This is a genomic window from Cohnella suwonensis, assembly GCF_042655365.1.
Taxonomy (GTDB): domain Bacteria; phylum Bacillota; class Bacilli; order Paenibacillales; family Paenibacillaceae; genus Cohnella; species Cohnella suwonensis.
Genome location: NZ_JBHSMH010000003.1, coordinates 1 through 57671, shown reverse-complemented (window position 1 = coordinate 57671; position 57671 = coordinate 1). Strand labels below are relative to the sequence as shown.

General features: G+C 54.1%; 48 protein-coding genes and 2 pseudogenes (1 of these 50 running past the window's edge). 9 read left to right on the top strand and 41 right to left on the bottom strand.

Features of this window, described 5'->3' with window-relative positions:
- From ACFPPD_RS01225 to ACFPPD_RS01215, 3 genes are all read right to left on the bottom strand, one after another.
- Nucleotides 1–432, bottom strand: the 5' portion of a protein-coding gene (locus tag ACFPPD_RS01225) for a helix-turn-helix domain-containing protein (RefSeq protein WP_209749253.1). The gene continues 1782 nt to the left of window position 1, outside the view; only the first 432 of its 2214 coding nucleotides appear in the window; the start codon lies at nt 430–432; the stop codon falls past the left edge of the window.
- 81 nt (nt 433–513) lie between these two features.
- A complete protein-coding gene (locus ACFPPD_RS01220) occupies nt 514–1515 on the bottom strand; it encodes a hydroxyacid dehydrogenase (RefSeq protein ID WP_209749254.1) in 1002 nt (333 codons plus the stop codon).
- Entirely contained in the window at nt 1512–2369 is an 858-nt protein-coding gene (locus ACFPPD_RS01215) for a sugar phosphate isomerase/epimerase family protein (RefSeq protein ID WP_209749255.1), read from the bottom strand. Before ACFPPD_RS01215 ends, ACFPPD_RS01220 begins: the two co-directional genes overlap by 4 nt.
- A 158-nt stretch (nt 2370–2527) precedes the next feature.
- On the opposite strand from ACFPPD_RS01215, the gene ACFPPD_RS01210 reads away from it, so the two are divergent.
- Nucleotides 2528–3421, top strand: a complete 894-nt coding sequence (locus tag ACFPPD_RS01210) for an AraC family transcriptional regulator (protein WP_209749256.1) — start codon at nt 2528–2530, stop codon at nt 3419–3421.
- Nucleotides 3422–3575: 154 nt separating this feature from the next.
- Here ACFPPD_RS01210 and ACFPPD_RS01205 read toward each other — a convergent pair whose 3' ends face one another.
- The 8 genes from ACFPPD_RS01205 to ACFPPD_RS01170 all read right to left on the bottom strand — a co-directional run bounded on the left by ACFPPD_RS01205 (nt 3576) and on the right by ACFPPD_RS01170 (nt 10919).
- Nucleotides 3576–4259, bottom strand: a complete 684-nt coding sequence (locus ACFPPD_RS01205; RefSeq protein ID WP_209749257.1) for a hypothetical protein — start codon at nt 4257–4259, stop codon at nt 3576–3578.
- Between the two features lie 576 nt (nt 4260–4835).
- A complete protein-coding gene (locus tag ACFPPD_RS01200) occupies nt 4836–5264 on the bottom strand; it encodes a DUF5605 domain-containing protein (RefSeq protein WP_378081064.1) in 429 nt (142 codons plus the stop codon).
- A 43-nt stretch (nt 5265–5307) separates the two neighbouring features.
- Complete coding sequence (locus tag ACFPPD_RS01195; RefSeq protein ID WP_378081062.1) at nt 5308–5994, bottom strand: apiosidase-like domain-containing protein; 687 nt, start codon at nt 5992–5994, stop codon at nt 5308–5310.
- Nucleotides 5991–6080, bottom strand: coding sequence for a DUF5060 domain-containing protein (locus ACFPPD_RS01190; protein WP_378081060.1), 90 nt, complete (start codon nt 6078–6080; stop codon nt 5991–5993). The genes ACFPPD_RS01195 and ACFPPD_RS01190 overlap by 4 nt, the downstream gene beginning before the upstream one ends.
- An 83-nt stretch (nt 6081–6163) precedes the next feature.
- Entirely contained in the window at nt 6164–7672 is a 1509-nt protein-coding gene (glpK, locus tag ACFPPD_RS01185; RefSeq protein ID WP_378081059.1) for a glycerol kinase GlpK, read from the bottom strand.
- Nucleotides 7673–7675: 3 nt separating this feature from the next.
- Nucleotides 7676–8617, bottom strand: coding sequence for a transketolase family protein (locus ACFPPD_RS01180; RefSeq protein WP_209749259.1), 942 nt, complete (start codon nt 8615–8617; stop codon nt 7676–7678).
- 2 nt (nt 8618–8619) lie between these two features.
- Entirely contained in the window at nt 8620–9489 is an 870-nt protein-coding gene (locus tag ACFPPD_RS01175) for a transketolase (protein WP_209749260.1), read from the bottom strand.
- The gene (locus ACFPPD_RS01170) at nt 9486–10919 is read right to left on the bottom strand and encodes an L-fucose/L-arabinose isomerase family protein (protein ID WP_209749261.1); all 1434 of its coding nucleotides are present in this window, start codon (nt 10917–10919) and stop codon (nt 9486–9488) included. Before ACFPPD_RS01170 ends, ACFPPD_RS01175 begins: the two co-directional genes overlap by 4 nt.
- Before the next feature lie 285 nt (nt 10920–11204).
- Here ACFPPD_RS01170 and ACFPPD_RS01165 point away from each other — a divergent pair, with 285 nt between their 5' ends.
- Entirely contained in the window at nt 11205–12263 is a 1059-nt protein-coding gene (locus tag ACFPPD_RS01165; RefSeq protein WP_209749262.1) for a LacI family DNA-binding transcriptional regulator, read from the top strand.
- A gap of 98 nt (nt 12264–12361) precedes the next feature.
- On the opposite strand, the pseudogene ACFPPD_RS01160 reads toward ACFPPD_RS01165, so the two are convergent.
- The 16 genes and pseudogenes from ACFPPD_RS01160 to ACFPPD_RS01085 form a co-directional block, all read right to left on the bottom strand.
- Nucleotides 12362–12514: pseudogene (locus tag ACFPPD_RS01160) on the bottom strand (zinc-binding dehydrogenase); the annotation flags it as partial.
- Nucleotides 12466–12693, bottom strand: a complete 228-nt coding sequence (locus tag ACFPPD_RS01155; RefSeq protein ID WP_378081056.1) for an alcohol dehydrogenase catalytic domain-containing protein — start codon at nt 12691–12693, stop codon at nt 12466–12468. The gene ACFPPD_RS01155 and the pseudogene ACFPPD_RS01160, both read right to left, overlap by 49 nt.
- 48 nt (nt 12694–12741) lie before the next feature.
- A complete protein-coding gene (locus tag ACFPPD_RS01150; protein WP_209749263.1) occupies nt 12742–13485 on the bottom strand; it encodes a DUF2306 domain-containing protein in 744 nt (247 codons plus the stop codon).
- Between the two features lie 50 nt (nt 13486–13535).
- Entirely contained in the window at nt 13536–14186 is a 651-nt protein-coding gene (locus ACFPPD_RS01145; RefSeq protein WP_209749264.1) for a hypothetical protein, read from the bottom strand.
- The gene (locus ACFPPD_RS01140; protein WP_209749265.1) at nt 14183–14452 is read right to left on the bottom strand and encodes a hypothetical protein; all 270 of its coding nucleotides are present in this window, start codon (nt 14450–14452) and stop codon (nt 14183–14185) included. The genes ACFPPD_RS01145 and ACFPPD_RS01140 overlap by 4 nt, the downstream gene beginning before the upstream one ends.
- Before the next feature lie 322 nt (nt 14453–14774).
- Nucleotides 14775–14939 (bottom strand): hypothetical protein, encoded by a 165-nt coding sequence (locus ACFPPD_RS01135; RefSeq protein WP_209749266.1) that lies wholly within the window; start codon nt 14937–14939, stop codon nt 14775–14777.
- Nucleotides 14940–15054: 115 nt separating this feature from the next.
- Nucleotides 15055–17769 (bottom strand): winged helix-turn-helix domain-containing protein, encoded by a 2715-nt coding sequence (locus tag ACFPPD_RS01130; protein WP_209749267.1) that lies wholly within the window; start codon nt 17767–17769, stop codon nt 15055–15057.
- A 213-nt stretch (nt 17770–17982) separates the two neighbouring features.
- Nucleotides 17983–18801 (bottom strand): polysaccharide deacetylase family protein, encoded by an 819-nt coding sequence (locus ACFPPD_RS01125; RefSeq protein WP_209749268.1) that lies wholly within the window; start codon nt 18799–18801, stop codon nt 17983–17985.
- Nucleotides 18802–19191: 390 nt separating this feature from the next.
- Nucleotides 19192–20934, bottom strand: a complete 1743-nt coding sequence (locus ACFPPD_RS01120; RefSeq protein ID WP_209749269.1) for a methyl-accepting chemotaxis protein — start codon at nt 20932–20934, stop codon at nt 19192–19194.
- A gap of 163 nt (nt 20935–21097) precedes the next feature.
- Nucleotides 21098–21232 (bottom strand): response regulator, encoded by a 135-nt coding sequence (locus tag ACFPPD_RS01115; protein WP_378081052.1) that lies wholly within the window; start codon nt 21230–21232, stop codon nt 21098–21100.
- Between the two features lie 485 nt (nt 21233–21717).
- The gene (locus ACFPPD_RS01110) at nt 21718–22155 is read right to left on the bottom strand and encodes a group II intron maturase-specific domain-containing protein (protein WP_378081050.1); all 438 of its coding nucleotides are present in this window, start codon (nt 22153–22155) and stop codon (nt 21718–21720) included.
- A 176-nt stretch (nt 22156–22331) separates the two neighbouring features.
- A complete protein-coding gene (locus ACFPPD_RS01105) occupies nt 22332–26459 on the bottom strand; it encodes a discoidin domain-containing protein (RefSeq protein WP_209749270.1) in 4128 nt (1375 codons plus the stop codon).
- Between the two features lie 159 nt (nt 26460–26618).
- Entirely contained in the window at nt 26619–28076 is a 1458-nt protein-coding gene (locus tag ACFPPD_RS01100) for a glycoside hydrolase family 32 protein (protein ID WP_209749271.1), read from the bottom strand.
- Nucleotides 28077–28165: 89 nt separating this feature from the next.
- Nucleotides 28166–29914: an extracellular solute-binding protein gene (locus ACFPPD_RS01095; RefSeq protein WP_209749272.1), complete on the bottom strand. Its 1749-nt coding sequence runs from the start codon at nt 29912–29914 to the stop codon at nt 28166–28168.
- Between the two features lie 72 nt (nt 29915–29986).
- A complete protein-coding gene (locus ACFPPD_RS01090; RefSeq protein WP_378081047.1) occupies nt 29987–30613 on the bottom strand; it encodes a carbohydrate ABC transporter permease in 627 nt (208 codons plus the stop codon).
- A 285-nt stretch (nt 30614–30898) separates the two neighbouring features.
- The gene (locus ACFPPD_RS01085; RefSeq protein WP_378081072.1) at nt 30899–31753 is read right to left on the bottom strand and encodes an ABC transporter permease; all 855 of its coding nucleotides are present in this window, start codon (nt 31751–31753) and stop codon (nt 30899–30901) included.
- 393 nt (nt 31754–32146) lie between these two features.
- Here ACFPPD_RS01085 and ACFPPD_RS01080 point away from each other — a divergent pair, with 393 nt between their 5' ends.
- The gene (locus ACFPPD_RS01080) at nt 32147–33142 is read left to right on the top strand and encodes a LacI family DNA-binding transcriptional regulator (protein WP_209749275.1); all 996 of its coding nucleotides are present in this window, start codon (nt 32147–32149) and stop codon (nt 33140–33142) included.
- 112 nt (nt 33143–33254) lie between these two features.
- Here ACFPPD_RS01080 and ACFPPD_RS01075 read toward each other — a convergent pair.
- Nucleotides 33255–33932 (bottom strand): annotated as a pseudogene (locus tag ACFPPD_RS01075) (ROK family protein); the annotation flags it as partial.
- Between the two features lie 34 nt (nt 33933–33966).
- Entirely contained in the window at nt 33967–36537 is a 2571-nt protein-coding gene (locus ACFPPD_RS01070; RefSeq protein ID WP_378081070.1) for an adenosylcobalamin-dependent ribonucleoside-diphosphate reductase, read from the bottom strand.
- Nucleotides 36538–36987: 450 nt separating this feature from the next.
- Between ACFPPD_RS01070 and ACFPPD_RS01065 the strand changes: the two genes are divergently transcribed.
- The 3 genes from ACFPPD_RS01065 to ACFPPD_RS01055 all read left to right on the top strand — a co-directional run bounded on the left by ACFPPD_RS01065 (nt 36988) and on the right by ACFPPD_RS01055 (nt 40748).
- Complete coding sequence (locus tag ACFPPD_RS01065) at nt 36988–38724, top strand: DEAD/DEAH box helicase (RefSeq protein WP_209749292.1); 1737 nt, start codon at nt 36988–36990, stop codon at nt 38722–38724.
- Entirely contained in the window at nt 38721–39605 is an 885-nt protein-coding gene (locus ACFPPD_RS01060; RefSeq protein ID WP_209749278.1) for a YqhG family protein, read from the top strand. Before ACFPPD_RS01065 ends, ACFPPD_RS01060 begins: the two co-directional genes overlap by 4 nt.
- A 219-nt stretch (nt 39606–39824) precedes the next feature.
- Entirely contained in the window at nt 39825–40748 is a 924-nt protein-coding gene (locus ACFPPD_RS01055; RefSeq protein WP_209749279.1) for a hypothetical protein, read from the top strand.
- On the opposite strand, the gene ACFPPD_RS01050 is transcribed toward ACFPPD_RS01055, so the two are convergent.
- Nucleotides 40739–40993 (bottom strand): YqzE family protein, encoded by a 255-nt coding sequence (locus ACFPPD_RS01050; RefSeq protein ID WP_209749280.1) that lies wholly within the window; start codon nt 40991–40993, stop codon nt 40739–40741. The two genes, ACFPPD_RS01055 and ACFPPD_RS01050, sit on opposite strands and share 10 nt — an antisense overlap.
- A 189-nt stretch (nt 40994–41182) precedes the next feature.
- Here ACFPPD_RS01050 and ACFPPD_RS01045 point away from each other — a divergent pair, with 189 nt between their 5' ends.
- On the top strand, nt 41183–41926 hold the full coding sequence (locus ACFPPD_RS01045; protein ID WP_378081044.1) for an N-acetylmuramoyl-L-alanine amidase family protein: 744 nt from the start codon (nt 41183–41185) through the stop codon (nt 41924–41926).
- Here the strand turns inward: ACFPPD_RS01045 and ACFPPD_RS01040 are convergent.
- The 10 genes from ACFPPD_RS01040 to ACFPPD_RS00995 form a co-directional block, all read right to left on the bottom strand.
- Complete coding sequence (locus ACFPPD_RS01040) at nt 41911–42711, bottom strand: divergent polysaccharide deacetylase family protein (protein WP_378081042.1); 801 nt, start codon at nt 42709–42711, stop codon at nt 41911–41913. The genes ACFPPD_RS01045 and ACFPPD_RS01040 overlap by 16 nt on opposite strands.
- 778 nt (nt 42712–43489) lie before the next feature.
- Nucleotides 43490–44821: an ABC transporter substrate-binding protein gene (locus tag ACFPPD_RS01035; RefSeq protein ID WP_209749281.1), complete on the bottom strand. Its 1332-nt coding sequence runs from the start codon at nt 44819–44821 to the stop codon at nt 43490–43492.
- A 347-nt stretch (nt 44822–45168) separates the two neighbouring features.
- Nucleotides 45169–46371 (bottom strand): glycoside hydrolase family 130 protein, encoded by a 1203-nt coding sequence (locus ACFPPD_RS01030; protein WP_209749282.1) that lies wholly within the window; start codon nt 46369–46371, stop codon nt 45169–45171.
- Between the two features lies 1 nt (nt 46372).
- Nucleotides 46373–47596 (bottom strand): AGE family epimerase/isomerase, encoded by a 1224-nt coding sequence (locus ACFPPD_RS01025; RefSeq protein ID WP_209749283.1) that lies wholly within the window; start codon nt 47594–47596, stop codon nt 46373–46375.
- Between the two features lie 76 nt (nt 47597–47672).
- The gene (locus tag ACFPPD_RS01020) at nt 47673–48584 is read right to left on the bottom strand and encodes a glycoside hydrolase family 113 (RefSeq protein ID WP_209749295.1); all 912 of its coding nucleotides are present in this window, start codon (nt 48582–48584) and stop codon (nt 47673–47675) included.
- A 510-nt stretch (nt 48585–49094) separates the two neighbouring features.
- On the bottom strand, nt 49095–50153 hold the full coding sequence (locus ACFPPD_RS01015) for a LacI family DNA-binding transcriptional regulator (RefSeq protein WP_209749284.1): 1059 nt from the start codon (nt 50151–50153) through the stop codon (nt 49095–49097).
- 67 nt (nt 50154–50220) lie between these two features.
- Nucleotides 50221–51048, bottom strand: coding sequence for a carbohydrate ABC transporter permease (locus ACFPPD_RS01010; RefSeq protein ID WP_209749285.1), 828 nt, complete (start codon nt 51046–51048; stop codon nt 50221–50223).
- Nucleotides 51049–51051: 3 nt separating this feature from the next.
- Entirely contained in the window at nt 51052–51927 is an 876-nt protein-coding gene (locus ACFPPD_RS01005) for a carbohydrate ABC transporter permease (protein WP_378081040.1), read from the bottom strand.
- 187 nt (nt 51928–52114) lie between these two features.
- The gene (locus ACFPPD_RS01000; RefSeq protein ID WP_209749287.1) at nt 52115–53662 is read right to left on the bottom strand and encodes a response regulator; all 1548 of its coding nucleotides are present in this window, start codon (nt 53660–53662) and stop codon (nt 52115–52117) included.
- A complete protein-coding gene (locus tag ACFPPD_RS00995) occupies nt 53655–55538 on the bottom strand; it encodes a sensor histidine kinase (RefSeq protein WP_209749288.1) in 1884 nt (627 codons plus the stop codon). The genes ACFPPD_RS01000 and ACFPPD_RS00995 overlap by 8 nt, the downstream gene beginning before the upstream one ends.
- Nucleotides 55539–55674: 136 nt before the next feature.
- Between ACFPPD_RS00995 and ACFPPD_RS00990 the strand changes: the two genes are divergently transcribed.
- Entirely contained in the window at nt 55675–56247 is a 573-nt protein-coding gene (locus tag ACFPPD_RS00990) for a xanthine phosphoribosyltransferase (RefSeq protein WP_209749289.1), read from the top strand.
- A gap of 137 nt (nt 56248–56384) precedes the next feature.
- On the opposite strand, the gene ACFPPD_RS00985 is transcribed toward ACFPPD_RS00990, so the two are convergent.
- Nucleotides 56385–56870, bottom strand: a complete 486-nt coding sequence (locus ACFPPD_RS00985; protein ID WP_378081037.1) for a WGxxGxxG family protein — start codon at nt 56868–56870, stop codon at nt 56385–56387.
- Nucleotides 56871–57342: 472 nt separating this feature from the next.
- Here ACFPPD_RS00985 and ACFPPD_RS00980 point away from each other — a divergent pair.
- Nucleotides 57343–57671, top strand: a 329-nt coding sequence (locus tag ACFPPD_RS00980; protein WP_378081035.1) for a transposase, incomplete at its 3' end; no start/stop codon positions are given.

The window sequence follows — 57671 nt, the reverse complement described above, 5'->3', positions numbered from 1 at the left end:
GACGTCGAACATCGCCTCGGCGTTCGTGCTGGTCCCCTTCTCCAACACAAGACCGTCCCGCTTCGAGTAGAAAACGATATTGTTGATGTATAGATACGGAACGGTCGTCCATCTCGCGATTTCGCGAATGATCATAGGATAGTTGACGTTGTCGGGTTTCTTCCGAAGTCTTATAATCTCATCGCTCGTAAAAAAGAGAAGCATTTGCTGCTTAACGAGATTCAGGTGCTTTTCATAGCTGTCTTTCGTATTGTCGAGCAATGACGTGTTGTACTTGACGACCTCTTGCTTGACGTTGTTTTTGGATACGGACACCGAATACAAGGTAAGGGAAGCGAGCAGAAGCACGATGAACAAAAATCCCGCTATGAGCCGTATGAAGAGGGAATTCGTTCTGCTTCTGATGAAAAGGATCGGTTGAATCTTTTTCATGATGTCCCCGCCTTCGGTATGGCGTAACGGATTGTCGCCGGTTTTCCATATCTTATCAAAGCAGGTCAAGCCATGTATACCCTATCTCGGCGTCAGCCTGCGGAAGTGGTTTAACGAGACTTTGCCAAGCAATTTTTCGCCTTTCGCGAAACGGTGCAATTCATCGACGATAAAATCGCAGAGTTCGCGCTTCAGCAAGCCGTGAAATCCGCCGATATGGGGCAAGCACAGGACGTTCGGCATCGCCAGAAGCTCATGGTCCGCCGGCAGCGGCTCCCGGTCGTAAACGTCGAGGGCGGCATGGATGCGGCCCGTACGGAGCTCATCCGTCAACGCCCGCTCCTGCACGATCGGACCGCGCGCCGTATTGACGAAGAGCGCGCCGTCGCGGAGCCGCCTCAGCTGATCGGCGCCGATCATTCCTTCCGTGCGGGGCGTCCACGTATTGTGCAGCGAAACGATGTCGCTGCGCTCGAACAGCTCGTTCAACCCGCACAGCCGAGCACCGTAGGCTGCCGCTTCCTCTTCCGTACAGTAAGAGGAGTACAGCAAGAGAGTCGCGTTGAAAGGACGCAGCATCCGAATAACTTGCTTGGAGATTTCGCCGTGCCCCACCAAGCCGATGACCCTTCTGGTCACGCCGAGAACCGTTTCCCGATTATTGTCGCTCCACTGTCCCCGTCCGATCCTGGCGCTGTTTTCCTTCAAGTTCCATGCTCCCGCCAGCATCAGCGCAACCGCGCACTCGGCGGTCGAAAGCGCGAGCACTCTGTTGGCCGACGTGACGGCAATGGCCGTATCGAACACGTCCTCGTTCACGATGGAAGCGACGCTTCCGGCCCCGTGACCGATGAACTTCAATTTCCCTGCTCGAGCAAGTACCTCCGGGGTGAAGACGGGAGACCCCCATGAAGTGATGCAGGCATCGTAATCTCCGATGCGTTCGGCGAGATCGCGGCTGGCGAAAGGCTCGTTCAACGGTACGAAATCGACCTCGGAAATGCCGGCCAGCTTGTTTACCGTCAGCATCCGCCAAAATAATTCCCGCAATTCCGCGTTCGCGATCGCGACCAATGTTCTCACTTTGAAATCCTCCATTCGCGTGAGCGGAAATTGTCCCGCATGAATGCAACGTAATGCGGCAAAACGACTGCCGGTGCCGCGCCCGGAACCTGCAGTTCTTTTCGCCATTTGGTTTCCCATTCGAAAGAATAGTAACCGGCATACCCCGCTTGCTCAAGCAGATCGATGATCGCGCCGATCGGAACTCGTCCCTCTCCGACCTTCGTATACTTCCAACTCCGTTCAAGCGGATCCTCGAAAGGAATGCCGTCTTTGATATGGACATGAACGCATCGCGAACCGAGCAGCGCAACCGTCTCCGCCGGCGTTTCTCCTTCTTCAAGCGGGTGGATGATATCGTAAATCACCGCGCAATTCGGCTTCCCCGCGTCATCCAGAAGCTTGCGGAGCGACCGGCCGGTCGCGAATTCGTTATGCGTTTCGATCCATACTTGCACGCCGTGGGAGGCAGCGAAATCGCAGGCCGTCCGAATGCGGGCGACGATAGCCGAATAAGGAATATCCGGAGCCGGATGGTCCCTGCGGGTATTGAAATAGCCCAGAAAAATCCGCACCCCGCCCGCTTTCAAATCCCGCGCAAGCAAGACGACCCTACGGAATTGTTCGAATTCCGCTTCGTCCCCTTCGCCGCCCGTAAAACATACGCCGGAACCGATATTGGTAATGAGAATGCCGTTCTCCTCGATTTTCCGAAGCGCGGATTTCCGTTCCTCGTGCGTCATCAAGGCGGATATCCCCCAGGAACTCCCTTCCCTCAGCTCCATTCCGCCATAACCGCATTCCTTCGCCAACGCCGCCATCTCATCCAAAGTCCAACCCTCGCAAGGCAACGTGCTGAATGCCAGACGATTCATGCCGCTCTTTCCCTCCGCTTCATGCAGGCAGTTAATGCTTGCTTCCTATTATGGCGAGACGTTTCCGATCGCGCTTTCCCTTTTCTATGTTTTTTTTGCACATTTCCGAGAATCCTTGTAACCTTGTATGGAGAGGATGCGGTGCGAAGGAGGGCGTTATGCGCGATTATCCGATTTATGCGTACAAAGAAGTGCTGGACGAGGAATTCCCTTTTAAAATCGAGGTGCGGACGCCTCTGAACATGAATCGGTCCGTGCACGCGCACGAACACCTGCAGCTCTGCTACATGATGTCCGGCAGCTGTCTTCATTGGGCGGCGGGCAAGCAGTACGTGCTGACCAAAGGCGACCTATTCTCGATCCCTCCGTTTCAGGAGCATCGCCTCGGTCCCCGCGACTCGATGGATTTCACCATGGTTCAAGTCGATTTCATGCCCCATGCGATTAACGAAAGCTTTCGCGATCTGGCGCGAATGCAGACGTTCGTCGATTTCGCCTATATCCGGCCGCTGATTTCCGAAGCCGATCTGCTCCCCAAAATGGCGCTGCCTCCCTCTACGCAACCCGAAGCCGAAAATCTGCTCCGTGCCATCCTCTCGGAATGGGAGGAACAAGAGGATGGTTACCGCCTCGCGATCAAAGCCGACCTATTGAAGCTTCTCGTCATTACCGGCAGGCAATACAAACAATATGCGCTGACTCAAAGCCGGCATGAGCATCAGAAGGTCGCGCTGCACCGGGAAGCTTTCTATAAAGCGATTGCCTACATGGAGACGCATTATTCGGAAGACCTTCATTTGGAAGCAATCGCGGCCAAAGCGCTGATGGCGCCGTCCTATTTCAGCCACATGCTGAGGCTCGTGAGAGGAAAGTCCTTTATCGAGCTCTTGTCGGCTATCCGTATACAGGCATCGATGGAACTGTTGAGAGGAACGGACCTTAACGTAACCGAAATCGCGACGCGCGCGGGCTATAATCACATCAGCCATTTCAACCGGACGTTCAAGAAGATCACCGGGGTCACGCCCGGCGACTTTCGCAAGCATCGCTAGTGATAGGTTGCGGATGCTTCTGACGAGACGAGCGCTCCAAGAAAAAACGCCTTCGGCGTCCTTGGAAGCTGAAGCAGCTTTGAGGAGGTATCAGATGTACCGATTTGGCAAAACGTAACCGTCATAGCAATGTGAGCAGCCAGGATGCAAGCCTTCACAATAAATCGGTACTTTGCACAGAACCAATGTACTCGTATTTGTATATTTTACCCGCCGCACCTGATGGGATTGCTCGGAATTTGCCTTTTTCCACAAGACTTTGGCAGTACTTAATTATCGTTTGCTTGTGGACCTCAAGTTCGTCGGCTGCTCTCGACGGGCTAATGATACGATGATTTCGAATCGCCAGTCGCATCAACTGGCGTTCTATTTTAGGATATTTGCGACGATCCGTTCCATCCTTCCCTTCCGCCGCGGCAAGATAAGGGGCTAGAATGCTTCGAACCATAGCGAGCACAAACGTTGGATTTTCTTTCATTTCATCCAGGGATATGGAGATTACGTAACAATCCTGCGATTGCAGATACAACCCTCTATTCAAATCCGTTCGATATTTCGATCGATCCGTGCCATGCGATCCATAGTCCATGATTTCGATTATGAAACGCAGACTGCCCAAGATCCACATAAAGTCCACAAAATACGACCGTCCTCGCCAGTCTTTAACTTCATATTCCGGATGCAAACCAGCAAAATGCCCCATAAGGTTCCACCATATATGTTCCGCAAACATGCGATTGCCGAATCCATGCCCTCTATTCAGAGCATCTTTTCGTTCCCCGTGGCGTTTCGACAAGTGTGCTTTGATCCACTTCTCATGCTCGATCTCGAAACTCAAGCTGCGTCATCCTTTCCAAGCTATAAAATAAGCCCCGATTTCCCTTCACGCTAGAAGGAAATCGGGGCGTGCTTCGCCGTATTTTTCTTGTATATGTCGATCATACCGAAATCGCTCCACATGAAGCAACTGTTTTTTACGGCTTAAATTCTCGCTTCTATTGAATCGAACGATTGCATAAGCCGCTTTGTGCGATATTTCGTACAAAACCTCTGCTACGGGCTGCATCGCTCACCACTTTGTGTGATATTTCGTACAAAACCTTTGCTACGGCCTACCTCGCTCACCGCTTTGTACGATATTTCGTACAAAACTCTGCGACGGACTGCCTCGCAAGCCACTTTGTACGATATTTCGAACAAAACTTCTACGACGGACTACCTCGAACGCCACTTTGAACGACTTTCCGCACTTCACCAAACAAGCAAACACGCCTTCGGCGTACTTAGACGCTGAAGCAGCTTCGCGTAGGTATCAGATGAGTACAAAGGAAATCAATAACTTATACTTTCTAATATTCAAAAATAAGCTCCCCCTTCGGTCAATACCGAAGGGAGAGCCCTTTATGATTCCGCATCAAGAATGATAGCGGTAACGCAGTGCGATATATGGCTTCGCCGGAAGCATCAAAGCGTCTCCCTTGGAATATCTTCCTTCCGCGCGTGTGATCGTCATCTCCCAGGTATCGATAATATCGACCTCGAAGGCAATACCTTCAGGCAGATAGTCGAGCTTACGGAACGATGGGCGCTTAATCCCGAAATACTGCAAATAATAGCTTCCGTCTTGACCGATTACGGTATCATCCCATCCCCGAGCGACCGGATCCATGCCCATCATCGGTCCTTCCTCCATCACGCGCCGCAGGAACGCGATTCGTTCGGGACTCGTGCCATGCAGGGTTCCTCCCTTTGCCCACCAAAGGATGTCGTCCGGATGCATGTACGTCTCGCCGTGCCCCACGTAACCTCCGAGAACCGTTCCTTCCCAGAATCGGCGAACCATTTCCTCCCCGGTAATATTACCCCATCCCCAGTTAATGTCTCCCTCATAAACAGCATTCGTCTATGACGACCGGCTTTCCGTAGCGTTTGCGCCATTCATTTACTTGATTCAGGTCCGAGCTCTGGATACTGCAATGCGTAACCCAAGGGTGACTGTGATTATACCATTTGGCGCAGTTATGATTGGAACGTAAATGCTGGTAAGGGTCGAACGTTTGAACAATTTTGAAAAAGCGGTCCCAGTCTTCGAGCTTCTTTGCCCGCATCAGATCGAATTCATTGGCCATCGACCACCAGATATGACGGAATGCAGAGAGTCGGGCGATGACATAACGGAGATAGAAATCATCGGTTTCCGAGCTCATTTCGGCGTAGCCCCAGCGGTCATACGGATGGAAGAGGATAATGTCCGCTTCGATGCCCAGCTCCATCAGATCGCGCACGCGCTGTTCCAGATGCCGAAAAAAAGCAGGGTTAAATCGCGTATAGTCCCATTCGTAAGTACCGTTATTCGAAGTGCCTTCAAAAGGATGGTAGACCGGCTCGTTATGGTTATAATCATAATGCTTCGGGAATACGCACATGCGCATCTTGTTGAAGGGCGCATTCTTCAACGTCCGAAGCGTCTGGACTGCCAGCTCTTCCTCCTGGTGATTCCATACGTAGCAGGTAGTTCCGAATGGGAAGTAGGGTGTTCCGTCCTCGTAGGCAAAATGATATTGGTTAGTCACTCGAACAGAATCCGATAGACTCCGTTTCCGTCGTAAAATCCCTCCAGTTCGAGCACGCGATTCCGATACTTGAAGGTTGCGTGCAATTGTACGTCTTTAAATGGAGTAGCCGGTTCAATACATTCTCCGCAACTCTCCCACCGTCATTGTAGCACGGAAACCGCGCGGTTCAGACCGGTTGCGGGCCGCCGATGACCGAGGCTACCGCCCGCTTCCAGCCGTCGTAATAACGATTCCTGTCGGCCTGATCGATGTCCGGCGCGAAGGTGGTAGATTCGATCGGTCCCGCCGGGATATCGTCAGGAGACGCCCAATAGCCGACAGCGAGCCCGCCCATGAAGACGGAGCCCATCGCGGAAAGCTCGGCGACGCCCGGTCTCCGGACTTGTATATCCAGCATGTCCGCCTGGAACTGCATGAGCGTCGCATTGCTCGACGCGCCCCCGTCGGCCCGGAGTTCGCGCAATACAATGCCAGATCGCGCCTGAAGCAGGTCGACCGCATCGCACACTTGATAGGCGATGCTTTCGAGCGCGGCCCGAATCACGTGCGCCTTCCCGGTTCCCCGGTTCATGCCCGTGATCGCCGCGCGCGCGTCCGGCTTCCAGTAAGGCGCGCCAAGCCCGACAAAAGCGGGCACCAGATAAACGCCTTCATTATCCTTCACCCGCGCCAGCATCGCTTCCATATCGTCGAACGTATCGAAGAGGCCGAGATTGTCGCGAAGCCATTTGATGCTGTCGCCGGAAGTCCGGATGACCGCTTCCAACGCATAGGTCACAGCGCCGCCTTGTCCCCATGCGATCGCCTGCACCAAATCTTCGCCGGCAGGGGCGGGCGAATGTCCGGTATTCATCAGCACCGAAGTCCCTGTTCCGTATGTCGCTTTCGCCATGCCGGGCTCCCAGCAAAGCTGGCCGAACAAGGCCGCTTGGGAATCTCCGATGATTCCCGCGATCGGAACCGGATACGGGAACAGGTCGGGATCCTCCGTATACCCGACCACCTCGTCGGACGATTTCACTTCGGGAAGAAGATCGGCCGGAATCCCGAATAGCCGGCACAATTCCTCGTCCCATTTCAAGGCATGGATGTCGAACAAGGAAGTGCGGCTGGCGTTCGTGATATCGGTGACGTGAACTCGTCCCCCCGTCAGCTTCCAGACAAGCCAGCTATCAATCGTACCGGCAAGCAGCTTGCCTTCGGCCAGCAACAGCTCCGCGCCTTCCGCATTCTCCAGCATCCAGCTCCATTTGGTCGCGGAGAAATAAGGATCCAGTCTCAAGCCCGTCTTGGCGCGTACAGCGCCTTCATGCCCCTCCGACTTATACGCCTCGCACCGGTCGGCCGTGCGCTGGCATTGCCAGACGATCGCGTTGCATAGCGGACGTCCAGTCGTCCGATCCCACATGACGGCGGTTTCTCGCTGATTCGTGATCGACAGCGCGGCAAGCCGGGAAGGTGCGATCCCCGCACGCTCCATTACATCTCGTGTGACCCGTTTGACGTTCGCGTAGATTTCCATAGGGTCGTGCTCGACCCAACCGGGCTTCGGGTATATCTGCCTGTGATTCGTCTGGCTCTTGGCGATGACCTGGCCATAACGGTCAACGATAAGCGCTTTCGTGCCCGCCGTGCTTTGGTCGATCGCCAGAATGAATTTATCCATAGACCGCATCCCCTATCGACCCAACATCTCGCGCGCGATCCTCTTGATGTTAGCCGCCGAGATGCCGTAATGCGCGAACACTTCCGACGACTTGCCCGCGATCGCCGGCTCGTCGGGGATTCCTAGAATGCGTACGGGCACCGGATGATGCTGGACGACGACTTCCGCTACGGCGGCGCCGAGTCCGCCGTGAACGCTATGCTCCTCGACGGTAATAATTTTCCCCGTCTCCCGCGCTGCCCGAAGAATCGCTTCCTCGTCGAGCGGCTTGATCGTGTGCATGTTGAGCACCCGCGCCGAGATGCCTACTTCGCGTAGAGCGGCTTCCGCGTCCAACGCGACCCGCACCGTCTCGCCCGCGGCGATGATCGTCACATCCGTCCCTAAGCGTAACGTCACCGCTTTACCGATGACGAATTCGTAGTTGTCGTCCGAATCGTACACGTCTTCGACCGGGTTGCGTCCGATTCGCACGTAGACGCCGCCCTCATGGTTAACGAGAGCCTCCGTCATCCTCTTCGTCTCGTGCCGATCGGCCGGCAGGATGACGGCCAACCCCGGAATCGCCCGCGCTACCGCGATGTCCTGCACGGAATGGTGCGACATGCCGAGCGCGCCGTAGCTGACGCCGCCGCTGATGCCGATCAGCTTCACGTTCGTTCCCGAATACGCGACGTCGACTTTAATCTGCTCGATGCTTCGCATGCTGAGGAAGCAGGCGGGAGACGTCACGAACGGCTTTTTCCCGCTATGGGCAAGCCCTGCCGAGATACCGACGATATTCTGCTCGGCGATGCCGACCTCCACGAATCGCTCCGGGTACGCCTTCGCGAACGGCGCCATCGCCGCGGAACCGCGGGAATCGCTCGCGAGCACCATGATGTCGCGATCTTCCTTCGAGAGCTCCAGGAGAGTCTCGCATAGGACCTGTCTGTTCGGAATCGTATTCGCCATGCTTATCGCACCTGCCCTTCCTGCCGTTGATGGCTTTCGAGTACCGCGGACAACTCGGCCAGCGCGAGCGCCAACTGCTCGTCGTTCGGCACATGGTGGTGCCATGCGGGCACATTCTCCGCGAAGGAGACGCCTTTGCCCTTCACCGTATTCGCCATGATCAGCGTAGGCTTGCCCTCTGCGACCGGCACCGCTTCGAATGCCTCGACGAGCGCCTCGATGTCGTTGCCGTCTAAGATGACGACGTGCCAGCCGAACGCCGCCCATTTCTCGTCGAGCGGATCCAGCCCCATGACATCCTCGGTCGAGCCGCTGATCTGCAGCCGGTTCCGGTCGATGATGCCGATCAGGTTGTCTAGTTTATAATGCGCCCCGGCCATGGCCGCTTCCCATACCGAGCCTTCCGCCTGTTCGCCGTCTCCCATCAGGCAGAACACGCGATAGCTTCGGCCGTCCTTCTTGGCCGCAAGAGCCATGCCGACGGAAATCGCAAGCCCGTGGCCGAGAGCGCCGGTGTTCATCTCGATTCCCGGCACTTTGTTGTTCGGGTGACCGATGAGCCGGGTGCCGAATTGGCTGAACGTCTTCAATTCTTCCTTCGGGAAAAACCCGAGGTCGGCGAGAATGCACCATAACGATTCGACCGAATGTCCTTTGCTGGCGATAAAACGGTCGCGATCTCCCCATTTCGGGTTGGCCGGATCGATCTTCATGACGCGATAATATAAAGCCGTCAATATGTCGGTGTTGCTCAAGGATCCGCCGGTATGTCCGGTCTTGGCGTCGTAAATCATTTGCAGCAAATCCATACGGATCTGTGCCGCTTTCGTCTTTAATGCTGTCGTCTCCGTGCTAATCACCCTTCCTGTCATAGGCTGGCGCCTCGTAGCCAGGCTTGAATCTCTCGTTCCGTCGGATCGACCGGGTCCGGCGTAAGGCCGGGAATATAATTGCACGCTTCGTATAAGGCTGGAATGACGTTCGCATGAATGCCGACCGAGTGATGAACGTAAGGTCCTTTGACCAGTTTTTCTTCCCAGAGTGGCCAATCGTTGACTTCAACCCAGACATAGGAGCCGCGCGTATAAGGGCCTTGGATGCCGCGGGCTTTGCCCAAGAACAGTTGATACTCGCCATGATCGCCGTCGAAGCGGGCTAGCGTCATGCCGCCGCCTTTGATCTCCCCTTCGTGCGTTCCCGGCGCATGGTCGTCGAACAGAAAATGCTTGCGCAGCTTCGGTTTGTCCTCCACGGAAAGGGATACGGGGAAGTTGCCGCAGTGGAACAGCAGCTCGCCGTTGGCATTCTCCGGATGACGGATCGTCAGATCCGCGAAAAAGGTCGGATGCGCGTTCAGGGTCGCAGCCTGAACCATGACTGAAGTGATGGCGCCATGAATGTCCGTCTCGCAGGTAACCGGAATTTGCTCGTCGGTCAGGATCGCGTTCGCGAGGCACGGCATGATACCCATCGCGTCCTGCAGCGCGGACCAGCATTGAATCGCGATCGCCGTGCTTCCTGTCTGCAGCGCATTTTGCTTCATCGCGACCTTCAAGGCGGCGATGCGCTTGACATCCGCTTCCGTCACCTCCGACCAGTCTAATTTCGCTTTAATATAGTCGACCGCTTCCGCCAGCTCGGAGCCGTTGCCGTTCTCGATCCGTTTGGCGGCGTTCCGGATATCGATGAGCGTAATCGGATAGAGCTCGATGCCGAACCTTTCCAATAGCTCGCCTTCGTTGCACATCATCGTCCAGAACGACGATGGGCGGGGTCCGATCTGAAGGATCCTCAGGCTGCGGAATCGTTTCACAACGTTAGCCGCCGCGACGAAGTTCGTGAACCCGCGCTCGAACACCGGATCGTCCACCCGGCTGTTCGTAACGTAAGTGAACGGGACGTTGAAGCGGCGCAGCACCTTGCCCGTCGCGAAAAGTCCGCATTGCGTGTCGCGCAGCCGCATGCCGTCCTCCAACGGCGCTTCGTCGCGCGGTCCCCAGAGCAGGACGGGCTTGCCTAGCGCCTTGCCGACGCGGGCAACGGTATCCTCCGTTCCGAAATTGCAGTGAGGGAAAAAGACGGCGTCAACGTTCTCCTGTCGGAAACGGTCGGCAATGAGGTCCGCGTTGATATGATCGTCGTACAGCAGCCCCTCTTGGTTGAGGCCTTCCAGATCGACGATATCGATGTCCATGCCAAAGCTTTCGATCTTTTCCTTGATCAGAACCTTGTAACGGAAAGCGTCTTCCGCGCTAAACACGAAACGTCGCGTAGGGGCATAACCTAACTTGAATTTTTTCATGACATCGTCTACTCCTCGGTTTACGGAATGGGTGGTGACAATGAAGTTCCTTTGATAAACAACAACTAAACTAGTCAATAATGTTGAGCGAATATTACTGATTTCAGACTCAATTTATCACTTAAAACGATTAATAGTCAATGATTTTACTAAATTATAGCTTTACAATTTATCTTTAAAACTAAACTTTAACTAAACTAATCGATCTTCTCTTGCATCTTCTAAGTTCGCCATGTAAACTAAACTTACTAAACGGATGGAATAAGAACGGAGAACAATGCCGCCATGACAATGGATGAGATCGCTAAACTCGCGGGAGTATCCAAATCGGCTGTCTCGATAGCCATCAACGGTAAACCGGGAATCGGCACCGAGACTCGGGAACGGATTCTCAAGATCGCGCAAGAACACGGCTACGCGCCTAAAAACCGAGAAGAAGATCAGGATTCGCCCGCTAGGTCGATTACCTTTCTCGTGTTCGCCAATTCAGGCATCGTGCTGGAGCAATATTACCAACAGCCTTTTTTTCGAGAATTGATTCATCATATCGAAGTCAGGAGCCGCATGAGCGGTTACTCGCTGCTGTTCTCCTCGGTGGATATGGGCTCCTTCGAACGGGACATCCGAAATCTGGCGGAAGAAAAGCAAGGCGACGGCATCATCCTTCTCGGAACCAATCTCGATAAACAACACATCGAAGAGATCTTGGCACGGCTGTCGACTCCTCTCGTCGTATTGGATACTTGCTTCGAAACGCTCCCCGTCCATTTCGTGCAGATTAACAACGTCATGGGCGCCTATCAAGCAGGATCCCATCTGTGCGAATTGGGTCACAAGAACATTGGTTATATCGCCTCCAACATCCGGATGCGGAACTTTGACGATCGCAAGCAAGGCTTCATCGCCGCCCTTCGGGAGCACGGTCTTGAGATCGAGGAAGGGAACGAATTCTCCATTGCACCGACAATCCTGTCTTCGCAGGAAAGTCTAAAGAGCCAATTGACCGCGTATCTCCAAACCGGACGTCCGTTGCCGACGGCTTATTACTGCGAATGCGATTATATCGCCATCAGCGCGATCAAGACGCTGACGGAGCTGGGCTTCCGCGTGCCGGACGACGTCTCGGTCGTCGGGTTCGACAACATATCCGAATCCGTGATCGTATCTCCCGAGCTTACGACCGTACACGTGGAGAAAGAACGGATGGCCCAGCTGGCCGTGGACCTGCTGATCCAATCCATCGAATCGGAACCAGCCGCCAAACACAAAATCATGGTGGACACCCGGTTTATCGAAAGGCTGTCTTCCTCGTCCCCCGCCCACGCCTCTCTTACGGCCAAGTAGCCGAACCAAAAATAAAAAACGCTGTCATCATCCCCTTCTGCAGGGGAGATGACAGCGTTTTTTAATCGACTAAATACTTATTCATGCTTCATTTGAACTCACTTCAGAGTTATAACTACATTTCCTTTTTTATGGCCTTGATCCACATATCGGTGAGCCTCGACCATTTGCTCCAGCGGATAGTAGCGGTCAATAACCGGTTTCAGCCGGCCCGTCTCGGCAAGCTCCTTGAGAAAAGCGAGATCTTCTTTGCGTGGGACTGCTCTTGCGTGTAGTCTATGGCCTTATCGGCTTCCAGGGATTTCACCATTCCCGGGCTGAAGGTCGATGCAAAAATCGGGTCGCCCGCCTTGAACCGCGTTACAGCTTTGCCGACTGCTTCGACTTCGCCGGCGAGTTCTAAAGCGATACGAGCAGGAAGCCAGAACATTGGGGGAACCGTAATATTGAGTTGAAAATTTGATTGTTTGACATTATCTCAACTTAGTGAGCCTGATTGCTGTTTGTAAGGGGGCGGCTGCTTACGGATGGCCCATTCGGCCACCGCGAGGTTGATCACCCAGGCTGCGCCATTAAGTAAGTCTCCGCCGATCACACTCGGCGGGCCGGCGATCAATGTCCCGACCATACCGGTCAGCACCTGCGTGCCCGCGCCAAGCCCGATCGCGTAGCCGCGCATCATCCATGCGCGGTGCATGATCACGTCCCCTTGCCGGATCGCGGTAAAACCGAGGACGATGGACACGACCATGGCCGACCCAAACAGGAGCCGCAATGCATAAAGCAACTCGCCGGTGCCATCCTTGAGGGGATAGAACAGGGTCATCCACAGCGCTGAGAGCCCAACCAACAGTCCGCATATAACCAGGAACCGCCCGGCCGCACGGTGCCAGCCGGGCCTGCGCCGCCGGAAACCGGTTGCGAATTGAAACGGGCCCAGGATGGCAAATACAGCAGCGCACAGGATATGCAGCACCACAGGCAGGGGCGACGTAGAGAACCGTGCATCGGCCGGCATGATTTCCGCGCCGCCGGCCAGCTCGATTAGGCGGAAGGCGCCGAAGACGAGTGGAACGACGCTCAGCAAGAGCAGTGCGGCGACGAGCCTCTTTGTCGAACCTGCGTTTGCAGGCGCTTTGGGCTTCCGAGACGTCGGTTTCCCTGCCTTGTTGAGTCGAAGCTCATCGTGGGCTCGACCATCATCGTAGACATTCACTTTCATTTTCAGCTCCTTGGATAGATTTCGTTGACATCCGGCCCGTTCGCTTGTGATTACGAGGCTTGCTTGCGCCGTTCCGCCCAGAGCGCATAGCCCAGCCAGGCCAAAGCTCCCCCCACCGGCACCGCAATTTTCGGCTCGTGCTCGGGCGGTAGCAGTGCAGCCACGGGGGCCAACACGGTCCCGACGGCAAGCAGAACGGCCGCCCAGCGCGGCAGGATGCCGGCACGGAATGTCGCGATGCCAAACAACAGGCCGCCGAGGATATACAGGGGCCCTGTTAGCGTCCATATATTTGCGAGGACTCCGAAGTTCGTCTCGCCGGCGGAGCTGGTGAAGATCCCTATGAAGCCCTCCGCAAGCATCGGCGCCTCGGTCGCCAACAGCGGCAAGATAGAGACTTCGGCGAAGGTAAAGGTCGCTGTGATCACCGCCCAGAAGCTAAGCAGGACAAAGCCGGCCAGACCAAGCCATCCAACCTTATCCACTTGCCTGGCATAGAGCCCCGTAATTCCGAGCAGGAAGAAGAAGCACATGGCGGTGGCCAAGCTGTGGACGATTGCCCATTGGGTGGTGGTGACTGACGAAAGAACATTAGGTTGATGGAACATCCCGACAACCACGTAAAATATCCCTCCCACCATAGCTGAGAGACCTGCCCAACGGATGAGGCTCGAGGTCGTTATCTGTCGATTGGAATTCATGTGTTTCTCTCCTTTTTCGAATGTTTGGAATGAACCTGAATGACCGAGACCAACGGCAAGCCGAGATCACGCACTCTCCTCAGCAAGCCATGTAATGCGGCCTGATCGACCACCGGGCCAGAGAGGATGGTTGTTCCGTCGCTTTCGTGGGTGAAGCTTAGACCCTCAAACCGATCGACCCACCGGGCATCAAGGTGTCCCTTGATGCGAATTTTGTACAGTCCCGTCTCGTGACGGTCCTCCGTTGATTTGTTTGATTGACTCATTCTGCATCTCCTTCATGTTCCTCCTATGGATGTATCTCCACACGTCGTTCCTTTCTTGATTAGAAGATACACTTTCATGTGGTGAGACGGCATCACCACATATGGTGATTGATATTGTGAGTTGACAATTTAGAGGCTGTGCAGGAATAAGAAAAAGCCCCGGCACATGCACTAAGATCCAAATAAATAAAGGTTGCCGCTTTCGATCATAAAAGACCGTAGTGGCAACCTTATGTCGGGAGAAACTTGATCCCAAAATAGAATCACTAAGCATGGCTCTAGACCGTATAACTAAGCGGCTCAAATCTCGAAGTCTTGTGTCCTAATTTTTCTCTAATATAACAAGTGAATAAACGATACCGCCAGCCTCACCACCAGACATAGCACTTTGGCTTACAACTTTCCAACCCTCTTGCAAAAGTTGATTTAATTCAATTAAGTTATTTTTTTTATCGTTAAAATAATGAACAACGATTGCCTTTTGCATGAAATTATACCTCCAAATAGTTGCAGATTAGATATTAGCGGTTCCAACGCCACCAACACGAGCGTTTTACATAGCCCCCCATTATAACCTCGAACAGTTGATATTTGGGGGTTCGCTAGAACAAGTCGAGTTCCTTAGCCCGTCGGACCGCTGCCCGACGGCTGTTCACCTCAAGTTTGTCGTAAATGTTCTTGGTATGGGTTCGCAGGGTGTTCAAGGACACCCTGAACTCGCGGGCAATGTCCGGGCCGCTCAAGTCGGATCCGAGCTGCCGAAGCACGTCGCGTTCGCGTTCGCTTAGCGGATCGCTCACAACCTGCTTGGCAAGCGTTCTGCCCTCGGCCTTGCCAAAGGCTGGCAAGAGGCGACGGACATAATTTACGGCGATCCCCTGTTTCAACGCCGCTTCCAGCAGGGCCGCCATGGGTCGGCCTTCGTCCACGAAGATGCGGACGTAGCCCTCCGGTTCAGCCAAGGTTAGGGCGCGTTCCAGCGGTACGAGCGCAGCAGGGATGTCGCCTTGCATATGGCGAGCAAGTGCCTGCAAGACCAGGATTTCAATCGCGCTTCCTGTCCTCTCGCCTACTTCAGCTGCTTGGAGAAGGCGCTCCAGGAGTCCCGTAGCCTCTAGCATGGAGCGATCTGAACGGTCGCTCTTATTACCGGCAAGGAGGACCCTGGCCAGGGTAATGTGTTCGAATTCGCGCAGGTAGATAAGGTCGTCCCGGGCGGATAAGCCATGCTCCCGTGCCCAGTCGAGGGCTTCGCCCAACCTACCCTGCGCGATCCACACCCGCGTCTTCATCGCGGCTACTGGACGAACATTCGGGAAAAAGTCGCTGACATACAGTCGCTCTGCCTCGTGGAGCAGGTCTAGCGCACCGTCCAGATCATCTTGGGCTTCCCGTATTCGAGCCATTGCGACGCGCCAGCGATACCGGTTCTGCGGGAACCCGGCGTGCTCGCCCTGTTCCTTGCTTCTCAGCAGGTGCTGCGTGGCGGCCTGCAGATCGTCATGCTCACGGTAGATCTGACTCATTCCCACGTACATGTCTGCCGTTCCCCGCAAGGCAGGATCGCCCTGCTCCTTCGCAAGCTGCAATCCCCGCTCATAGGTACGCATCGCCTGGCGGAGTCGACCTTGCGCGATCCGTATATCGGCCGGAGCGATTGCGCCACCGATTGCGTCGGAGATGTTCCCGGCCAACTGCACATTAGCCATGCCATCGGTAAACGACCGGTGCGCTGCCTCGAGATCCCCGCTCGTCCAGGATGCGAGTCCCAGGAGCGCAGCTGCCGATCCCCGCAGGAGATGGTCGTCCTCAGGTACGAGGTCGAGCACCCGCCGGGCGTATTTCATCGTTGCGGATACATCGCCCAGCGCTTGGGCATATGCGGCTCGGTACAAGGAGATCGAACCCGGGAGACGGCGAAATTCCTCTTCGTCCACGACGACCCTCTCAGCCGATGGGGTTTCCGGTCGCTCACGAATGTCTTCTGTCGAACTCAACCACCGTTCGGCATCTTGCAGTCGGTCGAGTGCGGCTTCAAACTCGCCGCAAGCCAATAACGCCCAAGCATACCCAGCGCTGAGCATAGGCCTGCTGCGGACGATCTCGTCGGGGAGCGCCTTCAGCCAGCTGAGCACCGCAGCCTCCTGTCTGCTCATGCGCATGGCTGGACATGCTATTTCGACCAGGTCCGCCGCTCGCGCGAGATCCTCGGAGGCCAGCGCGTGGCGGATCGCATCGGCCGCCGAGCCATGCTGCTCGTACCATATGCTCGCGCGCCGATGCAGCGTAGCTATCTGATCGGGCTGATCCTCTCTCAAATGTGCAGATAGAACCTCGGCAAAGAGGTGATGATAGCGATACCAGTGACGCCTGTCATCCAGTGGAACGACAAAGAAGTTGCCTTGCTCCAGGGCATCCAACCGCGCGTTACCATCCTCTTGGCCGGTGACGGCATCGCACAGCGGGCCATGCAGCCGATCGAGAATAGAGGTCTGAAGCAAAAAGCTCCGGATGTGGTCGGGTTGACGCTGCAGGACCTCTTCGACCAGATAATCCACAACGTACCGATTGTCTCCGGCGAATGCTCGAATGAACGCGGGAATGTCCTCGCGCCCCTGCATCGAGAGAGCCGCTAGCTGGAGCCCGGCAATCCATCCTTCGGTACGGGCCTCCAGCGCAGCAAGTTCGTCGGCCGAGAGATCCAGACCCATCGCCTGCTGAAGGAACGTTGCCGCTTCGCCGGGAGTAAATCGCAGGTCGGCGGCACGCAGCTCGGTCAAATAGCCCCGGGCGCGTATCCGGCCTAGAGGGAGCTGCGGATTTTCGCGCGTGGCGATGACCAGGTGCATCTGCGGCGGGAGATGCTCGAGCAGGTAGATTAGGGCATCGTCGATCTGTTTGGCGCCAATAACATGGTAATCGTCAAGGACAAGGACGAATTTGTGCGGAAGGGCTGAAATTTCATTCAGCAGAATCGTCAGAACGGATTCGGTTGACGGCGGCTGCGGGGATTTGAGCGCGCCAATCACGCTTTCTCCAATAGTCTCAGCAATCGTCTGCACAGCGGCGACAAGATGAGTAAGGAACCGTAAAGAGTCGTCATCCCCTTCGTCCAGCGACAGCCATGCGACAGGCCGATCGCAACCGGCGACCCATTCGCTGACCAGCGTAGTCTTCCCGAATCCGGCGGAGGCGGAGACGAGGGTCAGCTTGCGGTCCAGACCCTCGTTAAGCCGCTCGATCAGGCGCGGCCTTGGGACGACTTTAGTCCGTGGCAGGGGGATATATAGCTTGGTAGCTAAAATTGGCATATTCATAGATTAATAATAACACGGAAATGACTTCTCTCTACAGAAATACGAACGAAGATCCGCCTAACCCACCAGTTATAACGTTCAGCGAGCGATGAGAGAGTCGTAAACATTCATATAACCGAGACGGGAATGGCGCTTCAGGCTATCAACCAGCTTGAGATTCAAGGCTTTTTCATGGCGACGCAAATGCGGCAATCGTCCGGTACAAGCTATTTACTATTCTGTTGATGGTAGTCTAATCGTTTCCCCCCGGCTAATCTTCACCTTTTCGTCATTCGCGCTGAACCACACGTCGATCGCAGAAGGATTGTGCACCAGCCTACGGTCTACGGAAAAGCGCATCGCCCCAAGCGCTCTGCGATACGCGATCAATTCGGCCATCGTAGCGTGCCAGACGGATTCATGGCCGTGAAGCAAATCGCCGATCCGATCCATCAGGTCCCAATTGCCGTCGTTCTCAAATTCGTAGCTGTGCCCCCATACAAACAATAATTGCATCCGGTTACGATAAGGCTGCGATTGCAGGAAACGTTCGGCGGCATCGACCATTCCCTTATGGTGGCAGGTCGGATGCCATCGGAGCGGATCGGCAGGCATATCGAAGCCGCTATGGCTTAACACCGTGCGGGCATACTCTATGCCGAGCGCAGGCAGCATCGCCACGAGCCGATCGTCGTACGTGCCGAACGGATAGCTCATTCCGCGTACGGGATAGCCGACAAGCCCTTCCAGCGCCTCGCGGTCCGTCATGATTTCATGGACGATCTGATCGTCGGGCGACTGCTCCAGAAAAGGATGATCGACGGTATGAGTCGATACCTCATGGCCCTTGTACAGTTCAGCAACCTCTTCCGCGCGGATGTACCCGTCACGGCCGAGGAGGCCTGAATTCAGGTGGAATGTCCCTTTCAATCCGTACTGATTCATCGTCGCGACAAGCCGGCGGTCGTGATCCCGTCCATCGTCAAAGCTGAACGTCGCCGCCTTGTGCAGCCCGCCCGGAAACCGATCAAACTTAATATTTACTGTTACCATAAGACAGTTCACCCTTCCCTTCTTGATTTAGCATAATTCTAATCTAGTATAAATATTCGTATAAGCGCGCATAAATAACAATACAACAGGGCAGTCCAATCATGAACGGTATATGCCGCCTGAAGAAATATCAGTTCTCTACTCTACAGGAGATGAACTGAATTTAATAGGCCCCAAAATGAACGAAAAGCAATGGATATACTATGAAAAAAATGGGCGATCACCATTTTGCAATCCATTACATGCTATGCCAAGGGCAAATAGAATAGGCCCATGCGTCTTTGCATGGGCCTCGCATAGAGCAGGACGTGCGGGTCGTCGCATCCGGTGATGGCCTGAACTTCTTAACGATATGCTCTAATCGACGACCGATGTATGGCACGCAATCGATCAAAGCTTGAAGTAACTGACGGCCGTGTTCAAGTTGCGGACGATACCGTTCAACTGCTCCGCCGAATGCGCGATGTTCTCCACGAGAGCAAGCTGCTCTTCCGTTACCGCGGCGACGCTTTCGGCTTTGCTTGCCACTTCGCGCACCGACGAGGTCGATTCCTCCATGCTGGCGGACACCTCCTCGGAGCTGGCCGACATCTGCTGGGTAACCGCCGATGCGTCGTGGATCTGGGCGGCTACCTGTTTAATGGAAGCGACGATGGCGAGAAAGCCGCCCGAAACTTCTTCCATAACCGAGGTCCCTCTTTCGGCTTGAGCCACCGTCGAATGCATGTAACGGGAAGCGTTGCCGATTTCGTCTCTAGTCTCCAAAATCAGGTTGTTAATGATGTTGACCGATTCGAGAGAGTTTGCCGCCAGCTTGCGAATCTCTTGAGCGACTACGGCGAAGCCGCGGCCATGCTCCCCCGCTCTTGCCGCTTCGATGGAGGCGTTCAGCGACAAGATCCCTGTTTGATTAGCGAAGCCGGTTATGTTCTCCGTAATGGCGCCGATTCGTTCGGACTTTTCATTCAAGATGGCTACGCTTCGGTTCATATTCGCGATCGATTGGGCCATCTCTTCCATTTGCTCTTTCAATTTGGAGAGAAGCTCGAAGCCGCGGTCGGCCTGGCCGTTCGTTTCCGCCGCATGGTCGGCGATGGCGGCGGTGCTTTCCGCGATCCGTTGTACGCCGACGGCCATTTCTTCCATCGCTTTGCTCGTCTCTGTCGTTATGTTCAATTGAACGTCGACGAGAGAAGTCACTTCCTGAATGTTGAGCGCAACTTGCGAGGCGGCCGAAGACGATTCCTTCGCGCTTGCGTCGAGCTCCTCCGACGCCGCGGCCACGGAACAGGTATTGTTGGCAATGCTGCCGACCAGCTCCCTTATTCTCGTAATCATGGTGTCGACGGACTGTTGAATGCGGCCGAGCTCGTCTTTGGCATAAACGCTTTGCTGCGGCATGTCGAGGTAACCTTCGGACACCCGTTGGGCTTTATTCATGACGTTATGAACGGTGCGGCTGATTTGACGGATAAGTAGCGCGCCCGCAAGAAGCAGGATGATCCATTCGGCGATCAGAAAGGAGTATGTTACCATGTTCGTTCTCGAATTCTTGGCGTTCGTTTCGTCGATGACTTGTTTCCCGTATTCCTCGATAATTTCGCCGAATTGATTCACGTTTTCCCGGGCTTCCTCAAAGGTGGCCAGCAGCTTGGCTTCTCCGTTGGAAGCGCTTTGTTTATTCCGGATATTGTTATCTGACTGCCCAACCCACGCGTTAAAATCTTTCTGTACGTCAACGGCGATTTGGGATAACGTTTTGCCGCTTTCCGGATGGGCCGTATGTTCCAGCCCATGCGCACGGACAATTTCGATCGCCTTCTTGAGGCGGCTGTTTACTTGAGTCACGTTGTCCTTAAAGTCTTTGTAAGCGGCATCTTTCTCTTGCTGATCGAAGGAATTGGATTGCACCACAAGATAGTCCGTCAACGCCTGATACATATCCCGGTCCGCATTCAGCACCAAGGTCGAAGACTGGTTACCTGTTCCGTAGAGCGCGTCGGACAAATCGTTGATGTTCGCGGTGTTCAACCGGAGCAAATAGATGGCGGTCCCCGCAAATAAGAGCAATGGAACAATAAGCATCAGCAGAAGTCGGGTTTTGACGGAAAGGTGACTCGTTTTCATTTTCATTTTCTTTTTTCCCCCAGTTTCAATTTAGCCCGACGATAGGATGAATGCGGGTTTCATATATTATATCGAACAAAAATCAACTTTTTGATAGCTTGCTCCCTTAGGGGACGAGCTTTATTTTTTACTTTCAGGCGCTGATTCATTTCTTCTTGCTTCTCCTATCCTACTCCGCGTCCGCTATATCGGAAATGACGATGTCCGGCGAATGTTCCATGATCGCGTTCAGAAGCTCGTCTCCTTTATAGACCTCGCCGATAATCGTCAGTCCGAGCGCGTGCCAATCGACCAATTTCATCAAGCCTCGTAGCTCTCAATAAAATTTAGAAATTTTCTCACTAATTTTGACAACATAAAAAAAGCCCCCGTGTGTGGTGTCATAATTGTTGAGAAAACTATGGCAATAATCGTTGATTTATCAAGGAGCGTTTCACAATTAATGAGAAAGACATTTGCCTAGTAAGCCCGAGAACGTGCTAATTTTCATAATTGATGAGAATATCCGCCAAGATCCGAATGCATATTTATGCATGAGTTGTATGATGATCCAAACATACTGCATTTGGGCCGGAAGTACAAAAAAAGTGCTTGCCATTGACTTATCAAGCCAATAGCAAACCAGATCAGGAGCTTCTATTAATTGAGCCTATAAGTTGTCAAGAACTTGATGTCATAAATGACAAGAACTTGACCCCGTTTCCTTGCAAATCGAGTAGGCCCATGCGCAATTGCATGGGCCTCTCACAGAGCCGGACGTGCGGGTCATCGCATCCGGTTCCTCCGGTGCTATCCCCTCTGGGGACGTTTTTCATTGTAAAGCTTTACAAGTGTGCACAGACCAGCTTCTTCAAACCACAAGTTAGGCAAAGCGACATGGACAGGCATACATAGCGAACTTCTCCAAGCTGTCATTCTAAGTCGGGGGAGCTCGCCATTGTATTTTCTTCGCCTGAGTTCTCGGTGTAACTTTCGAATTTTCCTCCAACTTCGCAGTTGTACCGCTCGTAGTCTACGGCGTATCCAACCATCCATCTCCCTAAAGAACGCTATGCCGTTTCCCTGCGTGAAATAGTTGCCCCACCCTCGCACATACGGGTTCAACTTTTTCTTTATCAGCTTCTCCACATTAATGGTTTGGTTGCGACGCGTAATCTCCTTCACGCGCTCCTTGAACTTCCGCTTGGCCTTATCCGACGGATATCTCCTTCCAAGTCGAAAATTCATAGCCCAGAAACACAAAAGGCAGGTTGGACGATGGTTTTTTACACTGAATTGAATAAATCAAATCATATTGTCAGTCTCGATACATATCGTTCTACGTGGTGTTACGAACCTGTTTACTTTAGGTCGAAGGATTATCAAAAACCTTCATTTCAATACATAGTTCTCTCATTCCGTAGCTAATACACGTTAAACTCTGCGACGGACCACCAGTAACCCTCGCTTCCAGTGCAGACGATCTTGATGTATCGAGCTGTCTGCTCCGGGAAGGTGACCTCTTGGAGCGGGCTGGTTCCTGTTACAGAAGTAACTTGGGTCCAGTTCGTTCCATCCGTGGATACGAATACGTCTGAGCTTCGCGCATAGTCATTGCTGCCGCTGCCGGAATCGATCACAAGCTTGTCGAAAGTCTGCGATGACCCCATATCCACTGTAAACGAAAGACCATTGTACTGACCTGTTCCGGAGCTATACCGGGTGCCAGCATTACCATCCAGCATGTTCCCAGGCACATCGCCCCACGGACTTACATCCGTAGCCGTTGCGGTCCATCCCGTCCGATAATCCGGCACTTCTTCGTTATACACGTTAAACTCTGCGACGGACCACCAGTAACCCTCGTTGCCGGTGACGACAACCTTGATGTAGCGAGCGGTCTGCGATGAGAAGGAGATCTCTTGAAGCGGGCCGCTTCCGGTTACAGAAGTAACCGGGGTCCAGTTCGTTCCATCCGTAGATACGAATACGTCTGAGCTTCGAGCGTAGTCATTGCTGCCGTCGCCGGAATCGACCACAAGCTTGTTGAACGTCTGCGGTGACCCCATATCCACTGTAAACGAAAGACCATTATACTGCCCTGTTCCGGAGCTATACCGAGTGCCAGCATTGCCATCCAGCATGTTTCCAGGCACATCGCCCCACGGACTTACATCCGTAGCCGTTGCAGTCCAACCCGCCCGATAATCCGTAACTTCCTCGTTGTACACGTCAAACTCTGCGACGGACCACCAGTAACCCTCGTTGCCGGTGACGACAACCTTGATGTAGCGAGCGGTCTGCGTTTCGAAGGCAACCTCTTGGAGCGGGCCGCTTCCTGTTACAGAAGCAACCTTGGTCCAGTCGGTTCCGTCCGTAGATACGAATACGTCTGAGCTTCGCGCATAGTCATTGCTGCCGTCGCCGGAATCGATCACAAGCTTGTTGAACGTCTCCGTTTGCCCCATATCCACCGTAAATGAAAGACCATCATACTGCCCTGTTCCGGAGCTATACCGGGTGCCGGCATTGCCATCCAGCATGTTTCCTGGCACATCGCCCCACGGACTTACATCCGTAGCCGTTGCGGTCCAAGTCGTCCGAGTGTTGTACACGTTAAACTCTGCGATGGACCACCAGTTACCCGCACTGCCGGTATTGACGACCTTGATGTAGCGAGCTGTCTGCGTTGCGAAGCCAGCCAGTTGGATTAGTTGGCCGTCTGATACGATAGAAGAAACCTTGGTCCAGTCGATTCCGTCCGCAGATACGTACACGTCTGCGCTTCGCGCATAGTCACCGTTACTGCTGCCGGAATCCAACATAATCTTGTTGAACGTTTGCGTTTGCTCCATGTCCACTGTAAACGAAAGACCATTGTACTGCCCTGTTCCGGAGCTATACCGACTGTTAATATCGCCATCCAACATATTTCCGGGCACATCGCCATACGGACTTACATCCGTAGCCGTTACGGTCCAACCCGTCTTCGACAGCGCAGGAGGTAGAATTCTGACGTTAAACGAAGATCCGCCTGCATATTCTCCGCTGCTTCCGTTCACAGAAACCGCAACCGGCCCCGATGGAAGTCCGTTCGGAACGTAAGCGGTGATGCTCGAATCCGACCAGCTGCCGATAATAGCCGGGATCGATCCGAAATTCACCGTACCGAACCCCTGAATGCTGCCGAAATTAGATCCGTTGATCGTTACCATGCTGCCTGCCAAGCCTTCATTCGGCGTCAAACTACTGAAGACCGGTGTCGGCAAGCCTGACGAATCCTTCGTTGTGAACATCGCTGAAGTCCCGCTGGGTAGCTTATAGGTAAACGAGCTGTCGGCGGATATCGGGAAACTCTGGCTGCTGCCGGTTCCATTGTATACTACGGTAACCTGCGCCCCTTCCGGGCTGGTCCAGTTCTGCAACTGAAGGCCGTGTGATACCTTTGTCGGAGCAGCGATCGAACCGGTTTCACTCGACGACCCATACACATTGATTTCACCGATGGACCACCAGAAGCTGCTTGGTCCGGTATTGACGATGCGAATGTACTGCGCCGTCTGGGTTGGAAGCGTGATGGCTATCCTTCCTATGCCTCCGCTGCCGTTCGCAATCGCACTGCCCCAATTGACGCCGTCATTTGAAACATATACCTGATATTTATTAACGTAGTCGAAGGAACTGCTTTTGCCGTTCTCAAGGACGATTTGATTGAAGCTCTTGGAGCTTCCCAAATCGATCTGATACCAGTCGCCGTTCTTCATCCCATGCCCGGTGGTCCACCTTGAATCGATATCACCGTCAATCGCGTTCGCGGCCGCATCCCCGGACGCATTCCCTGTTCCGTCCCCACCCGAATTCGACGAAGCCGTGACGGTCCACCCGCTGCGGTCTAGCACCGCTCCTCCAGTCTGGATAGAAGCTCCGGCCGGAAGGGAATACGTGATCAAGCTATTTCCGGTGAGGATGGTATTCTGGTACGACAGTAACGCCGGATCGTACGTAACAATCGGATCAGATCCAAATTTCTTCAGCGGCTTAAACTTAAAGTCATGTGTCGGATCCGAGACATTCGTCGCTGCAAGTGTCGTGCCGCTCTGCGCAGGTCCCGTCCACTTAAACGTGACGGCACTACCTGCGTTCAACGTGTAGTCGAATGATTGTGTTCCGTCTGCAACGCTGAAGGTCTTCAAGCTGGTTCCCGAGTTATGCGCAATCAGAACCTTCGATCCATCCGGGTTCTGGAACGCAACATCCTCTATGCTTCCATCCCCAAAGGTATTCGAATAAATCCGATAGGCTCCTGGATTGACAAACTTGCTGGCATGAGCGAGTTCATAATAGTCCACATTGTAGGATACGTCTCCATTATCCGGATCAATGGTAAGCAATCCGCGCATCAAAGGTATGCCATTCGTGTCGCTGTTGAGCGGGCCCCTATCGGGGTCGAGTGCAATGTTCCATAGGATCACGCCATTCGCCCAATTACGCGTACCATTGATAATCCAATTATTAATCGAATCATTTAACGCTACATTATCATTAGCTTGAAAAGTACCCCCAGTGGCTTCCGTGATGAAAGCTTTTTTACCTGGATAGTCGTTGTGGACTTGCGTTTGGAAAATCGGGCTGCCACTATAGACGTGCCATCCCGTTCCAATGGTATACGGGGAGGCAGCGGGATCGTTGAAGATCGTCTCGGGATACGTGGGGATATCCCAGTTGTGATCCCAAGCTAAAATCTCCGTCGAAATTTTGTTAGCCTTAAACGCCTCGCCCATCTCCTTAATCAAGGCGGCTTCCTGGTAAGCGGACAGGAACATACCAGGCCAAGTGGGAATGCCCATCGGTTCATTTTGCGGCGTAACATAGGAAATAGGTACTCCGGCATTACTGTAAGCTTGTGTGAACTTTACAAAATAGTTGGCGAGCTCATCGTAGTACCCATCCTTAAGAGTACCACCTATCATATAATCGGAGGTCTTCATCCAACCTGGCGGGCTCCACGCGGTAGCCATGATGTTGATTGACGGATTAAGCGAGAGTGCCTGCTGCAATGCCGGAATGATGTACGGCTCATCATGCTGGATCGAGAAGTTGGCCAGCGTCGGATCCGTCTGTCCTGCTGGCATGTCGTCATAGGAGTAATTCCCGCCTACATTGACATCCGTAGCTCCCATCGGAGTGCGGATGAAGTTGAGGCCGATGCCTGTCGAGGGATCAAACAGATTACTCATCAATTCATTCCGCTTAGTCGTAGACAACTTATCGATAAGCCAAGCGGAAGAGTCGGTCATGGCCGCCCCAAAACCTTCAATTTGTTGATACTTGATGTTATTGTCGACCTTGATCGCAAGCGGGTTAGTCGTTTGCGCGGTTTGGAAATGCACATTACCTTCCTCGGAAAGCCACTTATTGATTCCTGGGTCTGTCAGCCAAACTTCCGCAGGGCTGCCATTATTCGACGACGGCGGTGCCGCCATGGTTGGTGTGACAACGAGGCTCACACACAAAACAGGCACTAAAAGTAACATTTTATTAAATTTGCCCATGCTCATTCCCCCGAATACAAATAATAAGTTTGTCAATGGATCATGATGTCGAAGCGTTTGTATGCGCTTCCAGAGTCACCAAAAAACTACCCTCCGCATTACGACGGAGAGCCGGTGTTTCAAATCGGATTCACCGATCACGCTATTGAACCAGAACAACTACAATTGATATATCCTTACTTGATAGGGAATCTCGTTCTTCCCATTGCAAAAGAAAGATAACCCTAATGAGGATGAAGACGGGAAAATCAAATCTGTAATCACGACAAGACCGTCGTCCGCAAATACTTCCACTGATGAGCGATCTACAATAAGACGCAGCTGTAGACACTGCAGATCCGACGGCAAGATCGCTTGATGTATGCCAGCGAAATTCTTATGAAAATCAACGACTCCCGAACGAGTGCGGTTTACAAATACGACCGAATCCTTCACCGAATAACCTGCCACGGTTTCTTCCCGCTCCGAGGTTCTTAGCTTAAACCCGAAGGAGTCAATGCCCTGGGCAAGCTCAAATTCGGCTACAATCTCATACGTTTCCAGTTGCTGGTCCTTCAATATCAAATTCAGCTCGTTTACAGCTTCCCCTTCCACCTCTAGAAGTGGAGTTCTGATCTTTTCCAGTTCCAACACAGGACGTTGAATCAATACGGCTTCGCCATTCCTTGATTCCAGTGTAAGCTCTCTAGGAATCGTCATGGCGCCCCTCCAACCTTCGGTAGGAGTCTTATTCGAATATTTCCAATTGCTCATCCAGCCGATATAGATTCGGCGTCCGTCTTCTTCCGGTATGTCCGACCAACATACGCCTGCATAATTATCCCTGCCATAATCAAGCCAGCGAATCGTTTGGGAAGCTTCATCCGGTACGAAGGTACGACCGTCGAAATGCCCGGTAAAGTACTGGGTTCTTGAACCTTCCTTGATGTCAGGCTCGGCTCCAATGCTAACAAGCAAGACCCATTTTAGTTTCGTCCGATCCCCATCAACGGGCAATGCGAACAAATCAGGACATTCCCAGACGCCGTCATGGGAACCGATTCCTTCACCGAATTCGCTGTCAAAGGTCCATTCTCTTAAATTTGGCGAATGGTATAGGCAAACCGTTTGGCCGCAAGCGAGAACCATCACCCATCGCTTCGTTTCTTCATGCCAGAAAACCTTCGGATCCCGAAAATCGCGATATATGTCAGAAGTGATAACCGGATTACCCTCGTATTTGATCCAGGTCCTTCCGGAATCTTTACTATATGCAATACTTTGGGTTTGCTTTTGTGTCAACCCAGAATCATTATGGTGAGTAAAAATTGCTATTAGACCAGGCTTTCCGCCGAAAAAACCTGTTGTGTCGTTCCAATCTACCACAGCGCTGCCTGAAAAAATCATGCCCTTCTCATCGGGCGCAAGCGCTACAGGGAGTTGTTCCCATGTCATGAGATCCCTGCTTACCGCATGTCCCCAATGCATAGATCCCATTTCCGTTCCGTATGGATGGTGCTGGTAGAAAAGATGATATTCCCCATTAAAATAAACCAGCCCGTTCGGGTCATTCATCCATTTCTCCGTAGGAGAAAAATGAAACTTGGGACGGTACTTCTCAACTTTCACAGTAGACATAGACAAAATCTTCTCTCCCTTTCCATCCTTATTGCGGGTAAACAATGAGTTCTGTCAAAGACAGAACTCATTGTTTACCTATATTGCCCTTACTGTTTTACCACGCTTTGAATTTCTTTAGTGACTTGGTCGCCGCCTTCTTTTTTCCACTGTTCTACAAATGAATCAAAGGTGTCGATCGGTGCGCCGATAATGATTTTGGAGAACGTTTCATTCTCGAGTTTCTTCAAATTGGCCCAACGTTTATCCATTGTAGCGGTTTTTACATAAGTTAAGGTATTGACCCATTTGAACTTCCCGCTAACATAAGGCCTCAAGCCTTCGCCAAAGGAATAAACCAATCCGAAATCATTCGCCTTGTCCCCGGAGAAATCCCAACCCGAGATGTTCAAATTGTCGTACGGCTTGGTTTTAAAAGCGATCAACTTGTCGAAGATCGGGTTTGCGCCAGGATCGTAGCTGTCAAATTTAGCGTGGATCTCGTCAAGCGTACTCTTGCCCTCCTGATAGTCAAGCATTCCCTTCAAGATTAAGGCGGGACCGTCTGCGAGAGAGTACGTCAGGTAGAACGGGTAGGGATAATCCGACAAAACCGACCGGTCTTCCTTGGAGACGAATTTATCCAGGCTTTCTGTTTTAATGTTCAGCATTTTAATAATAGCTTCCGGGTGTTTGGCGTTCTTGCTGATGACCGCAAATTGAGAGGCTGCGTTGCCGCCTTTCGCCAAGGTAATACCGTCAGATCCGGAAGGCAGAAGGTAAGCCTGCCAGTTGGCGTTTTTATCGTTTTTCCAGCTGTTTCCGATCTCCGTGAAAGGGTTCCACCAAGTACCGAAGAACAACCCCGCTTTGTTGTTTGAAGTCAGTTCCTCTGTATTAGATGTCAACATACCCTTGGAAATCAACCCTTGTTTGTACATGTCGGACAACTTCTGGAGAGCCGTCTTTGTTTCGGGCAGAATCGAACCGTAAACCGCTTCACCTTTGCTGTCCTTCAACCAAAAGCCGGGGAAAGCGTTGAAAGCTGAGAATATAGGATCAAAGTGCAAGCTGAAGTTCTGGTCATCCATATCCTGGTACAGTTTCCCGTCTTTCTTCGGACCCACAAGGCCCACCGTATCCTGTTTGCCGTTGCCGTCCGGATCTTGCTCGACGAACGCTTTCGCCACGGCGGCAAGCTCATCCAGGTTCGTAGGCGGCTTGAGTCCCAGTTTATCCAGCCAATCTTGACGAACCCACATAACAGGCAAGAAATCCACAAGCGGTTTAGAGCCGGGAATGCCATACATCTTACCGTCTTGCTTGACCATGCTGTCGAACAATTCCTTGTTGGAGTCGTATACTTTCTTCACATTCGGGCTTGCGTACTTCTCCCAAACCTCGGAGATGTCCATGGCGAGGCCCGCTTTGACAATCGCTCTGTACTCGCTATAAGTCAGATTCGTCAAGTAATCCGGGATACTCCCGCTTGCGATTGCCAAATCCACTTGCTTCGGATAATCGGATGCGACGAATGCATTCTTGATCTCAATGTTGTAATCCGACTTAAGCTTCCTTGTGTACGCATTGTCTTCCATGGATTGGCCGTCAGGGTATTTCGCATCCGGGTTCGTCCATGTTCCCCTCGTAATAACGGTCAGTTCGGGTTGTTTGCCAAACGGATCCGCTTGCGTCTCCGCTGAAGTCGAAGACTGGTTAGCAGAAGATGTGGCCGAAGGCTCGCTGGAAGTAGCCTGCCCGTTGTCGTCTTTACCGGCACACCCTGCGAGCAAGGAAGCGCCAATAGCCAAGGACAAGGCTACTGCGCTTGCTTTTCTAATAATGCTTGATTCCTTCATACGTATGTTCCCCTTTACTTTTTTTTATGTCAAAGGACGTCTCCTTGGACAACAACGTTATGGACACGCCGGTTAGCCCTTCACGGACCCCAGCGTAATTCCTTTTACAAAATATCTCTGCAGGAACGGATAGATCGCCATCACCGGAATCATCGCCACAAATATCTTAGCCGCATTCAAGGAGTCGTTGTTCAACTTGGAAACCCGGTCGAGTTCTTCGAGGGACAAGTTCCCCACATTTGTTTGGTTCGACGAGACGACCAACTGTTGGATATAGGTTTGCAGCGGATAATTCTTCTCTTGCGTGGACAGGACCAGCCCCGAAAAGAAATCGTTCCAATGACCGACCATCGTGAACAAAAGAACGGTCGCCAACACGGGCTTCAGGAGCGGCAGCAATACTTGAAACAGAAATCTCCACGGACCGGCCCCGTCGATTTTCGCCGCCTCTTCCAGCTCTTCCGGCAGGTTCTTGATGAAGTTCGTAATTAGAATCAGGTTGAATATCGGAACTCCGCCGGCTAGGACCAAGCCCCAGACGCTATCCAGCATGTGGTAGTTCCTCATAGTGATATACCAAGGAATCAAACCGCCGTTAAACAACAAGCAGAAGACGAATACCCACATCAGCAAATTGCGTCCCGGAAATTGCTTGCCTGTTCTGGACATCGGGTACGCAGCCAGCAATAACACCAGCATCGTAAGCACCGCTCCAAGAACGACTCGTTCTGTCGATACCCAAGCCGATCTAAAAAATTTGGCATCCGACAAAATCGCGTCAAACGAATATAAATTGAAGCCAATCGGATAGAAAGAGACGATTCCCGCTTGCACGGCTTCTTTTGCACTAAACGCAAGCATCAAGGTATACCAGAGCGGCAACAAACACGCCAACGTTAAGATAATAAGAATGAACAAATTAATAACGTCAAATATTCTTGATCCCAATGAACGATCCTCGATCACTTTTGCTCCCCCCCAAACTTAGAAGACTCGGTAGCCTATAAGCTTCTTCGCCAGCCAGTACCCTGTCGTAATGAGTATAAAGCTGACGACCGATTTCAATAAACCGACCGCTGTGCCAAAACTGAAATCCAACCCCTGCAACCCTGCGCGATAAACATAAGTATCAATAATATCCCCGGTGCTGTACACGAGCGGGTTGTACAAGTTGTATACTTGGTCGAAACCTGCATCCAAGATGCTCCCAAGCGACAATATGCCTAGAAGTGCAACTGTGGTGCGTATGCCCGGCAAAGTTACATGCCACAATTTCCTCCAGCGACCCGCCCCGTCCACCACTGCCGCCTCATAGAGCGTATGGTCAATGCCGGTTAAGGCAGCCAAATAGATGATCGAGTTGAAGCCGAAGTTCTTCCATACATCCGATCCGATTATGAAACCTCTGAAAAAACCCGCATTTTGAAACAATAGGACTGGCTCATGGCCCATGAATTTCAACAGGCCGTTAACCGGACCCGTTAACGAAAAGATTTGCAGAATAATGCCGGATAAAATAACCCAGGACAAGAAATAGGGCAGGTATACGATCGTTTGAATAGGCTTGACCAAGAACTTTTGCTTTAGCTCATTCAGCAGCAACGCGAATAATAACGGAATGGTCAAATTGCCGATGATTTTACCAAGAGCAATCAACAATGAGTTCCTCAAAGCAACTCGCGAGTCATTTAAATCGAACATGTATCGAAAATTTTCAAGGCCGACAAAGTCCGAATGAAAAAAACCTTTTCCCGGGTTGAAATCCTCAAACGCCATCACAATCCCAAACATCGGAGTGATTTGAGTCATAACCAACCAAACAAAAACCGGAAGAAGCATAATCCAGTAATGCTTGACATCAGAATTCTTAAATCTCTTGTGCTTTAACCCCGCATTTTCAATCTTCAGGTTCGTATTCATTAGCGGGAATCCCTCCACATTCCAAAATTTACAAAGCAGGTGCAATCAAGATGTTTCGTGAATAACTGTGAATACGTATTACCAAGTTGGAAGCACTTACAACGACAGCATATCACTTTGATTAATTGGCTGTCAACATTGGATTTCGGGTTTTATCACTTAATCACACTGGCTATATAGGGTTGGATTATTCAAATCTTGGGAATACGTATTCTGAAATTATTTATACATTCCTGAATAAAAAAACTTTATTCAGAATTTATTATTACGCTTGGTTTTATGATATAGTAACTCTGAAAGGAGCTCATCCCGATGGCAAAAATGACGATGAAGGAAATCGCCAAAAAGGCGAAAGTGTCCCAACCGACCGTATCCCGGGTCCTTAATGGCCATAAAGGCGTCAGCGAAGAAATCGTAAATGCCGTTATGAAAGTGATTGAAGAGGTTGGCTATGTTCCCAATAAAGCGGCTCAAACATTGAAAAGAAGCAGCACGCACATTATTGGCATTTGCACAAGGGAGATCGACAATCCTTATTTCGTGGAGATCATTGATTCGCTGGAGCTTGAAGCGAGGAAAAGCGGATACAACATTTTGTTTCACAACTCCAAATACAATCCGGTGACGGAATGGGAGAACATCCAAAACTTCGTTTCCCGGCAGGTGGATGGCATCATCATCGTGCCTTCAAGCGATTTTAACCTGGAAAGGATTTCAAAGCTGGATATCCCCACCATTGTCATAACTAATAATAAAAAAATGCTCGACAGTGTCGGAATCAATCATTTTCAAGCAGGCAAATTGGCCGGGGAAAGCTTCGTTCATTCCGGGCACAAGACATTCGGATACATTGGATCGATTCAAGACGACGAAAAATTTTATGGTTTTGAAAACGTTTTGCAAGAAAACGGCTTTACATTTGACACAGATAACTTTCTCCTGGTCGAATCCTCCAACAGCACCTTTATGATTCGCAGATATATCGAAAAATATCTGGATGAGTCGGAAAAGCTGGAATTTACATGTCTGTTCGCGGAAAACGACATCATGGCCCTTGAGTTCATGAGAGCCGCGCAGCAAAGACAAATTCGGGTTCCCGAAGACGTTAGCATCATTGGTTTTGACGATACGTATCTGTCGAAAATCATGGAGATTTCAAGCATTCATCAACCGATTGGGGAAATGGTAAAGACTAGTTTTGAAATACTCCTGAACCGTATTAATCAAGAGGTGCCCACCAGTTTGGTAAATATTATGATGGAACCCACATTAATCGAAAGAAAAAGCTCCAAGTTTAGACGAAGATAATTTACCATGAGATCCTCAGAGTTTAAGAAGCGGTTGTACCGGAGGTTATACCGGGACAACCGCTTTCATTTTTTGAAACGAAAAAGAACCGGGGCACCCCGGTCCTTTCCGATCAACTCACTCTATCTTCCATAGCCTGCAATCCTAGCGCCAGGGCACCGCATAAACCGGCATTGTCGCCTAAACCGGGAGGAACGATATAGTCGTCGATGCTGTCTAAAACGGCCTTAGCGCTGACATAGCCGTTCAAATTGTTTTGAACCTCTGCGCGTATCATTGGGAAAAGCTGCTTCTGGTGCATGACGCCGCCGCCCAGAATGATTTTCTTCGGGGACAGCATAAGAATAGATGCTGCTACAGCTTGTCCGATGTAGAACGCTTCCATTGCCCATGCCGGATGGTCCACCGGAATGTCGCTGCCTTTCACATTCCTTCGCTTCTCGATCGCCGGACCGGCGGCCATGCCTTCCAGGCAATCCCCGTGATAAGGACACGTCCCTGCAAACCGATCTTCCGGATGGCGCCTAGTTAATAAATGACCTCCTTCCGGATGCACAAGGCCGTGAACCAGTTTCCCTTCCGCGAACACACCTACGCCGATTCCAGCACCTATCGTGTAATAGACACAGCTGTCCAAGCCTTTGGCAGCCCCCCACCTTGCTTCTCCGAGCGCAGCGGCGTTGACATCCGTATCCCATCCGAACGGAACGTCGAACACCTGCTTCAAGGCCGTTAGGAACGGATAGTTCGCCCAACCCGGCTTCGGAGTCGTCGTCACACATCCGTAGGAAAGAAAAGCCCCCGTCGCCGGGGGCTTTCCTCATTTAAGAACACTTGCTATAGCCGCAGTTGCCGCAAGTTTTGCAGCCTTCCACGTTCAGCAGCGATGCCGAACCGCAGGACGGGCACAAGTCCTTGGACGTATACGGGACTTTCGTTTTCTCCGTGACGACCGGAATCTCGGCCGTCGCGGCATGCTCGTTCTCGTGGTCGCCGAAGCCGGCGTGCTGCTCGAGCGCTTGGGCGACGGCGTCCGCGATCGACTCGACGCGGTTCGGGCCGAAGCCGACGGCGCCGGAGCCGCCGATGCCTTTTAAGTGCTTGACGAGCAACTGCACCTTGTCACCGTGGTCGCCGTACCGGAGGAACAGCGAGCAGACGCGGCCGAGCGCTTCCGCCATCGCGAACACGTCGGAGCCGGCCTTGCCGACGTTCAAGAAAATCTCTCCGGGCGTACCGTCGATGTCGTTGACCGTAATATACGCCATGCCGAACGGCGTATTGTATTTGTAAGTCGCGCCGCGAAGAATCTTCGGTCGGCTCTTGTATTGCTTGTCGAATGACTTCTTCTGCTCCGGCGAGACTGATACGTTAAACGACGCGCTGAGCGTTTCCGCCGGCGATGCGAGCGCGACTGCCGCCGCTGCCGGAGCTTCCGTGGAGGCTTCCGCTTTCGCTTCCGCCTTCTTCTCGTCCTTCGCCGTGCTCAGCACCTGAACGTCACGGCTGCCGTCGCGATAGATCGTGACGCCTTTGCAACCGAGCTCGAACGCCATCTCGTACAGCTCGGCGGTCTCTTCGATCGTGAAGTCGTTCGGGCAGTTCGCCGTCTTGGAGATCGAGCTGTCGACCCAGCGCTGGATCGCCGCTTGGACGCGGATATGATCCTTCGCGGACAAGTCCATCGAAGTGACAAACCATTCCGGAAGCTCCTCGCCCGGATGAGCGTCCTTCCACTCTTGCGCGATCGGCACGAGCTGCTTGTCGAAGCCGAGGCGGCTTTGACGGAAAAATTCGAAAGCGAAGTACGGCTCGATGCCCGTCGACGTGCCGACCATCGTTCCCGTGGAGCCCGTAGGCGCCTGGGTAATGACCGTGACGTTGCGCATGCCGCGCTTGGCGATCGCTTCGCCGACTTCCGGATACGTCTCGACCATGTTCTTCATGAATCCGGACTGCAGGAACGGCTCCGCTTCGAACGCCGGGAACGAACCTTTTTCGGCCGCGATCTCGGTCGAAGCGAGGTAAGCCTCGCGAGCCATGAAGCCGTACAGCTTGTCGAGGAATTCTAAGCTATCCGGGCTACCGTAACGGACTTCCAGGTGGATCATCAGCTCTGCAAGGCCCATCGTGCCGAGGCCGACGCGGCGCTCGTTCTGTTGGTTCTTCTCGTTCTCCGGGAAGTGATACGGCGTCTTGTCGATGACGTTATCCAAGAAACGCGTCGAGTAGCGAACGACTTTGGACAGTTCGTCCCAAGCGACGTCATGCTTCTCCGCGTCGTAGAACTTGGACAGGTTGATAGCGGACAAGTTGCAGACGCCCCAAGCCGGAAGCCCTTGCTCGCCGCACGGATTAGTACAGATAATCGGGTTGAAGTACCAGCTGTTGGACATCTGGTTGTAGTATTCCATGAAGACGACGCCCGGCTCGGCCGATTTCCACGCGCCTTCGATAATGCTGTTCCACACGTCGCGCGCTCGCACCGTACGGTAGTGAACGACGTTCTTTCCGAGCTTCTTCCACTTGTCCAAGTCGCCGTCCCACAGCGCGTCGTAGTCGACGTCTTTGGTATCCGGGAACACGAGATCCCAATCCGCGTCTTCTTTGACGGCTTTCATGAACGCGTTGCTAACGCATACCGATAGGTTCGCGTTCGTCACTTGGCCCATCGTCTGCTTGACGGTAATGAAATCCTGCACGTCCGGATGCCAGTCGTTGATCATGAGCATTAATGCGCCCCTCCTGGACCCACCCTGCTCGATCAAGCCGGTCGTGTAGCTGAACAACCCGCCCCACGATACGGCGCCGCTGGAAGATCCGTTTACGCCTTTAACGATCGAACGGCAAGGACGAAGGGACGACAGGTTGATGCCTACTCCTCCGCCGCGCGCCATGATCTCGGTCATCTCGGTCAGCGTCTGCATGATCCCTCCGCGGCTATCGTGCGGGGACGGAATCACGTAGCAGTTGAACAGCGTCAGCTCGTCGCTGGCGCCCGCGCCCGCCGCGATCCGTCCGCCAGGGACGAGCTTCCAGTCGTCCAGCAGCCAGCGGAATTTCTCGGACCATGCTTGTTGTTTCTCGGGGGTATCTTCAACGGAAGCCATCGCGTTCGCGAGCCGCGCCCACAGGTCTTCCGGCGTCTTCTCGATCGTAAGCGTCAATTTCTCGACGTTCGATTCAACCAGCTCGCCATTGCGAAGCTTGACGGTAACCGCGTTTCCTTCGCGATTAACGACTTCTCCGACTTCTTTGGCCGGGAATTTCGGATCGTCCTTCGTCAGGACGAGCACGACGTCGCCGACTTTCGTCAGGCTCGTGTCGGCGTTCTTCCAAGCGTAGCGATCCAGGAAAATTTTCTCGCTAAGGCCTTCCAACCGTTTCGACTGCATCGTGTTCAATGCGTTACACCCTCCCAAAATTCTTGATAAGATGAGATTTCGTCCGGTCTCGCAGCACGTTCTGGTGTATGTAAATTGTACAATATATTGTGTGCGATAACCAGTATACATCACCACATGTGGTGCTTCCATAGGTCGTTCAGCATGTCCCCGCAAAATAGCGAAAAACCGGGAAAGCGCACGATTAACGAAGATCGTTCCCGCGCGCGGGTTTCTACGCCGATCCTGTTTTGAATACGTCACGTTTGCTCATACTAACAGTGAGTGTTCAAAAAAAGCCGCGAAACGAAGGTCGCCGAGGAGGAGCAAACGTTGCAAACCCCCTACCCTTACTCTTCTCCCGCCGGCACGCCGTCCGGCTCGGTTTCGCCTGCCGCTCTGCCGCATGCCGGAATGCCGTCGCTAGACGAGACTGCGATCCCGCCTGCCGAGAAGCCGGCTATGAAGCCGTTCGGAGGCCCGGTATCCGACGTCCCTCCCCGCAAGCTTCACGCCCTAGTCGATCTGCATATCGAACATTCGGCTTTCGAAGAACTGGAGAGACGGGTCGAACGCAACGGTCCGTGGGACGATTGGACGATGTATCAGCTGTCGCTCGAATCGGAAGAATCGGCTCTCGTGACCGATTTTCATGCGCTGCGTTGCTTGTCCCTGCTACCGCACTTCGAGCCTCTTCCCCATCAAGTGGAGACGGCGCGCCGAGTGCTTCACGAGATGAGGGGACGAGCCATCCTTGCCGACGAGGTCGGACTCGGCAAGACGATCGAAGCCGGCTTGATCCTGAAAGAATACTTGATCCGCGGTCTCGCCAGAAAAGTGCTCATTCTCGTTCCCGCATCCCTCGTGTTGCAGTGGGTTCGCGAGTTGAACGGTAAGTTCGACATTCCGGCCGTCGCGCAGAAGAAAGCTTATACATGGGACAACGACATCGTCGTCGCTTCCATGGACACGGCTAAGCGCGAGCCTCACCGGGATGCGCTGCTGAACGAGGAGTTCGATCTCGTCATCGTCGACGAGGCGCACAAGCTCAAGAACAAGCGGACCGGCAACTACCAATTCATTAACGAGCTCCGCAAAAAATATTGCCTGCTGCTGACCGCGACGCCCGTCCAGAACGACTTGTCCGAGCTGTACAACCTGATCACGCTGCTGAAACCCGGACAGCTCGGCGGCGAAGGAGACTTCGCGGCCAATTTCGTCGCCGACCGCCGCGTGCCGAAGAACGAGGCCAAGCTGCAGGAAACGCTCGGCCAAGTGATGATCCGGAACCGCCGCAGCGACGGCGGCGTCGAGTTCACGAAGCGCGTCGTCACGAACGTGCCGCTTCGGCTGTCGCCAGAAGAGATGGCTCTGTACGAAGGCGTCACCGATTACGTGCGCAAGCACGCCACGGCGGACAACGGCGTCGACCTGGCGAGCATGCTCTCCCTCGTTACGCTGCAGCGCGAAGTATGCTCCAGTCGCGACGCGGTGTTCCTGACGCTCATCAACCTGTTCAAGAAGACGTCCGAGGAATCCCCGCTTCGCGCTCGCATCTGGGAACTGGTCGAGCTGATCAAGAGCATCAAGTCGAACACGAAAGCGGAGAAAACGATCGAGCTCGTCCGCGCCATGAACGACAAGGTGATCGTATTCACGGAGTATCGGGCGACGCAGGAGTATTTGCTGAAATTTTTCAAAGAACACGGCTTGACGGCCGTTCCTTACCGGGGCGGCATGAACCGCGGCAAAAAAGACTGGATGATGGACTTGTTCCGCAGGCGCGCCCAAGTCATGATCGCGACCGAAGCCGGCGGCGAAGGGATCAACCTTCAGTTCTGTCACCATGTCATCAATTTCGACCTGCCCTGGAACCCGATGAGAGTCGAGCAGCGCATCGGGCGCGTCCATCGGCTCGGACAGACGCAGGACGTCGAAATCTATAACCTGTGCACCCTCGGGACGATCGAAGAGCATATCGTACACCTGCTCCACGAGAAAATCAATATGTTTGAATTGGTAATCGGAGAGCTCGACGAGATCATCCAGCAGTTCGAGAAAGAGGAGTCGCTCGAGCGCAAGCTGGCCCAACTCGTCTTGGAATCGGCGGACGGGAACGAGCTCCGGGAGAGGATCGACGGACTCGGCGACACGCTCCTCGCGACAAGGGACCAAATGAAACGGGAGAGTCGGCCATGAACGCGAAGCAGGTTCAGAAATACGTCATGAGTTATCTCGAATCGACAGGCAGCTTTATTCTCGAGAAGAGCCCTTCGTACGTAACGGTCAAGCTGTCCCCCGAAGCGGACCGGGCGCTCACGAACCGTACTTATTATTGGAGCTTCGTCGACCGCACGGGCGCGGAGCCGGAGACGATGACGTTCCGGTGGACGTTCGAGCCGCCTTCGATGGCGGAAAGGACGTCGGCCAATCCGATCTCTTATATCGTGACGGAGTCGGGGCGGATCGTTCAGGAGGATGCTTATTACGGCTCGCGCAGGCTGTTGCAAATATTCGAAGCGGCCCACCAGTGGGGACGATGCGTCACGATGTTCGAGGAGCCGCCGCGCGGCAAGAGCGATCCTTTCGGTTCGCGACCTTATACCGCTTGGCTCGGGGCTAATTTCAAGGTCGGCTACGAATGCGACATGAAGAGGGAAGAAATATACGGGTGGGGCATTTCATTGGCGACGGGAATCATTAACGAGAAATTCATGGAGTCGCTGAAAGACAAGAAGCTAACCCCCCGCCTGCCGTCCAATGTGCATCTGCTCCGGAACGGCCTATCGCTGCGCAAGGCGATGAACCAGCTCGAGACGACGATGGAACGGAAGCTGAAGGGCGGCGACTTCTCCTGGGCGGCGGACGCGGAGGAACGCAGGCAAGACGAGCTCGGCCGCATTCGTCACTATTACGAGCCGATGCTGGAAGCGATGACCCATCCCGACCAGCAGCCGCAGAAGGAAGCGGTCGCCGCCCGCTTCGAACAGAGACAAGCCGAGATCGACTGGCAATATCGCCCGCGCGTGACGCTCTCCGTCATGAACTGCGGAATTTTTCATCTGCCGGGTATCGAATGACCGACCGTTAGCCGCAAGCTACGAGGTTCCGCCGAGAATCGGCAAAAATAGAACCCGTATCGCACGCTCCGGCCGACACGAAGCAACAGTCTCGGCAACGCTTGTCCCTTACAATATAACGACGCGGCGCCCCGCGCATCCAAAGCCGTCGGAGCCTCACGGTTTCGATGCCGCTAGCGCGGGCGAGAGCCGCTCCATCCCCTACCCGCAGGAGGTTCTATGTCCGACCGACAGCGTACGATCCGCATTCGCGCCTCGAAACTGATCGTTGCCGCCGCGATGCTTGTCGCCTTGTTACAAGCTTTTACGCCCGTTCGCGCCGTCTCCGCCGCCAATGCCGCCATCGTCGCCAAAGCGACGGAAGCCGCGCCGTCCAAGCTCGAACGTCAAGTGACGGAGTGGGTCGCCGCCCTTTCGAAGCAGAAGCCTTTCAAGGCATGGCAAGGCACCGACCCGCAGATCGAAGCGCTCGGTCCGGGCACGCATAGCTGGCTCGTCTTATTTTCCAAGGAAGGCAAAGATATCGGCTACATGGTCGTCCATGCGGTTACCGACGGCACGTTCCAACTGGGGGAATACGGCACAGGACCGTTCTCGCTTTTCTCCAAAACGATTCTGAGACGGTCGCTCGTCGACAGCGGTCTTGCGACCGCCGAGCAGCTCCCCGGCATCGTCGCCGTCAAGCATTACGTCCATCCGTTCGCGGCCGCCTGGGAAGTGACGATCGGAGACGAGACGTACTGGCTCGACGCCAAGACGGCGGAGGAGCTTCCTCTGGACGGCAAAACATGGCGACTTCTATTCTCGGAGGACAAGCCGTCATACCGCGCGCCTACTACGACCGGGGCCAAAGTGTCCGCTCTCAAGCTGAACGATTCGTTCGACGTTTACGAGAAGCTCCCTTGGCTGACCGGGGAAACGCCGTTCAACGCCAAAGACGCCGCCCTGTTAAGGAAGCGGCTCGAAGGCGGCAAGCATTTAAGATATGTAACCGAACCATTCGGCGACGCGATGCTGTATGCCGTGCCGATCATCGGCTATCAGCGTTGGTCGAACGGCCGGATGGACCTCGCGATCGACATGGAGGGCAACCGGTTCATCCCGATCGGCGCCATGCTGGATCAAGGCTTTTTCTATCGATAAGACGATGATTCGACCGAACGCGCCGCTTCTTGGCGCGTTTTGTTTTTGCGTTCGGCTCGTCCCGTCCACCACATCTGAACCCCGAGCGGGGCGACGCCGAACCATCTCGTCAGCCAAGGCTCCCGGCTGATTTTGCCGGCATGCGGTTGTTGCCCTTCCCGGTCTTCCGTCTGCGGTTCCGCCGGCCTATCCATGTAGCTGACGAAACGTTCCGTCACGTACTTCAAATATTCCGATCCATCCATGGCTTACTCCTCCTCCTTGCTCTTTAGCATGTCCGACGGGAAGCCCGTTCAATCTTCCTATGGCTTATTTCCATGGCGTTTGTTTACTTGAGGTTGTACGAGGTTGCATGAGGTTGCCCGATTTGTGCCACGATAACGGTACAACCAAGCGGATGGGGTTAGCCGATCCGCCGAAGGAGGAAGCGCCGCTTGAGATCGACGCCGTTCAACCCGAATATTCCGACGAGTCTGCCGCGAGGCGTCGGCCGGTTGTCCCGTCTCGCGCTGTTCGTCGGCGCGTTGCTCCTTGCGACCGGATGGACCGGACCAACCGGCGAGCGAATCGAACCGCCCGTCGAGTACACGTTGCCGACGGCCGACGTCCTTATCGACGCCGGACACGGCGGCATTGACAGCGGCACCCACTGGCAAAACGTACTGGAAAAAGACATTAACTTGGACATCTCGCGCAAGCTCTATTTGCTGCTCCGCAGCAAAGGCGTCAAGGTCATTCTGAACCGGACGGGCGATTACGCGCTAAGCGACGATAATCGCTGGCATCTGACGCGCTCCCGTCATCGGAAGGACTTGTCCCAGCGGCACGGCCTCTCGGACGAAGTCGGAGCCTCCCTGTTCATTAGCGTACACGTGAATTGGTCGCCCAAAGGCGGGAAAAGAGGCCCGCTCGTCATCCATCAGTCCGAAGGGCGGAGCGCGATATTGGCCGGTTTTATTCAAGATAGCTTAAACCGCCAGCAGAACCGTTTCCGGCTACCGCAGGCGGCGAATAAGTTCTATTTGCTGAACCGGGTCAAAGTACCGAGCGTCATCGTCGAAACCGCGTTCCTGAACGACCCCGGAGACCGGGAGATGCTGACGTCCATCCCCGGTCAGAATCGGCTGGCCGCGGCGATCGCGGGCGGCATCATGAGCTATCGCTATTTCTGCCCGTAGACGATCGGAAGCGGAGAAGGCAGCAAGCGGGACAGCGGAACGAACGTCGCTTTGCCGCTCAGCTCCGGAATCGCGTTCTTGAGCACGCCGGACGTATATAATCCCGGCGGGCCGACATGCCCGATGACGACGCAGCGATCGTGGTCCGCGATGAATTTCTTCAGGACGGAAATCTGATGCAGCACGTGGTTCTGCGTGTACACGTCGTCGAGGAAGACGTCGTTGCGCAGCGTCGTGACGCCAAGCTCGCTCGCGATTTTCGGCACGACTGTCTTGTACGACGTGCGGCTATCGAGGAAGAACAGCCCTTTTTCCTTGCACACTTGAAGTACGACCCTCATCACCCGAGCGTCCGCCGTCGCCTTCGACCCCATATGGTTGTTCATGCCGATCGCGTGGGGAACGTCGGCGATCGCCGCTTCGACGCGGCGGCGGATCTCGTCGTCGTTCAGATCCGTCGTTATCGCTCCGGGTCCGAGCCATCTTTTGAGCCCTCGTACGGGCTCCATCGGCATATGGACAATAACGTCGTGGCCTTTGCGGAATGCCGCTTCCGCGTCCGCTTTCGTCGTCGGCAGGTACGGCATGACCGCGACCGTCAGCTTGATCGGCAATTCCAGCATTTGCGGCGTTCCTTTCATGCCGTTGCCGAAGTCGTCGATGACGACCGCGATTTGCCGGTTCGCAGGATTGTCGGCCGCACGCACGCATGCACCTCCCAGTAGAAGCCCCGCCGCGAACATCAGCGTTATTTTCCGTCCTAACGGACGACCGAGCGTAATCATGTTCGCCATCCTCCTGATGATGAGCAGAGTCATCGATGCTTATCTTCTCTCGCTCAGTATCGGTAGGATTGGTAAAAATTATGTGTCGTCAGTCGACTCGGGTCGCAAGGTTCCACCATATTTGTTCCGCAAACATGCGATTGCCGAATCCATGCCCTCTTTTCAGAGCATCTTTTCGTTCCCCGTGGCGTTTCGACAAGTGTGCCTTGACCCACTTCTAGTGCTCGATCTCGAAACTCAAGCTGCGTCATCCTTTCCAAGCTATAAAATAAGCCCCGATTTCCCTTCACGCTAGAAGGAAATCGGGGCATATCGCTCCACATGAAGCAATTGTTTTTTACGGCTTAAATTCTCGCTTCTATTGAATCGAACGATTGCAAAAGCCGTTTGTGCGATATTTCGTACAAAACCTCTGCGACGGGCTACCTCGCTCACCACTTTGTTCGATATTTCGTACAAAACCTTTGCTACGGACTACCTCGCTCACCGCTTTGTACGATATTTCGTACAAAACTTTGCGACGGAATGCCTCGCAAGCCACTTTGTACGATATTTCGAACAAAACTTCTACGACGGACTACCTCGTACGCCACTTTGTACGACTTTCCGCAATTCACCAAACAAGCAAACACACACACCTTCGGCGTACTTAGACGCTGAAGCAGCTTTGCGTAGGTATCAGATGAGTACAAAGGAAATCAAAAAATTATACTTTCTGATATTCTATAGAAAACCTCCCGGCGGAATGCCGGGAGATCCACTAGTTTCCGGTTTCGGATTAATATCCGAGAGCCGCTCTCGCTTTTTTCCATCTTTCGTTGAGGCCGTCGTACGCCTTTTGCAAGTCTTTGGCGACGATCAGATCTTGCGTCGTTTTGCCGACCCACAGATCGATTTCCGCTTTGTTCGCGATTTCGTTGAATTTCGGATCGCCCGCCACGTCCTCGAGGAACGTCGGGTTGAACGATTGAAACTCGGACAGTTGAGGCACTTTCGGTTGTTGGGACTTGTCGACCGGCATGAAGCCTTGGGAATCGACGTAACCGGATTCTTTTACGAAGAACTCGACCCATGCCGTTGCCAGCTCTTTGTTTTTGCTGTTCTTGCTGACGCCGATCATGTAGTCGGAGCCGAGCGGAGCGTTGTATTTGCCGCTGTTGTCGTAAGGAAGCGGGAAGAAGCCGATGTCTTCGGATTTGGCGCCCGCGCCGATGACTTGCGGGATGACCCAGTTGCCGAGGAAGTACATCGCGGCTTTGCCGGAAGCGACTTCGCCTTTGGACATCTCCCAGTTGTTCGTCGCGAGATCTTTCTCGACGTAGCCCTTCTGAACGAACGTCCGTGCGATCGTCATCAGCGTACCCCAAGCGTTATCGATCTGCCATGGCGTGTCGGACGTCACGAATTGATCGGTCCATTTCATGTCGCCCGCGACATACTTGACGGAGCCTTCCGCCCAGTTCCCGATCGGCCATTGCGCGCCGTAGTTCATATAGAGGGGAATGATTCCCGCAGCTTTCAGTTTCTCGGCCGCCGCATACAGTTCGTCCAGCGTCGTCGGCACTTTGTCTACGCCCGCTTTGGCGAACGCTTGCTTGTTGTACACGATTCCTTGCGTGTTGACGCCCGTGGACAGCCCGTAGCGTTTGCCTTCGAACAGCCTGTAGTCCGCGAAGTACACGTTGTCGAACATCGCGTCCGGAAGCGGCTCGTAGTAGTTCGGCAATTCCGTGTTCGGCAAGCTGGAGTCGATCATGTTGACGTCGCCCGCTTCGCCTGTCGTCAAGCGCACTTTAATGTCGCTCGCGTAGTTCGTGATGCCTTCGAACTCGAGCTCCGCGTTCGGATACTTTTCTTTGAACGCCGCGGCGTATTTGTCCATCGTGCCGTCGTCGATCAAGTCCGTGCGGTGCGTCAGAATTTTCAGCTTTCCGCCGAGCTCCGCGGCCGGGCTTTCGCTGGCGGGAGCGCTTTCAGAAGCGCTGGCGCTGGCGGACGGAGACGAAGATGCGCTAGGAGAGGCATTCTCGTTATTGTTGTTGCTGCCGCAAGCCGCGAGCATGGATACCGATAATAACATCGTCGAACCGAGAAGGAGTGACTTCTTCATCTTTGATATTACCCCCATAAGCTTTATTGGTAGGCGATCGTTAGCGTTCGTGAAAGCTTCATGAGATCGCTTACATTGCTCATTATATGGCTTTCCGCCATACGAAAAAATGCGCTTCATTTGTTTTTATTGTTTCTGATTATGATAACAAATAAATAATTTTAGGTGACAAATTAGTCTCAGCGCCAAGCCGGAAGCGCGCATTACCATAGAATATCCTTAATCCCGCGTACAAGCAAAACACCTTAGGCCTCCTAAAGATTCCCCGGTTGCAATGCGGCGACCGTCAAACGGTTAACGCAAACACCCGCAAGCCTTAGGGCTCGCGGGCGCTCTTCCCAGCAAGATCAGTCCTTCAGAAACGCGAACTCCGGCGTCTCCATCAGTTTCAAGTTCGCGGAGATCAGCGCGGAACGCTTCTCGACGCTCGTCCGGGAGCGGAGAAGGTCTTCCGGCGTGTTCACGCAGGCATCGACCAGCTTCTCCACCGTCGTCGCCGCGACGTGGATGCGCGTATCGGAGGAAGCGTAGTAGATATATACCTCTCCGTTGTCCTTCGCGATGACGCCGTTGCAGAACACGACGTTGGATACGTCGCCGACCCGTTCGATGCCTTCCGGCGCGATCAGATGTCCGCCCGGCGCGTGAATGACTTTGCTCGGATCCTTCAGCGACGTCATGAACATGTACAGCACGTACCGCAAGCCGGCCGCGGTGTTGCGAACGCCGTGCGCGATGTGCAACCAGCCTTTGTCCGTCTTGATCGGCGCTGCGCCTTGGCCGTTCTTCACTTCTTTGATCGTATGGTAGTGGCGTCCGTCCACGATCGTTTCCTTCTCGACGACGGCGGGGTTCATGCTCTCCGACAAGCCCCAGCCGATGCCGCCGCCGGATCCCGCGTCGATGAATCCGTCTTGCGGACGGGTGTAGAACGCGTATTTGCCGTCGACGAACTCCGGATGAAGCACGACGTTGCGCTGCTGCGCGGAAGGCGTCTTCAGATCGGGCAGGCGTTCCCAGCTTTTCAAGTCTTTCGTGCGCGCGATGCCGCCTTGGGCAACCGCGCTCGACAAGTCGCCCGCCTGCGCGTTCGGATCCTTGCGCTCGGAGCAGAAGACCCCGTAGATCCAGCCGTCTTCGTGCTGGGTCAGGCGCATATCGTAGACGTTCGTGTCGGGATCGTCGGTCTCCGGAAGCAGTACCGGATAGTCCCAGAACTTGAAGTTATCCACCGGGCTGTCGCTCTCCGCGACGGCGAAGAACGATTTGCGGTCGACGCCTTCGACGCGGACCATCAGGTAGTACCTCCCGTTCAGCTCGATCGCGCCGGGATTAAATGCCGCGTTGACGCCGATCCTCTCGAGCAGATGGGGATTCGTCTCCGGGTTCAGATCGTAGCGCCAATAGATCGGCGCGTGCTCGTTCGTGAGCACCGGATATTGATACCGCGTATAGACGCCGTTATCGCTCTCCGCCGGCGCGTTCGGCCGGCGCGCGAGGAGATCGTGATTTTCTTTCAAAGCCTTCAGTTTCCGCATGAATTCGCTCATATTAATGAACCTCCGCCATCGAGATGCGTGCCAATCTTTCCCATGCTTCCAAGCAGGCCCTGCTGTTGTGATAAGGGCATTTCCACGGATCGACTTTGGCGTGCGCCGGATTCGGCGTGCCGTCCCGGGACACTTGCCAATGCCATTCGCCGTTCTCGCGATCGATCATATAGGTCTTCGTGAAATGCCAGCTTGCATGCGCCGCTCGCAGCATATCTTCGTTTCCGCTCAGCTGGTAGGCGTTCAGGAAGCCGACCATCGCTTCCGCTTGCGGCCACCAGTCCTTCGTATCGTCGAGATGGCCGTGTCCGTCCGCTTCATTGAAGACCGCGCCGTCGGCGTCCACGCCTTCCGCGAGCGTCGCTTCCGCCATCGCCAGCGCTTCCGCGTTCGCGCGGGCGATTCTACCCTCGTCGCCGAGCACCTCGGCCGCTTCGCACAACAGCCAGCTTCCTTCGATATCGTGGCCGTACGAAATATGATCGGACTTCGACGCCCATTCGTCGTCGAAGAACAACAGGAAGTGATGATTGCTTTCGTTCACGATCAAGTCCAGATGAATGTCGATCAATTCGGCCAGCTTCAAGCGCAGGCCTTCCGGCTTCCAGACGCGATATAAGTTCGTATAAGCCTCGAGCACGTGCAGATGCGTATTCATCGATTTGCGTTCGTTCAGGTCCTTGCCGCTAAGGCTCAGGTCGCTCGTCTCCGTCCAGTCCCGCGCCAACGCTTCCACGTAACCGCGATGGACGTTGTCGCAGGCATGTTTCTCGAGCAGCACGTACAGTTCCTTCGCCCATTCGAGCGCATTCTCCAAACCCGTCGCTCGGTAATATTCGGACAACGCGTAGATTACGAACGCTTGCCCGTACACCTGCTTCTTGTCCTGAACCGGAGCTCCTCCCTTGTCCACCATCCAGAACAACCCGCCGTGCTCCTTATCGCGGAACCGGTCGCGCAATTCCCCGTAAGCCCGTTCCGCCATATCGGAGTAGGCCTGATCCCCGTAAACCCGGTAGGCGGTCGCGAAGCTCCACAGGATGCGGGCGTTCAGCACCAGCCCCTTGTCCGCGCCCTGCAATACCGTCATGTCGCTGCGGATTTCCCCGACGAAGCCCCCGTTTTTCTTATCGACCGCATGCTCGATCCAGAACCCGAGAATGTTGATCTTCAGCGTCTCTAACAATTCCGATCGCCACTGTCCGATGGCCGATCTATCTCCCATCTCTCTCTCCCCTTTCGTCCCTTCTAGACCTTTCTAAACCTTGCTGGACTTTGCTAGCCCTTGTCCTCGTCGCCTATCAGCTTCGCGACGTATAGTAATCGCGAACGACCGCCTCCGCTTTCTTCGCGTACATGCAATAATCGTCGTTTGCCGCCGCTTCCTCCGGCGCGTACAGCTTCGCCGGCCAATCCCACAGCATGAAGCCTCTCATCCAATCCCTGCGCGAGCAAGCCTCGAACATCGCTTCGTAATAGGCGGCCTGTTCGTCTTCCGACGGCCCTCCCGGCAGCGACCAATCGTTCGGCTTTAGACTTGACCCTTCCCGGCTCGGGCAACCCGCTTCCATGAAGAAGAACGGCTTATTCCAGCGGGCGATTCCCCGCTCGATCCGGTCGAGCTGCTCCTCCCACTTGTCGATCGGATAGTATCCGCTGGAAGAGATGATATCGACCGCGTCCCACCAGGTCAGTCTCTCTTCCTGGTACTTATCGCAGTTGTAAGTGACGAGTCCGGAGTAGACGGTCCGTACTTTCACGATCAGTTCTCTCCATTCCGCTTCCCTCGAGTCGGCTTGCACCATCTCGCAGCCGACGCAGAACATTTCGCAGCCTTCCCGCTCCGCGATGGCCGCGTAGTGTAGGATGAACTCGCCATACGAAGCGAACCATTGTCCCCACGTCGGTTCTCCCGGCGCTTCGTCCCGGAAGAACGAGATATGGGCGCGCCACGTGCCGTTCGCGCAGTTCACGACGGGCTTTAAGATCACTTTCATGCCGAGCGCCTTGGCGCGTCGAATCGCGGCCACCGTCTCCTCGTCCGTTACCGTCGGCGCTTCCCGGAAAGGGATGGAAGTCGATTGCGCCGTTTCCTGTACCGCGGACAAGGCGATCGCCGTCCAATTGACGCCTATCGCCCGCATGCTGATCATCGAATGGTCCGCTTCCTCGCCGGTCCATGTGCCCCGAACCCCGGTCCATCCCCACGTCATTCCGTTTACCGTCTCCGTCCATGCGCTCACGGCACGCAGCTCCTTTTTGTTTCGCCAGTATGCTAACAAATTTTATTGTTAGTTAATTATTATTAAATAATGATAACATTTCAAGAAAATTGTATCACCGCCAGCCGGTTTGTCAACCGGTTTTCGGGCCTTTCGGCAAAGAAAAAGCCGCCCTTAAGAAGGCGGCAACAGACGCATCAACTACAATAACAAAAGGCTGAGTTCCGGGTGAATTTACTTAGAAACAACGGATTGGAATATTTAAATGTAAAATGTGCAGGTAAAAAGATACATGGTAAGGCCTTTGCATGAATTTCATGCAAAAGATGCACTTAATTTTGCAGGTTTTCAACTGAATCAGGATGAATCTGGTGAAATTAGTGTATATATTACATCTATTTCACCAGATATCTGATTTTAAGACGAAATAACTGTATGTTTTACAGTTCATTTATCCGTCATTAAGCCACAACAGAGTGGAACTCATTATAACAAATCGACTCAGCGAGCGACGGACGTCGATTCGCGCAGGACGAAATCGCCCGCGAGGAGAATTTTCTCCTTCGGGTCGTCCGGATGGCTAATTCGCCACAGCAACGTCTCCACGGAGCGCTGGCCGAGCGCTTCCTTGTTCACATGGACGGTGCTCAGCTTGGGCGAGGACAAGCTGGCGTCCTCGATATTGTCGAAGCCGCATACCGATACTTCTCCGGGAACGTCGACGCCCATCTTCATGAGCGCGGTCATGATGCAGATCGCGATCGAATCGTTCGCGCAGACGAACGCCGTCGGCAGCCGTCCCTTCCCCTTCAGCTCGCGCAAGATCGGCTCTAGCTGTTCCGTTATCTCCGAGCGGTTCACGCCTTCGAATTCGAGCAGCTTCTTTTCTTGCCGGAGTTCGGTGTCCTGTTCCTCCAGCATGGAGCGGAAACCGAGCCAACGGTCGTAAAAGCTTCGGGAATAGCGGATGTTGCCGACGAACTGAACCTCCCGGTGTCCGTTGCCGAGCAAATAATTCGTCGCCCTGCGGACGCACTCGTAATTGTTCATGAACAGGACGTCCGACGGAATGAGGGAATCCTCGTGATCGACGAGCACGAACGGAATGCCCAGCTTGCGGATTTCGAGCAGCAGCTGGTTGGAGATCAGCCCGACCCCGATCAAGCCGAGCACGGCGTCGGGATTGATCAGCTTCGTGAAATTGTCCGTAATATGCTCGGTCACGATCATCATGCCGAGGTTGTTGTTCTCGAGCCCTTCCGTGATGCCGTCGATGATCCGTCCCCAGAACGTCGACTGGCGGTTTTGTTCCCGGACGTTCGGGATGAGGACGACGATCGTATCCCGTTCCGCCGACGGGCGCCGGTTCGGCGTTGGCTGGCGGCTGACGGCGGGCTTATTGCGCTTCTGGGAGAAGTAGCCGAGCTGGGTCGCCGCCTGGATGATTTTCTCCCTCGTATCGGGACTGACGCCGGATTTGCCGGATAACGCCTTGGACACCGCGAATTTGGATACGCCGACATGATCCGCGATTTGCTGCATGGTCACTTTTTTCGACATCGCACGGTTCACTCCACTCGCATAAGCGACGATGATAACAAACTATTTTCGTTATCATAACATACATTTACTTGACCGCGCCGTTCGTTACGCCCGCGAATATATAACGTTGCAAGAACAAGAAGATAACGACCGTCGGAATGAAAATAACGAGAATGCCCGCGGAGATGACGTTCAGCTGCGCGGCGTTCGGGCCGACGAAGCTGTAGATCGCCGTCGATACCACTTTCAGCTTCTGCGAAGGCATGTAAAGATACGGCGTATAGAAGTCGTTATAGATCGAGATCGTCTTCAGGATGATCAGCGTCGCCGTCGCCGGAGCGAGCAACGGGAAGATGATCGAACGGTAAATCTTGAAGAGCGAAGCTCCTTCGACCATCGCGCTTTCGTCGAGATCCCTCGGAATGTTATTGATGAATTGAAGGTAGATAATGATCTGAAGCACGTCCGCGCCCAAGTAGAGCAGCATCGGGGCGTACATCGTGTTATAGACGTCGAGCGCCTGAATGACGCTGAACGTCGCGACTTGCGTCGTGACGAGCGGAATGACTTGGGCGATCAAATACAATCCCATGATCGGCTTCTTCATCGCGAACTCGAACCGTCCGAGCGCGTAAGCGACCATCGTGCCGATGAGCACGTTGCCGGCGATCGCCACGAGCAGGATCGTGAACGTGTTCTTGAAGCCGAGACCGAGCTTGCCGACTTTGAACACCCGCTTGAAGTTATCGAAGTTAAAGAAGTTGTCCGGCAACCGAAGACCGGACTGGTAAAATTCCACCTTCGTCTTGAAGGCGCCGATGAAGACGGAGTAGATCGGGAAGAACACGATAAAGACGGCGACGGCGAGCGACGCGTATTTCAGCGCTTGAACGTACCCTGGGTTTTTTTGCATCGCTTATCGTCCCTCCCTGAACAGAACTTTGCGCTGGATGACGATGAACAGAAGCACGATGAACAGGAGCACGACCGCCATCGCGGAAGCGAGGCCGGAGTTGTTGAACTTGAACGCCATGTTGACCGTCTGGGTGACGAACGTCGACGTTCCGTTCGCGCCGAGCATCATGATGTACGGAATGTCGAATGCCTCGAGCGCGCCGGTCAACGTCAGGACGAGCATGAGCTCGATGACGCTTCGGAGGCTAGGCAGCGTGATGAAACGGAACGATTGCCAGCTCGACGCGCCGTCGATCGTCGACGCTTCGTACAGGTCTTTCGGAATCGATTGCAACGCGCCGATAAAAATGACCATACTGAGCCCGAAATATTTCCACATCGAGATGAATGCGAGCGAGAAGTTGACGAGGTGCGGATTGCCGAGCCACATTTGTTGCCAAGACTCGAGCCCGATGGCGCCGAGGAACACGTTAAGCGAACCGTATTCGGCGTGGTACACGTTCTTGAACATGATGACGGTGGCGACGCTATGAAGCACGTACGGCAGGAACAGCATGACGCGGAACGCGTATTTGCCTTTCAGCCTGCCGTTCAGGATGACCGCGAAGTAGAGCGCGATCGCCGTCTGGACGAGCCCGCCTCCGAAATAGTACAAGTTATTCTTGAACGCGCCGAAGATTTCGGGACGCATGAATATTTCCTTGTAATTAGCCAGCCCGACCCACGATTGGTCGTAACCTAACCCATCCCAATCCGTTAGGCTAAAGTAGAACAACGCCGCCGCCGGATACAGCGAGAACGCGCACAGCAGCGCGACCGGTAAGGTCAGAAAGCCGAACAAGATCAAGTATTTCTGCGCTTTGTAGCTGATGTTCAACGGAACTCCCCCTCTAACCTGATCTCTTTCAAGCCTGCCGGAATCCCACCGAGCAAACGCTTTCAGAACCATTATAGCGGGTTTCGTTATTCGGTTTAATGTTCTTCGTTTGTTTTAATTGTCTTCAATTTAGATAATACTCAGCTAACAAATCTATTTGATAGCCTAACGGAGCACGCCAACGGTTTTACCTTACCCTATCCTTGAATTCTTTCGGCGTGCAGCCGACGACTTTCTTGAACACTTTGTTGAAGTACGCCGGATCGGGATAGCCGACATTCTCTCCGACCTCGTACGTCTTTAGCGCGTTTTTGTCCCGGAGCCATTCTTTGGCCCGATCGATGCGGACCGAGATCAAGTAATCGGTAATCGTCTCTCCCGTCTCCGTCTTGAACAGCTTGCTTAAGTAGCTCGGGGTCAAGAACACTTCCTCCGCGAGCCGGTTCAATTCGAGCTCCGCCGCGAAGTTCCGCTGGATATACTGCTTGACCGTATCCACGACGCGGTTGCCCTGGGTGGACTCCTGCAGCTTCATGAACAGCTTGTCCGCCTCCCCGATGAAGAAAGCCGCGAAAGCCTCTTTGTTCGGAAAATGCTCGGGATGAAGCGAAGTCGAATGATGCCCGGCCGGCGAAGCTTCCCGAAACGCGGCGGCATCCCCCGCCCGGTCCGCCCGATGCTTGCCGATGAGCGCCAGAACCGTCTCGCAGCCGTCCCGCAGCTCGTTCCAAGCCGGGGCGAGCGCCATGCAGCCGTCGAACCAACGATGCACGGAGTCCTGCGCCCGCTTGTAGTTCGACGCCGCCATCTCGGCTTGGAACTCTCCGTCAAGCAGCACGAGCAAAGGTTTCACGGCGTTCGCATTCAGCTTCCTCGCCGCTCGCGCATAGTCTGCAAACGCCCTTCTGCCGTTCTCGTACCAAGCATGCTCCATGGCGATTTCCGCTTGCCGGTAGGCTTCGCGAAGCCAAGCGGAGCCGCGGAACACGTCGCTGCCTCCGACTCTTCCTTCGAATCCGACGGGCAATCGCTGCAACAGCGTCTGACCCAGTTCCCGGATACGGTCCGCATGTTCGGCTTCGCCGATCGGGACGATCGCCACCGTTCGTCCTCCTAGTCGGAGAAGGACCCGCTTCTGAAGCCAATCGAAGATGGCGTCCTCCGGCGTCGGGGACGCCGTCTCGGAGTCCGAAGATGGCGCCCCCCTTACGATTAGCACGCCGTACGCTTCCCGGAACGTCTCCGTTCCGTCCAATCGGCGGCAAGCTTCCAGCCGGAGATGCTCCGGCAACGATTCCGTCTCGTTAAACAGGAGCAGCTTGAGCCGGTCTTCCTCTTCCGAGAGCTCGGATTCCTTGCTCCTCTCGATCCCTTGGGCGACCTTGCGGATCAATCCGGCGAGTTCCTCCTTGTCTACCGGCTTCAGCAAGTAGTCTTCGACGCCGAAGCGGAGCGCCTGACGCGCGTACGAGAACTCGTCGAACCCGCTGATGATCGCCATCCGCGGCGAAGGCTCCCGTTTCTGCAACTTCTCGATCAGCTCCAGCCCGTTCATGACCGGCATTTTGATATCCGTGATGACCAGATCGACTTCGATCTCGTCGATATGCGCCAGCAGCTCCTGTCCACCTGCGAAGATGCCGGTCACCCGGACGTCCTCGCCCGCTTGGGCGACGAGCTTGGCCAGCCCTTGCCGGATCCGTTCTTCGTCGTCCACGACGACCACGTTAACCATGCTCCCTCTCTCCTCTTGCGGCAATGTCCGGGAAGCGCACCTTCACGACGGTGCCTTCGCCGAGCTCGCTGTCTATCGTAATGCCGTAGCTTCCCCCGAACAGCAGCTTCAGCCGCTCGTTCACGTTTCGCAAGCCGATCCCTCGCCCGCTTTCCTCGCGGGGCGGATTCGTTTCGTTCAGCCGCCGGCGAAGGCGCAGCAGCGTCTCTTCGGACATGCCGACCCCGCCGTCGCTGATCGCGAAGCAATGATCCGTACCGATCCGCTCGTAGGCGATGGAGATCGTCATCGACGTCTTCGATTCGTCCATGCCGTGATAGACGGCGTTCTCGACGATCGGCTGGAACAACAGCTTCATGACGGGCAACCGTTCGTCCGCGATGTTCGCCGTCTCGAGCGAGAACCGGTTGCCGTATCTGAAGTTCAGCAGCTTGACGTACATCTCCAGATGCTCGAGTTCCCGTGATAGAGGCACCGTCTCGCTGCCGGGTCCCATGCCGTACCGAAGCAGCTTGCCGAGCAATTGCGTCATATCGCTGACCTCGACGTTGTCATTGATGACGGCCGTCATCCGGATCGACTCCAGCGTATTGTAGATGAAGTGCGGATTGATCTGATTCTGAAGCGCTTCCAACTCGGCTTCTTTTTTACGTTGCCCGGCCATGTAGACGTCTTGGACCAAGCCCTTGACGCGGGCGATCATCCGGTTGAACGCGTTGCCGACGATTCCGATTTCGTCCCTGCCCCTGACCGGGAACGAGACGTCCAAATTTCCCGTCTGGACGACTTTCATCAAGCGGACGAGCGACCGGAGAGGCTTCGTCAAAGCGAACGTCAGAATAAGCGAGATCAGCAAGCCGAACCCGATAATGAGCGACGCCGAGACGATCGTGAACCCCCGGATGCGATTCGCTTCCCCCATCAATTGCTTTTGCGGAATCGTAATGAAGATTTTCCACCCCGTGTTCGGGGACTGCCTATAGATCGTCAGCATCTTCTCGCTCTCGACGTCGGCGTGGAAGCTGCCTTGGGAACCGGAAGCGCGGAGCAGCAAGTCGCTGCCCGCCAAGTTGCTCGCCAAGTATTTCTTCTCGCTGTCGTAGACGACTTTACCGTTATGATCGACGATGAGCGTCGTTCCGCGGGTCGCCTTGTCCAAGTCCTTGACGATGTTCTCGATGACGACGATGTTCGCGTCGACGGCGATCAAGCCGAGCGATTCGAACGTCGTGTCGATGATTTCCCTCACGATCGTAAACACGTAACGGTTGCCCGACCTGCCGCCGCCGACCGCCTGCGTGCTGACGAGAACGGGATATCCGTGGGCTTCCATGGCAAGCTTCTTCCATTCCTCGTAAGCGGTCGGCAGATCGGAGCGCACGCCCCCGCTCTTCGTCACGAAGTACGAATGCCCGTACCGGTCGAACAAATACACGGAGTTGGCGCCGTTCTTGATGTTATTCAGGAAGTAGATGCTGCCTTCCACGCGGCGAAGCAGCTGTAATTGCTCGTCCGACAACGAATCGCGCTTCTCGACGATGCCTTCGGCCATGCCCCCGGCTCCGGGAGCATCGGGCTTTTTCTCGTAATAGGCGTTCGATTCCTTCAGTCCCGACTTGATCTCCGCCAAGTACGACGGAATAATCGCGATTTTTTTCATGTCCTCCATGTAATCGTCCAGCTTGCTGATCATCAGATCGGACACTTGGGACGCATACGTGACCGTATTCCGCTCGATCGATCCGGAATATCTTTCCGACGCGATATAGCTTAGCACGCCGATGGGCAATATAATCAGGAACAAAAAAACGATAAATAGCTTGCCTTCCATTCTGCCCGCAAGCACCGACAGCCGTCTCCACGACCCGCGCACCATGCCGTTCAACCCCCGTACGACGTTTCTGATTCCGGTAACAGTGTATCATAATCTTAGGCTAACAACGCGAATTGTTCGGACAAGCCTCCCAAACCGGCGACAGGATGGTAAACTGTATGCAAAAGGGGGAGAGCTCGTGGAGCTGCTGAAAAGGAAAATCGTCGAAGAAGGAATCGTGTTAAGCGACCAAGTGCTGAAGGTGGATTCGTTCTTGAATCACCGGATCGATCCTCCGCTCATGCTGGAGATCGGGAGAACGTTCGCTTCCCTCTTCAGGGAAAGCGCAATCGACAAGATCGTGACGATCGAATCGTCGGGCATCGCCCCGGCGGTGATGGCCGGCCTCGAGCTCGGCGTCCCGGTCGTGTTCGCGCGCAAGCGCAAATCGCTGACGCTGCAGACGGATTTATTTACGGAGAAAGTGTACTCGTTCACGAAAAAGGAAGAAAGCGAAGTGTCCGTCGCGACCAAGTTCTTGTCCGCAGGCGACCGGGTGCTGCTGATCGACGACTTCCTCGCGAACGGAGAAGCCGCGCTCGCCATGGCCCGAATCGTCGAACGCGCTGGCGGCCAAGTGGCCGGCATCGGCATCGTGATCGAGAAGTCGTTCCAGAACGGGGCGAACAAGCTGACCGAGAAAGGCTACCGCGTCGAATCGCTCGCCCGGATCGCTTCGCTCGCGGACGGAAACGTCTCGTTCGCGGAGTAGGCTTCGGAATACGCCCTGCGCGAATTTTCCGGTCCTTCGCCGACGCTAGGCAAAATCCCCGCTGCCGCTTCTCCATATCGGAAAGGGCTGCGGGGATTCCTCTTATTATCGCGGTTCGAGTCGTTTGTTCGTCGCCGTTAGCGCGCTTCGTCGCGGTTTCGGCTGCGCATGCCCGCCAAGCCGAACAAGCCGAGCAAACCGAGCCAACCCCAGTTGAACGTCCGTCTCGTCGTTGTTCCCAATGCGCGTACCGTTTGGTTCGTTTTCGCTGTGATGCCCGTGTTGTACGCTCCGTTCGGACGATACGCGTTCATCCGGGTCGAATCGTACGCGCCGTACGTTCCGAAAGGACGATTCGTGCCGTTGTTGTACGTATCAAATCGAGTGCCCGTCGTCGTATCGCTGAACATACCATTATGAGTGCCGCCGTTGTAATTGACTTGGTTGTAGCGCGGATTATAGGTCGGACTCGTTGTATTCGTCGTGCTGTTGATCGTGCTTGGATTTGTTCCCGGCGTCATGTCCGCCGTTGTATGCCCCGGGGAATGGGACGCGAAGGCGGGCACGGCGATCGTGAGCGACAATGCGGACGCCAACGCCAAGCTGGTCACTTGCTTTCTCAAAGTAAAACCTCCCTCGGATGATTGGACTGCGTCATTAAGGTGTCCGATTCGCATCCGGTTCATCCGAGGGAAGGAAGCCCTGTGCGCTCGCCTGTTTTTGAGCCGACTGGGTTAATGTACTGACCACATACGTATCCCGACATAAGCTACATCGTGACCAATCGTCATAATACACGCTCGGTGGTGATAGACTTGGGATACCCTGTAGCAGGTGAAGGCGTAGGCGGCGTTCACTGTGGTGGCGGAATGGGAGCCGCTGCATTCGCACTCGTACTTTTCGTTCTCCTGGTAATCATCCTGCGCGCTGGATATTGCTAAGTTTTTGTAACTGGCATAACGAACGCCCCACGGCACCGAGGGAGGCCACTGAAAAAGTCCATTTCCGCTAAAAGGTACAGACTCTCATTAATTTGAGGGGGCTGTGCCTTTTTCTTGTATAATTAAAGTATTATGTTGGAAGGATGAAGGCCTCATGATCCAGCCTCAAATCTCATTTGCATTCAGTCCCTATACGGCGTTATATGACCTCATTGTCCCGAAAGACAACATGCTACGCCAGATCAATGAGCTGGTGGACTTCTCCTTTGTTTATGACGAATTGAAAGCAAACTACTGTTTGGACAATGGCCGGAACGCCATCGACCCCTTACGGATGTTTAAATATTTGCTTCTCAAGGCTATTTTCGAGCTATCGGATGTGAATGTGGTTGAGCGCTCTAGGTACGACATGTCGTTCAAGTATTTTCTTCAAATGGCACCGGAAGAATCGGTCATCGACCCGAGCACTTTGACCAAATTTCG

Coding starts and splice junctions, on each gene's coding strand:
- ACFPPD_RS01215 (WP_209749255.1), bottom strand. CDS start 2,369: ATGAATCGTCTGGCATTCAGCACGTTGCCTTGCGAGGGTTGGACTTTG.
- ACFPPD_RS01210 (WP_209749256.1), top strand. CDS start 2,528: ATGCGCGATTATCCGATTTATGCGTACAAAGAAGTGCTGGACGAGGAA.
- ACFPPD_RS01200 (WP_378081064.1), bottom strand. CDS start 5,264: ATGGTTCGCCGATTCTGGGAAGGAACGGTTCTCGGAGGTTACGTGGGG.
- glpK (WP_378081059.1), bottom strand. CDS start 7,672: ATGCGGTCTATGGATAAATTCATTCTGGCGATCGACCAAAGCACGGCG.
- ACFPPD_RS01180 (WP_209749259.1), bottom strand. CDS start 8,617: ATGGCGAATACGATTCCGAACAGACAGGTCCTATGCGAGACTCTCCTG.
- ACFPPD_RS01175 (WP_209749260.1), bottom strand. CDS start 9,489: ATGACAGGAAGGGTGATTAGCACGGAGACGACAGCATTAAAGACGAAA.
- ACFPPD_RS01170 (WP_209749261.1), bottom strand. CDS start 10,919: ATGAAAAAATTCAAGTTAGGTTATGCCCCTACGCGACGTTTCGTGTTT.
- ACFPPD_RS01165 (WP_209749262.1), top strand. CDS start 11,205: ATGACAATGGATGAGATCGCTAAACTCGCGGGAGTATCCAAATCGGCT.
- ACFPPD_RS01155 (WP_378081056.1), bottom strand. CDS start 12,693: ATGTTCTGGCTTCCTGCTCGTATCGCTTTAGAACTCGCCGGCGAAGTC.
- ACFPPD_RS01150 (WP_209749263.1), bottom strand. CDS start 13,485: ATGAAAGTGAATGTCTACGATGATGGTCGAGCCCACGATGAGCTTCGA.
- ACFPPD_RS01145 (WP_209749264.1), bottom strand. CDS start 14,186: ATGAATTCCAATCGACAGATAACGACCTCGAGCCTCATCCGTTGGGCA.
- ACFPPD_RS01140 (WP_209749265.1), bottom strand. CDS start 14,452: ATGAGTCAATCAAACAAATCAACGGAGGACCGTCACGAGACGGGACTG.
- ACFPPD_RS01135 (WP_209749266.1), bottom strand. CDS start 14,939: ATGCAAAAGGCAATCGTTGTTCATTATTTTAACGATAAAAAAAATAAC.
- ACFPPD_RS01130 (WP_209749267.1), bottom strand. CDS start 17,769: ATGAATATGCCAATTTTAGCTACCAAGCTATATATCCCCCTGCCACGG.
- ACFPPD_RS01125 (WP_209749268.1), bottom strand. CDS start 18,801: ATGGTAACAGTAAATATTAAGTTTGATCGGTTTCCGGGCGGGCTGCAC.
- ACFPPD_RS01120 (WP_209749269.1), bottom strand. CDS start 20,934: ATGAAAATGAAAACGAGTCACCTTTCCGTCAAAACCCGACTTCTGCTG.
- ACFPPD_RS01110 (WP_378081050.1), bottom strand. CDS start 22,155: ATGAATTTTCGACTTGGAAGGAGATATCCGTCGGATAAGGCCAAGCGG.
- ACFPPD_RS01105 (WP_209749270.1), bottom strand. CDS start 26,459: ATGGGCAAATTTAATAAAATGTTACTTTTAGTGCCTGTTTTGTGTGTG.
- ACFPPD_RS01100 (WP_209749271.1), bottom strand. CDS start 28,076: ATGTCTACTGTGAAAGTTGAGAAGTACCGTCCCAAGTTTCATTTTTCT.
- ACFPPD_RS01095 (WP_209749272.1), bottom strand. CDS start 29,914: ATGAAGGAATCAAGCATTATTAGAAAAGCAAGCGCAGTAGCCTTGTCC.
- ACFPPD_RS01090 (WP_378081047.1), bottom strand. CDS start 30,613: ATGCTGGTGTTATTGCTGGCTGCGTACCCGATGTCCAGAACAGGCAAG.
- ACFPPD_RS01085 (WP_378081072.1), bottom strand. CDS start 31,753: ATGCTTCTTCCGGTTTTTGTTTGGTTGGTTATGACTCAAATCACTCCG.
- ACFPPD_RS01080 (WP_209749275.1), top strand. CDS start 32,147: ATGGCAAAAATGACGATGAAGGAAATCGCCAAAAAGGCGAAAGTGTCC.
- ACFPPD_RS01070 (WP_378081070.1), bottom strand. CDS start 36,537: ATGCAGTCGAAACGGTTGGAAGGCCTTAGCGAGAAAATTTTCCTGGAT.
- ACFPPD_RS01065 (WP_209749292.1), top strand. CDS start 36,988: ATGAAGCCGTTCGGAGGCCCGGTATCCGACGTCCCTCCCCGCAAGCTT.
- ACFPPD_RS01060 (WP_209749278.1), top strand. CDS start 38,721: ATGAACGCGAAGCAGGTTCAGAAATACGTCATGAGTTATCTCGAATCG.
- ACFPPD_RS01055 (WP_209749279.1), top strand. CDS start 39,825: ATGTCCGACCGACAGCGTACGATCCGCATTCGCGCCTCGAAACTGATC.
- ACFPPD_RS01050 (WP_209749280.1), bottom strand. CDS start 40,993: ATGGATGGATCGGAATATTTGAAGTACGTGACGGAACGTTTCGTCAGC.
- ACFPPD_RS01040 (WP_378081042.1), bottom strand. CDS start 42,711: ATGATTACGCTCGGTCGTCCGTTAGGACGGAAAATAACGCTGATGTTC.
- ACFPPD_RS01035 (WP_209749281.1), bottom strand. CDS start 44,821: ATGAAGAAGTCACTCCTTCTCGGTTCGACGATGTTATTATCGGTATCC.
- ACFPPD_RS01030 (WP_209749282.1), bottom strand. CDS start 46,371: ATGAGCGAATTCATGCGGAAACTGAAGGCTTTGAAAGAAAATCACGAT.
- ACFPPD_RS01025 (WP_209749283.1), bottom strand. CDS start 47,596: ATGGGAGATAGATCGGCCATCGGACAGTGGCGATCGGAATTGTTAGAG.
- ACFPPD_RS01020 (WP_209749295.1), bottom strand. CDS start 48,584: ATGACGTGGGGATGGACCGGGGTTCGGGGCACATGGACCGGCGAGGAA.
- ACFPPD_RS01015 (WP_209749284.1), bottom strand. CDS start 50,153: ATGTCGAAAAAAGTGACCATGCAGCAAATCGCGGATCATGTCGGCGTA.
- ACFPPD_RS01010 (WP_209749285.1), bottom strand. CDS start 51,048: ATGCAAAAAAACCCAGGGTACGTTCAAGCGCTGAAATACGCGTCGCTC.
- ACFPPD_RS01000 (WP_209749287.1), bottom strand. CDS start 53,662: ATGGTTAACGTGGTCGTCGTGGACGACGAAGAACGGATCCGGCAAGGG.
- ACFPPD_RS00995 (WP_209749288.1), bottom strand. CDS start 55,538: ATGGTGCGCGGGTCGTGGAGACGGCTGTCGGTGCTTGCGGGCAGAATG.